Genomic DNA, 48,762 nt, shown 5'->3' with positions numbered 1-48,762 from the left:
ACCGTGATCTTCAAACTGCTGTCATAAATCGAATCCCGGCCTTCTTTCTTTAGATTCATACTTGGGTAAATTTAAGTTACAGACTTACTACCCAAAACTGTAAAGCGATTTCAGGACGTGACACTGCTGATCGTCCGGATCTGGCTTTACAGCAGACCTCCATCGTACTGAAATAGCTTTACACCTTCCTTATTCGTCCGGATCCAGCTTTACAAGCTGCTGATCGTCCGGATCTGGCTTTACACCAGACCTCCATCGTACTGAAATAGCTTTACACCTCCCGTATTCGTCCGGATTCAGCTTTACAAGCTGCTGATCGTCCGGATCTGGCTTTACACCAGACCCCATCGTACTAAAATAGCTTTACACCCTACCGAGGTCTTGCTGAAATAACTTTACACCCAACCTCCATCGTACTGGAATAGCTTTAAACCTACAGGCCTGCATCCGGGTCTGGCTTTACATCTGCCCTCGTTTAAGTTGCCCCTGCTTTCGCTCCGCTGCCGCGACTGTATGCCCCACCAGGCTTCATTATCTCCCCAACAGACCACGCTCACCATCATACCAGAAAAACCTCCACAAAGCTAAAGTTCGCCTCCTAATGCGCCCCTAATCCCCTTTCAACACCGTATTCATACCTCCCTCCGGTACACCAATGGCCCAAAAGGCTAGCGGCATGGTCACCAAACCGACGTGATTCTTTCGAGGTATTGTCTGGGAATGGCCTAAGGGTGGTCTGGGACTGGCCTTAGGCACTAAGAGTTCTGTAGGAGTTCTGTAGAGGTAGCGTACCACTCCCAGAGAGGTATGCCGCCATTCGACTAGCAATTGGCTACCACCCTGCCGCCTGGGGCCGCCGACCCGGTCAGCTGCCACCCTCCCCTATGTCCCAGCCCTCTTTATCAAATCCTTTTTGCTTTTTTCCGGAGAATCCGTAATTTGATTATGTATTACATAACCACATAAAATCACCCAAAACGAACTTGTCTATGAAAAGAACTCCCTTCTTTGCGGGTCGGCCATTGGTTGTACTCGCCTGTAGTATCCTCATTATCAACGCTTCTTGTAAACGAAACAACCTTACCGAGCCCGCGACCAAGGCCAGCGACGCCGAACTGGGCACCGATGCAGCGGCAGCCGCTGCCAGTCCTTACCACAACACCACGGTACTTTTTAACGGTGGGTCGGAGGGTTACCACTCGTACCGGATCCCTTCTATCGTACGCTCCAACGCCGGCACGCTGATCGCCTTCGCCGAAGGCCGTATGGCCGACAACAAAGACTACGGCAACATCAACCTGGTATACAAGCGCTCTACCGACAATGGCACCACCTGGAGCGCCTTGCTGGAAGTTGTGGGCGTGGGTCCGGGTACCTGGGGCAACCCAACGGCGGTGGTTGACCGCAACACCGGCCGCATCTGGCTGTGGATGTCGTGGAATTCCGGCACGACCAACCAGGGTGGCACCGATGGCTACGACCCCATCGATACCTGGGGCGAGCGCAAGGTGTATGTTTCCTGGAGCGACAACGATGGCGTAAGCTGGGCCACGCCCGTCGATAAGACCAGCAGCCTCCTGCCACCCGGCTTTACCTGGGATGCGATAGGCCCCGGTGTGGGCCTGCAGACGACCGAATCGCATCCGGGCCGCCTCATCATCCCTGCCAGTCGCCGCAATATCTACAGCGACGACCATGGCGCCACCTGGCAATACCAAATGGTGCCCGATGGCAGTGGCGAACCAACTATCATTGAACTGATGGATGGCCGGTTGATGCGCAATGATCGTCCCGGCTCTGCACAATTCGAAACGGCCAAAAGAAGGTGGATCACTACCGGTACCATCGAAGGCGGCTGGAGTGCTTTTGCCCCACACAATACCCTGCTCGATCCCAAGTGCGAAGGATCGGTGTTGCGGTATACGGGCGAACCCAGCCGGCTCTTCTTCCTCAATCCCGGCAGCACGGAAAGGCGTTGCAAGATGCGCATCCGCGTGAGTTATGACGAAGGTGTTACCTGGCCCATCAGCCGGCGCACGCACGACTGGCTCACCGACGATGAAACCTGCGACCAGGGCAAGGGCGGCTATTCGAGCATGACGAAAACGGCCGACTATGCAGTAGGCGCGCTGATCGAGATCAATGAAGATGTGCCGGCGAGCAGCAGCAGTCACCGGTCGATCGAGTTTCATAAGTTCAACCTGCCGTGGATACTGAACGGGGCTACGGAGCCACTGTAGCGCGCGGAGAACAGAAGAACCCGGACGATGCAGTCACCGAATCGCGGTAACAAATTGAACCAATGAAAACAGGGCGGGGTAAGCAGGGCACACGAGCACCACGCATCCCCCGCCCTTTCTTCACGCTTTTTTAACAGATCGGCTGCCCCGATCTGCACAATAACTCCCATCTTGCCGGTATGAGGATCGCGTATTAATTTCGTGGTTCATCCAAAATCCGGATTATGCGTATTATACTACCAATACTTCTCCTTTGCAGCACGTTTTGCCTGGCGCAGGATTATGAGTTTCGGGATTTCCGCAATAAGAAAGACAATTTCGTTAAGATAAGTCAGAAGGATGTACGGGCCGATGTGAGCAGCTTCACCATGGCCGGCATCGATGAAAGCATCAGCAAACTGCCGCTTAAAAACGTTCCGGTAAAATCCTACGGCTCCGATTACATGACGTTCGACAACGGACAGATCAAAGTACATATCAAGACCGGTGTTTTCGATCCCTCCAAACACAAGATCATGCTCGAAGAGAAGCATGTGGTGAAGATCGATGGCAAACCCTATTATGGCAATTACGGTGAAATGCCGCGCCTCACCATAGAAGATATTACCGTTACCATCGGGAAGGATACGGTGGCTATTCCCCGTACAGCCTACTTTGACCTGTATGAGCCCAGCTTTTTCTATGCCGACAAAGACGGCGGCTCAAAGACTCGCAACGGCGTTTTCCTTTCCAACGACGGCAACACCATCTACATCTACATGCTCAACACTTCTTTCAAGGGCAATGAATACACCTGGGTGATCCAGAATAAACAATACCTGCGCCGCGTGGTGGATTTCGATGTACTGAAATAGTTATCAGCCTGTGGTCTGCATTCTGCAAAGGCCGGGGCTGCCGATGCGGTATGCTGTAAGGGGCTTCCTGCACGGGCCAGCCTACGCTGTACGCTGTAAAGGGCTTTTTACCCGGCTGCTCCCCCCATTTGAGTTATTCGCCAAACTCAAACTTCGACGCACCTTCGTAGTATGCTGAAACCTTTTGCGCAACGATTGGGCACAGCAGTGGGCTTTATCGGCCAGCTGGTGATGACTATTCTTGTCGGCTGGCTGGCCTGGTTTTGCTATGGTCAGTATACGGAAGAACATCGCTATGGGCAGATCAGCACCGAAGGTCAGCGGCTCACTGTTCGCATCGACCAGGTAGACCGCAACAGTCAGCGCTGGATGGATCAACTCACCAACGCCGCATACATCACCTTCACACATGGCCACAAACCTTACCAGCTCCGTTACAAACAGGATAGCGGCTGGCTCAGTAGCGGCGACCGCATCGAGTTGTTCTACCATGCCGGTCTCGATGAATTCAGGCAACCGCGGTCGCATGCTTTCTTCCGGAACAATCCCAACCATTCGCGCCTGATCGGGTTTACGATCGTCAACCAGTGGAACGATGAACGAAAATGGCTGATGGCCACCCTGCTGCTGGGCTGCATTTGCGTGATGCTGGCTTGCGCTGTACTGGCCACACTTACGGGTATGCGGGCGCTCCGCTCACTCGGCAGTTTTGTGTTCATTGGCATGTTGCTGACCGGCGTGACTTACTTCACCTACAACACTTACCGCTATTACCAATACCACAACGAACTGCAACAAGGCGGGCACGAAGAAACCGTGCAGGTACTGACCACCAGCCGCCGGGCTGTTTCGAAACGCAGTTCCTGGTTCTATACCTACGAGGCCACGGTGGTACAGGAAAAGCAGGAAAGACTGATCCCGATCGACGAGGCCGAATACCACAAACTCAAACCCGGCGATCCTCTGCAGGTATTTTACAACCCGAAGCTCAACGATATGATGTCGGTCAACCATACGCCCGACAATACCAACCTGATCGCCACCCTGTTTGCCTGGGTGCTGCTTATCTTCTTCTCCTGGCAGCAATGGAACAAATGGCGGAAAGGAACAGCCCGCCCATAAGACATTCCATCACTGTACCAGTGCTGACGGTAGTACAGCCAGCGCAAACGTTTGCCCGCCGATACAGTCTACCCAATCACCGGGTGTCTCCGATGATCTGCTGTCTTTTTTACATTAATACGCATAGGAGTTTTATATTTATGTTTCCGTCTTAGCACTGACCCCTGTCGCTGCTACCGGGATAAGCAACCTGACCCTCATAAAAATTCGCCATGAAGCCGCTCAGTATTAACGTAAGCCATATACCCAGTAAGATCAAGCAGATCGTTCATTCCGTATCCATGGCCATCGATAACGGCGGACTGAAGCCCCACAGCAAGCTGCCGAGCATCAACGATTTCAGCAAAACCTATCATTATGGCCGTGACACGGTCGAGAAAGCCTACCGCGAACTGATCGAGGAAGGCTATATCTATGCCGTGCCTGCCAAGGGGTATTATGTGGTGGGTAAAAAAGACAAGAAGATCAAAGTGCTGCTCATCTTCAACAAGCTGAGCTCTTACAAAAAGATCATCTACTATAGCTTCATCGACACCCTGCAGGAAAGGGCGGTGGTGGACCTGCAGGTGCACCATTACGATATCCGGCGGCTGGAAGAGATACTGGAAGCCAATACCGGCAAGTATCATTACTACGTGATCATGCCGCATTTTTTTCACAAGACCAGCAAGAAGGCATATCTGAAAGTTTTGAAATCCATCCCCACTTCGCAGCTGCTGATCATGGACAAGCATGTTCCGGAACTGGGTAAGCACCATATGACGGTGTACCAGGATTTCAAACAGGATATCCGCGACGTACTGGAATCATCGGAGAAACTGCTGAAGAAATATACCCGCCTCACGATCGTGTTCCCGATGCAGAGCAATCACCCGCGTGATATTGTAGAAGGTTGTTCGGAGTATTGCCTGAAGCACCGGAAACAGTTTGATGTTGTATCGAGCCTGGACCGCGAAGAACCACAGGCAGGTACGGTATACATCGTTACAGCAGAATCGGACCTGGCTCAACTGATCAAAAAAGCACGGGAAGCCGGCTTGCAACCCGGCAAAAACATTGGCATCATTTCCTTCAATGAAACGGTGCTGAAGGAGTTGCTGGAGATCACGGTGATCACTACCGATTTTGAGGGAATGGGAAAGACGGCCGCACAGATGCTATTGAACAAAGAAGTGAAGCAGGTAAAAAATCCATTCCGGATGATCGTTAGAAAGTCGCTGTAACCAGCCACCAGACTGCATTACAGACACCTTTTCGCATGCACTAATTTGCATGACGTAAAAAAATATTCAAAAAAACAACACAGAAAATTTGGCAACAACGGAAAATTATTTCCATCTTTGCACAGCAAAACAAAATAATAAACAGCAGATGAAACAACTTCCCTTAACATACGCAATCAGAAACGGCTTCGGTCGCGTGAGCGAAGATTCCGTATGCGGGGCGGGTTATACTGCTGAATGAGTTGAAACAACGAATTCGATATAACACAGGCCCCGCAAGAGATTGCGGGGCTTTTTTTTATAACTAAAATTTTCAAATGAACCTATTACCGGCAGGTCATACGAGGATTACCGTGATGCGGGCAGGCAAACAATGCCCCGGCTGGGATACGTGTGCGTATAGTCGTAAAGGTATGATGTTCATTCTCAATGGGGAAAGTATAGCCAAACGACCGTGTTGTGTGCAACCCTGTACTGTGTGAAAGCAGTAGCAGGCAGCAGCAGCCCGGTCGGACCAACGACCGGGCTTTTTTATTTGGGACATAGTTCAAATAGCAGCCACCCGTGAGACCGGTGGTTGCACCACGATGACTTAGCTCAATGGTAGAGCGGTACTCTGATACGGTACAGGTTGACAGTTCGAGTCTGTCAGTCATCACATTTTCGGCTTGTAGCTCAATGGGCAGAGTATCCGGCTTTTAACCGGAGGGTTGTGAGTTCGAGTCTCACCGGGCCGACTAAAACATTGCTCTGTAGTTCAACGGAGAGAACATCCGGTTTCTACCGGGCCGGTTGTGGGTTCGAATCCCGCCGGGGTAACTAAATAAAACGATTAACATGAAAAGGAATTCAAAGTTCATAATGACAGGAACGGTATGCGCGGGTAATTACCGCGTGCTTCGATCAGGAACAAACGAATCATTATGGACAGAAAACTTATTGAGGAATATGGGGAGGATATCCTCTCCTACCGGCTTCGCAGTGCCCGCCAAAAGAAAAGAGCGCAGCGCGAAGATTTCGATAAAAAGTTGTTGAGGCTGGATAGGGAATCCGACGCCCTGGATGACCTGCTTGCTAACCTCGGCTGGGAACCATTGGTGCCGCCAGTACAAAAGGGATGGGCAAGATTCTTCGTAATGCGTGAAGATGTTGCCAGAAGCAAGCATGCAGAATTTTATGATGGCATTCTAAAGAAGATCAACACACATGACTGGAGCCACAGAAAGGATTTCATGATACGCAAGCGCCGCTATGGGTCGAACAAGTTTATCGTGAAGCCACAAAACCTATTGAGTCCAACGTCCTGGCATTTTGAAAAGCTACACTTTTCGGAGGCAGAAAGAAGGCAGTTTCATGAGGTCTATATGTACGACAGTCAGGGCCGCCTTACTCAACGTTTTGTTTTCAACGAACCCTGGCGTTTTGCACTGCGGGTACGACCGAATATGGTCACGAAGGTCAAGAAGCGTGATGAAGTGATCGAGGCCAGATTAGCAGAGATATGCGACTACCTGGAGTGGAACGCGCACCGGGGAAGACTCACAAAACTGCTGGAAGGTAGCTGTGGGAACAAATTCTGGCGGTATTCCACCAGGATAAAAGATAAAGGAATTAAGAACAAATCATTGACCCAGATAATGGATATGATCAGAGAAACCTAAAACACAAATACAATGGAACAGCAATGGCAGCGGCTGGATGGTTCTGCCATCCGTCGGCCGATCGAAGACGAGATCCGGTCGGTATTGGCCAGAGAAAAAGCAAACGGGCACGATCTTAAAGTGTGCATCGGAACCGATAGCCAGGTAAGGGCCGGTAATACCGCCTTCGCCACGGTGATCGTTTTCCTCCGTAAAGGTAAAGGAGGTTTTATGTATGTACTGAGCGACAACTCACGTCAACGCATGAGTTTGAAAGAACGGATGCTGACCGAGGTGGGCAAAAGTATAGAAGTAGCCTACGGCCTCTGCGGCTTGTTTACTACTTACGATGTAGACATGGAAGTGCATGCGGATATCAACACCAACCCGCAATTCCAGAGTAACCATGCTTTAAAAGATGCGATGGGTTACATCATGGGGATGGGGTTTGCCTTCAAAGCCAAGCCTTATGCTTTTGCAAGTTCCTGTTGCGCCGATAAGGCCATTTAGAAACACCAGTACAACAAACGATGAATGGAAGCGGGCGCCCGGCAGCGGACGATCAAAACCCCGACCTGGCAAAAACAACGATCGACCGCCCGTTGGCGAGAACGGCCAGGCGCTCAACAGCGCCACCGATTCAAACAGACAACCGAAGCGCCCGCCCCATTCATTTCGTATAAAAGCTTGCTTCACGGCAAGACGGATATTGTGACCAAAGCCCGCAACCCAGGCAGGTGTCTTCAAAGCACCGCAGTGCAGCCGTCGTAACGCGCTGTATGCTGTTGCAGCCAGGTACAGTATCCGCCAATCGATCGTAGGTCAGGGGTTCGATTCCCCTACCCGACTAATAACCGGGATAGCTCAGCGGTTAGAGCGACGATTTGTGCGTTGGTTCGACTCCAACCAGTCCCACCCAAAGTCAGGGATTGTAGTTCAGCGGTAGAACACTACACTCAGGATGTAGCGAAACAAGAAGTACGCCGCTTCTCAAATGGCGATCTACTTAAAGCCAGTACCATTTGCCGGCGGCCTATCCCGATGCACCTTCACCGGTGCTCGTTGACGGGAAGCAATCCGGCCAGTGCCTGCAGGTATCGTGCATGCCTGCAACGGGAATCCTTATGCTGTTAAGTCAGCAGGGCCATTGTTCATGCCGAATGGCCATGCACTGCAACGCAGCGCATTTCGAACCAGCCCTTGCAGCTTACAGCAGCTGTTTTCCCCGAGCAGAACCCTTCCGATGCTTCCGCTATGGCCAGGTGGCAAATGGTATTGACTTTAACATTAAAACCTTAAAACAACGATAAAAACAATCAACATGAAACAAGTAAGGGTAAATACCTGGCAAGTGGGTCTCGTGTTCAAGCGCGGTGTTTACCAGCATATGCTGCGTGAAGGCAACTACTGGTTCTGGAATAACCCGGCCGTCAACATCTACGATGTTACCCGCCCATTCAACCCACCGGTAGAACTGAACATCCTGCTGGAAGATAAAGATCTCGCAGAAGCCCTGCACATCGTAGAGGCCGGCGACCATGAACTGGTGCTGCACTACGAGAATGGTTTACTGAAAGAAGTACTGACCACCGGCCGTTACGCTTTCTGGAAAAGTGTGGTACCGCACCATTTCGTGCGGCTCGACATCAGCAAGGTGGAGATCACCGAAGGTCTTAGCCGTGCCACCCTGCAACACAAACTAGTGATGCCCTATGTGCGCCCCTACACCGTAGAGCACCACGAAAAAGTGGCGCTCTTCATAGATGGTAAATATGTGAAATTGCTGGATACCGGTACCCATTACTGGTTCCGTAACAATATCGCCGTCAACTTCGGCAAGGTCGATACCCGCCAGCAACAACTGGAGATCAACGGTCAGGAAATCCTGACCCGTGATAAGGCCGCCCTGCGTATCAACGCCTGGGCCCAATACCGGGTTGTCGATATCGAAAAGGCTTTGCTGCTGAACAAGGAATACGACAAGCAATTGTACATCTCCTTTCAACTCGCTTTGCGCGAATACATCAGCACCCTGCCGTTCGATGAATTGCTGGAGAAGAAAGACAATATCGCTCCCTTCATCCTGCAGCATGTGAAAGCCAGCGCTGCCGACCTGGGTGTGGAAGTAGCCGGTTTTGGCATCCGCGACATCATCCTGCCCGGTGATGTGAAGGAGATCATGAACCAGGTGCTCATCGCCGAGAAGAAAGCCCAGGCCAATACCATCATGCGCCGGGAAGAGACCGCCAGCACCCGCAGCCTGTTGAACACCGCCAAGCTGATGGAAGACAACGCCATGCTATGGAAGCTGAAGGAAATGGAATACGTGGAAAAGATCGCCGATAAGATCAGCAACATCAGCCTAAATGGCAATGGTGTATTGATCGAACAATTGAAACAGATCTTCGTGCCTCCAAAATAAGGGATCAGCAACTCCCGGCATGATCGACTAAAAGGGCCTCCTGCTTTGGGGGCCCTTTTTTGATGTCCATGCAAGACGCCATTCCCTCAATCTTCAAACAGCCAATACGTGACTTAAGCAGTCCATTTTGACATTCCGGCCAAAAACACTTAATAGTGAATCCGGCGGGAATTATCTTTCAAATGAGCCTTAAAGACCGGCAAAAAAATAACCCATATCCAATAGACAAATATTTTCCCCTACCCCATGACACGCAACTTTTTATTACAAGCCGCCAAAGAAAAGTCATTCAGCATTACCACAGCAGGCAATCTCCTGATCACGGAGCAAATTGCCGATTTCGGAGAGCCAAAGGTCTCTAAAAAGGAACTAAAATCTGCAGACGCCTGCCTGCAGGAAGCAGAGAAACTGGCGCAAAAAAAACTGAGTGAGGGATTTGAAGAAATATTACTGCATTTCCCGGGTGTACCTGTTAGCACGCTAAAAGAAATCCTCGCTGCGCGCCAAGGGCTTACCGACAGCTTAGAGATTTGGCAAGCTGCAGAATCAGACGAGCTGGTAGAGTATGTGTGCAGTATAACAACGTTGAAGAAGCTTCGGTTTAACCGCATAAAAAACCTATCACAAAGCATTGGCAACTTACAGCTTCTCGAATCATTAACGATCAATGAAAGTCGGGGACTCTCAGTTATCCCGGAAACAATAGGGCAGCTTACCCAGCTTAGGTCTCTTGACATCGGATATACAGCCATTCAAGGATTACCTCCGTCAATAGGACTACTGAGCAATTTACGTTACCTATCCATTCATGGAAATCAGCATCTCGAATCAATGCCCGCTGAAACCGGTCAACTCAAGAACTTATGCTTTTTGACTATTTCGCACAACGGGCAAAATATCGAAGCGGCCACCCTGCATTTACCCGATCAACTTGGTGACCTGGAAAACCTGGAAAGGCTCGACCTCTCCTCCAACCAACTCTCCCGAATCCCTTCATGGATTGCCTCCTTAAGCAAGCTTGAATACCTGGAAATGCGCGAAAACAATCAAATTGATGCCATACCAGGTTTCATTAATGAATTGAAGAACTTGTATTTGCTTGACCTGGAAGCGTGTTCGATAAAGCATATTCCCAAAGAACTATGCAAACTTCCCGAGTTTAAGGTGCTCAACATTACAGAAAACAAAATAACCGATATACCTGAGAAGATAATTTCAAAAGGTTGGGAGGCCATAAAACCATTTTTGGAAGGCACCCTGACTGAAGCGGAATATTTAGCCACTCAAAAGCCGCCTAATCCAAACGAAACCCTTCTTCGTTACTACAGAACAGCTCACGATACAGGGGTACCTTTTCCATTGGCCGATTTCATTTCAAGCGGCCGGCTGGTCGAACACCCGCCGTTTACGTTTACCGACAAATCGAAGCATACCTATAAAGGAAGTTTTATTACAGACATGGGCTACCGCATGGAAGGCATGGTTGACCAATCCATCCGGTTGGCTGTGAGCGAGCAAACAGGTAACACTGAGCCCATAGGCTTTGCAGATGTTAAACCAATAGGAGGCACCGACGAGTTTCAGTATCAACTGATCGTATTTCCACGGCATCATATAAATTCGCTACAAGCCGAAGACCCCTGCCCTGTTTACCTGGTAAAATATACCGGGCATCCCGAGAACGACGAGTTCTATGACGATGACGATGAGGACAACCTTGAAGAAGACGAGCAATCCGACGGTAAAGCAGAAGGATCCGACCAGGAAGGATCATTCAAGTGCGAGACAGAACTGATAGCAGACAGTTTCGAGGCATTTTTATCAGCTATTACCAAAGGTTAAGATCCGGAAGGCAATACCATCAAGATAATACAAGTAAAGGCAGTCTCATTTATTGAGGCTGCCTTTACAGTTATATATTGTCCGCCGGTTAAACGAATCTTTCAATAATCCGCTTACTTAGTTTGCTAAGCCAGTTGCTGCAGAAACGGTTTGATCAGCGCAGCAATCTCTTCGTGGTATTCTTCCAATGCAAAGTGTCCGCTGCAAAATAAGGGATCAGCAACTCCCGGCATGATAGACCAGACCGCTGCATTGCAGCGGTCTTTTTCATTTCAATAACCCTGCTCTGCATACGCCAACCCTACAGGTATACCCTTAGGCTACCGACAACAAGTAGCTCGTTCTGGCGGGAAAACGGGCTGACTGGTGTCAACTATGGTTATCAATTAAACTCTTACTCATGAAACTACTACTACCTTTCGTCCTCCTGATTACGCTGGCATTGTGTGCTACACAGCACATCCTTGCACAAACGAATTACAGTTTCTCCATCAATGCCATCCTCAACAGCATGCCCAATGGCCTTCGCCTGCCCAACGGCACCATTGTCAAAGTCGACAAGATCACTACCGGAACCGGCGTGCACTCCGCCACCTCGGGCCAGCCGGGCCCACAAATGGGTGGCACTTTTACCGGCAACACGTTGCCGCAATATGTTGGCGATCATACACCCACGCAGTTCTCCGTGATCGAGACCACTTCTTCGGCGACCATTGATGGCGGTGTCAACAACAATTGTCAGAACAGTATCGGCTATCGCATTTACTTCGACCGGCCCACCATCAAAATAAGTTTCCTATCAGTAGATATCGATGGAACGAATACGAATCCGGGCAATGCCGAATGGGTGTCGTCTTTCGCTTACAATGGCACTACCCTGGTGCCCTACGACCAGATCAACAGTTCTTCGGGTATCGATGCCGTGGGCGCTACTACCATCAATACCTCTGCTGCCGGGCATAACTGGCGTACACTGATCACCAGTACACTGGGTGCCGCCGCTACGGCCAACTTCCCCAATAGTTATATCATTCAGCGGGCAGCTGGTGGCGGCTTTCCACCGGATGATGTTAGAGGCCAGGCGCTTTTTACGCCCACTGACCCCAACGCTGCCATCACGAGCTTTTTCCTGATGTGGGGACTTTGGCAGGTGCCGGCTGCCCCAACGACTCAAACCTCGGGACTAAGTCCGATCGTCGTGCGCGTAAGCCCCGACTTTGGCGACCTGCCCGACTCCTACGCTACCCTGCTGGCTTCAGGCGGCGCCTCGCATGGCGTGGTCGGCTCTTTAACGCTCGGCACCAATGAAAACACCAAACCCGATGGCACACCCAGTGCCCTTGCGAATACCGACCCCGACGATGATGGTATCGCTGTGGTGCCCATCATTCCCAACAACAGCAACCTATCACAAACCATACCCACCTATTCGCTGACCACTACCTTCAACAATACAACCGGACAGGCCGCTAACTTCGCGGCCTGGATCGACTGGAACAACAATGGCAACTTCGATGCAGGAGAAGGACAAACTGCCAGTTCGCCCGGAGGCACCACCAGCGGCACGATCACTTTTACCTGGAACAACGTTACGCTGAGCGGCATTGCGGGCACTACACATACTTACGCCCGCATCCGAACTTCTACGGAAGCTATTACCACCGCTCAATTTACCGGCGCACTCAAAGACGGGGAAGTAGAGGACTACCTCGTTCCTTTTACTGTAACGCTTCCCCTCCACCTGATCTCTTTCACAGGAAAGTTGGAAGGCACGCGTGCTCATTTAACATGGATTACCCAACAGGAAGAAAATATGGAAGGGTTTGAGGTGGAAAGGAGCTATAACGGCATTGACTACATCAAGGCGGGGTTTATTGGCGCCACCAACGCCGGGCATCATCAATATAATTTCGTCGACAACTACCCTTTGCAACCAACGGGCTATTACCGGCTCAAAATGCTGGACAAGGACGGCCGTTTCCAATACAGTACGGTTGTAATCCTGAAACCAGGCCGAGGGCAGCAATCAAGTCTGCAACTGTCGCCCAACCCCGTCAGCAACGTCTTAAACATTAGCATCCCGGTTGCCGAATCATTCACCTTTCATATCCTTGATATCAAAGGACAGGTATTGAGGACGCTGTCTTCAAACGGCAGCAATGCCCTGAGTATTGATGTCACCGGACTTAGTCAGGGCCAATATTACCTGAAAGCCACCAACAGGCAAGGTAAAACGCAAACGCTTCGATTTATGAAAAACCAATAAGCAGCCCGGCTGCAGGAAACCCGGTGAAATGCCGGGTGTGAATAGCGCTGCGACCCCGAAGAGAGTCGCAGCTATTCATATCGTTACGCCAGTTGCTGCAGAAAAGGTTTGATCAATGCAGCGATCTCTTCATGGTATTCTTCGAGTGCAAAGTGTCCGCTGTCGAACAAATGTAGCTGCGCATTGGGCAGGTCTTTCAAATAAGCCCGTGCGCCTGCTTCTGTGAAGAACACATCATTTTTTCCCCAGGTGAGCAAGGCAGGTGGTTGCTTATCTCTTAACCATTGCTGCCAGGCCGGATATAATGTGAGGTTATTGCGGTAATCGTAGAGCAGCGCCAATTGAATTTCCTTATTGCCGGGCCGGTCGAGGAAGTACTGGTCATACTGCCAGGCCTCGGGCGCTATCTTCTCCGGTTGGCCCACACCATTGAGGTATTGAAAACGGGTGCCTTCGACGGTAAGGACCTGCGCCATGACGTTTTCCGTTTCGGCATTCCGGTTGGCCCAGTAACGTTTTCCATCGTCGAGGGCGGGTCCGAGTCCGTCGAGGTAAGCATTGCCATTTTGAACAAGCAGGGCTTTGATCCATTGCGGCTTCCGCAGGGCTATGCGGTAACCTACGGGCGATCCATAGTCCTGCATGAATAACGCAAAGCTATCCCATTGAATCGCTTCGATAAACTTTTCGATGGTGACCGACAGGTTATCGAAGGTGTATTCGTATTCATTGAGTGCCGGCATATCGCTGTTGCCAAAGCCGGGATAATCGGGCGCTACGAGGTGAAAGTCCTGTTGCAGGTCGCGGATGAGATCGCGGTACATGTGCGATGAGGAAGGGAATCCATGCAGCAGGAGTATTTTCGGTTTGTCGCGCTGACCAGCTTCCCGGTAAAAGATATTGATGCCATCAATAGCTACTGTTTTGAATTGAACGCTCATGGTATAAGTTTTAATAAGCTGCTGTAAAACGTTTTTGTATGAATTGACCTTTCTCAAGTTCGTCAACGATGGCCACAGCCAGGTCTTCGACCGATATAATACTGCGGTGATGCTCATCGAATACCGGGTTGTCGAATCCGGTGCGGTAGGTGCCCTTGCGTACCCCGGAGGTGCCGGGATGCATTTCGATGGCAGGGCTTACGAAGGTCCAGTCGAGTTCTTTTTCCTCTTTGAGGTAGTTGAGATAATCACGCGCAGCACTAGCGCCCGGCTTGTATTCCGCAGGAAATTTGGGCGTATCGATCAGCTGCACGCCGGGCGCCACATAGAGACTGCCCGCACCACCTACTATAATATACCTTTTTATGCCTGCGTTTTTGGTGGCATGCTGTATAGCTTTTGAACCCTGGAGAAACTCTTCATAGATGTTGGGGTTTGTCCAACCGGAATTGTAAGCGCTCACCACGGCGTCATGTCCCTTTACCAATTCCGCCAATTCTCCTTCCTTCAGTACATCGCCCTGCTTTACCACGAGATTGGGATGGCTAACCGTAATATTTTCCGGTCGCCTTACGATGGCGGTTACCTGGTGGCCGCGCTGCAATAATTCCTGCAATAAATGCTTTCCAACGAATCCGGAGGCGCCGATCAATGCTGTCTTCATGTTTATTTCTTTTACAACTGTAACCATAAACATTACAGTTAAGGTGAAAAAAAATTATTTGAACTGTTTAGAGAATTCTGCCAGGGTCTTTTTCCCCAGCTTTCGGATAAGATCGCTCTCTACTTCTTCATATAAGGTATCGAGGTGTTTGTTGATCTGCCGGCCGATGCGGCAATCGGGATTGGGATCATTCTTAGCCTGCCCCAGAATGTACTCGGTGCGTACTGCTTCATAGATCTCTGACAACAGGATCTTATTGGCCGGCTTTGCAAGGGCACTGCCGCCGCTTTTGCCTTCCTTGCTTTCTATGAGACCATGATTGCGTAAGTTGCTCAACTCCTTGCGCACCAGCACCGGGTTGATGTTGATGCTGCCGGCGATCCATTCAGACGACCGCAACTCCTCTCCCATCTCGGCGAGCAGGGTCAATATATGGAGTGATATGGCGAACCGGCTATTATTCATACTGTAATACCCATTATTACAGTTACAAAGTAAGGCCATCCTTCTATATCCTCCAAGTTTTATTTGTGAAAGTTTTTAAAATGAGGACACCGACGGGGTTTTCTTGTTTCTCCGGGGTGGGGCTTTGATCGTCGGATCAGTTGCAAATCAATATGCTACGTACTACTACGTATTTCAGAATCTCAGCATTCCGGCGGATAAACGATCCCTGCCCCTGGAATTACTTTGCAGGCAATTCAACAAAACAAGCAGGTCATGAATCTCTCTTTCGCTTTCAAACTTTCACTGTTGCTTTCACTTTTCGTTGCCAGCAGTGTTGCTCTCTTTGCAACGGAACCCACTACATCTGCCAACACCCTATCGTTCACGGCTATCGACGGCGCTCAATTTACGCTGTCATTCAAAGCAGGGAATGGTACAGGAAGGATTGTAGTATTGAAGGCAGGCAGTGACGTGACCGGCAAACCGGTCGATGGGATCGTGTACAACGCCAATGCGAGTTTCGGCACTGCCGGCACTGGCTTCACAGCACCGGGAGAATTTGTTGTCGCTACCTCCACGTTAGCACAACCCTCTATCACCATCACCGGGTTAACACCCGGCACGGTGTATTATGTGGCCATTTTTGAATTCAACACGTCGGGTACCCCCAACCCGGACTACTCGATCGTAACCCCCACCGATCAATTGGTGAAAACAGTGGTAGCGCCTGTGACACAGGCTACCATTACCGGTTATACGGCGATCACCGGAAACTCCGTGAAGGTGAACTGGACCAATGGCAACGGCCATGGCCGGATCGTAGTAGCTAAAAAAGGTAACTCTTTAGCAGCGACACCTGAAGACCTTAAACTCTACAATTATAACACCCAGTTTGGCATCAGCAGCAGCGCAACCTATGTATTGGAACCCGAAACTTTTGTTGTTTACCGAATGCAGGGCGGTACAGCGGGCCAGGCCGGCAGCATGGATATCACCAACCTGGAACCTAATACGGCTTACACCTTTGCCATTTTTGAATACAATGGCTACAACACGCCCGTTTACCTGAAACCGGGTTCGGTTAATACGTTTACCACCCAGACAGGCCCCACCACAGCACCAGGCCCCATCACTTTTAACACGGTTGATGGCAACGCACTGGCCGGCTACTGGACGAAAGGAAACGGCTCCCGCAACCTGGTCGTTGTAAAAAAAGGCAGCCCGGTCACCTTCCGTCCTCAAAACGCTGTAACCTACACGGCCAACGCAGCCTTTGGCAATGCCGGCACGGAGACCTCGCCAGGATCGGGAGAATATATCGTCGGTAATAGTACGGCAGGGTCCGTTTCGGTTACAGGACTGGAGCCCGCTACCACCTATTATTTTGCTGCTTTTGGCTTTGACATGGACAGTAACGGTAACACATACTATTTAACGAGCAGTCTTTCGGAAAAGAGTCAACGCACGGCGCAGGCTCCCACCCAGAACAGCGTAGTGAGCATTATTGGTGTTACCGGCAACAGTGCTCAACTTGCCTGGGCTAACCCAGCCGGTACCGGCACGTATCGTTTGACGGTCATCAAGGAAGGCAGCCCGGTAGACTTCGTGCCGGAGGACCTGGTGAAGTACAACAGCGCTACGAATGTCTATGGGTCCGGCACGCAGGTGCTGCCGGGAAACTACCTGCTGTATGCGCAATCAAACGGTGGCGGCCCCGGTATTAGCGGCCTTACACCCGGCCGAACCTATTATGTATCCGTTTTTGAGATGAATGGCAGCAACGCCCCGGTGTACCGGGTACCCGGAGCTACCGTGATCATCAATATCCCCAATGAACCGACTGCACCATCAACCACTCCTTCTTATCCGAATGTAGAAGGCAATTCCATACGCTTCGACTGGACAAACGGCAATGGTTCAAGACGTATCGTCGTTGCCAAAAAGGCCTCGGCCATTTCTCAACTTCCGTTGGACGGCGCCACCTATACAGCTAACGCCCAGTTTGGACAAGGGGCCGAACTCGCAGCGGGTTCCGGGGCCTATGTTGTATTCGATGGCATCGGGAACAGCGTTACTGTGAACGGCCTCGACAAAGCGACTACCTATCACTTCGCCGTATTCGAATACAATACCGGCGGCACAGGCCCCGATTATCTTAGTGCGAGCGGCAAATGGCTGGCGAGTTCCCAAACAACGCTGGCGGCCCCCACGCTCCAAACAGGCGGTGTAACGGCTACCAACATTCAACCCAACCAGGCCACCATCGGTTTTACCCCTGGCAATGGTGGGTCAAGGCTATTTGTTATGCATGAGGCGTCGCCGGTTGATGTAACACCCCAGGATCTTCAAAGCTATACCTCTTCCAATGGCATCTTTAGCCTGACGCAACACCAGATCGGTACGGGTAATTGCGTGGTGGGCAAAGGAAACCTCAGCCCTTTTGTTGTCACCGGCCTTAAACCCGCTACAACTTATCACGTTGCTGTTTTTGAATGTAATGGCAATAGTGGCCCCGTTTATCTTACACCTGGCACTAGCTATAACTTCACGACCACTTCAGCGACGGCCGTAACCGCCCCTACACAAGCCGCCTCATTGCCGATCTTCGAACAGGTAGACGGCAACAAGCTGACTTTCAAATGGACGACCGGCAATGGAGAAGGGCGGATCGTGGTTGCCAGGAAGACCGATGCGGTACAATTTACACCCGATAACGGGGTGAGCTATGCCCCTGAATCATCCTTTGGAGCGGGAGCAGATCTGGGTAGCCAGCAATTCGTCGTGTATAAAGGCAATGGCAATTCCGTTACCCTTACCAATCTTGAACCTGCCACCAGCTATCATTTCGCAGTATATGAGTTCAACGGCACCGGCAATGATATTGTTTATTTGACCACTCCACTGTCCGCCGGCCATTCCACGGCAGTGGCACCGCTTTCGGGAAGCGGAGACCTGCTCCTAACACCAGGTAGCGGCTCAATTACTCTATCCTGGACAAAGGGAAGTGGAGACAGGCGTTTGGTGGTTGCCAAAGAAGGCAATCCGATAACCGGCACACCCGCCAACCTCAGTGCTTATACACCTAATGCCGCCTTCAAGAGTGGTTCACAGATCGCTGCGGGCGAATACGCCGTCTATGCCGGTAGCGGAAACACCCTTACGGTTACCGGACTGAGCGCCGGCAAAACTTATCACTTCAGTATTTTCGAATACAATGGGATCGACGCTCCTGTTTATAATACCCTGGCCATCGCACAGGGAACCTCTTCCTTCAGCAGTTTGCCGGTGAAATGGCTTCGCGTTGCCGCAGCCGAACAAAATGGCATGGTGGTCCTAACCTGGTCTACCGCGCAGGAGGAGAACACCGATCAATTTGCTATTGAAAGGAGCTCCGACGGTACGCATTTTCAGGCTATTGGATTTGAGAAAGCCGCCGGAAGCAGTCAGCAGGCACAGCATTATTCTTTTACAGATAGAACCAATGGCCATCAGAAAGTATATTACCGGATCAAGGAAATAGACCTCGATGGTGACTTCTCTTACTCTAAAACGATACAGATGACCCTGCAAAAAAAGGAAACGCTGCGCCTGTTGCAAAATCCGGTATCCGGTTTACTGCAACTTCAGCTAGCCGGGTTCAGCAGCGGGGTCACTTTAACCATTCATAGCGCAACCGGCAACATGCTATACAGGAGTATTATCAATACAGGAATTTTCAATTATCCGGCATCCCACCTGAAAGCGGGCATCTATTACATCACGGCCCAACCTGTCAATAACAAGCCGATCGTTATTCAATTTGTAAAGCAGTAAACCCGTTAAGCACGTTTTTTTTATCTTTGCAGCGGCCCCTGAACTATAGGCTGGATCTATTATTCATTACTGTACAAATTGAACATCATGAAAAAGCTATTATTTGTATTGGGTTTCAGCATCGCGGCTGTGGCAGCAAACGCCCAGAAAGTTGCCCAAACGGCGGTACCTGCGCCCGTGGTAAAGACCTTCGAACAACAATTCAAGAACCCGACCGACGTGGAGTGGGAAAAGAAGACGAACCACTATGAAGTGGAATTCGAGATCAACAAGATCAACCACAAAGCCCGGATCGACGCAACAGGCAAACTGCTTCGCCTCGATACCGATATCAAACATACCGAACTGCCAGAGGCGATCCAAAAGGCCATCAGCAGCCAATATGCCGGTTACAAGATCAAAGACCCCGAGAAGATCGATGAAGGTGGTAAGATCAGCTATTCGGTGGAACTGAAGAAAGAAAGCGGTGACAAGAAAGTACGTTTCAGCCCCGATGGCAAAGTGCTCAGCGACAAGGCCGACTAAGCGGTTCGCAAACAATAATATCCTGCGCCGGTTGTAAAGCAACCGGCGTTCTTATTTCTTATTGATCTTGGCTTTTTTGAGTTGGCTTGCCAGGGTTTTCATATAATCGTTGGTAAAATCATCCATCGATGACGGATTACTCACCGGCGACACTACAGATACCAGGATGCTTTCCGTTGCCGCATCGTATAGGTTACTCTGCACAATAAAACTTTTATCATCGGTGAAGTAGCCGGGCCTGGTTACTGTTGAATACATAAAATCATAGTAACCCGTTACATTTCCCATCCAGGAGAAAGTGGTGTTGCCGGGCGTGTATTGCACCAACTCTTCTTTCTTCACCAACACCGCTACGAAGACCGCGTCGCATCCGGTTTTCTTTACCTGAGCTACCACACTATCGATCGGCGGCTTCTCAGGTTTATCGAGTGAAGGCGGTATTACATCCACGCTTTTAACCACTTCAAAACCTTTCGATTCCAGGGCACCGGCCAACGCTTTCTCCATGCGCACCCGCACGGATACGTCGGCAGTGACTGCTACCACAAATATCTTTTTAAAATGTTGTGCCTGGAATTTGTCGCGGTTCACCCATACGCCTGTTGGCTCTTTGGATGACGCACAGCCTGCCAGCGAGATAATGATCGACAGTATGGCTAAACTATTGATGATCTTTTTCATGCAAGGGCCCTTTTGCAGGAAGACACTTTTGGCAGCTCCCTTACGCCATCTTTCAGCAAGAAGTCCAGCTGCCCGGCATAGCACTATTACCTCCCTCTGCCGATGATCGTTGTGTATCAATGACCAATGACCTGTTCTGTAAAAAACTGCCGGCCTGCTGGCGGCATACGTTGCGGGTTGGTGTCTTACCGGCGAACCCTGCGGGGAAACCAAGGGGATCGACGCCTATGAAGAGAATAATCATTTATTCGCTGGGGGTATTATTGTGCCTTCGTGCAGGAGCGCAAGCCAAACAACATGATTCGCTGGCCATCCTCATCGTTGACCGGATGTCGGATGTGATCGGCGAGCTGGAAAGCTGCAGCTTCAACGTATTCAGCAGTCGTGATGCGCTGGACACGCAGGGGTTAATGACCAAGCAATTCAACAATTATGATGTATACATGTCGGGCAACGACAAGATGCTCGTAAACCTGTATGGCCCGCACGGCCACCGGCAGCTTTGGTATCATGCAGGTAAGCTGGCCTACTACAGCCAGGATGAACATAACTACGGTCTGCTGGACGTGCCGGACCACACGATAGACATGATCGACAGCGTGAACAAATGGTACCAGGTGGAATTCCCGGCAGCCGATTTCTTCTACCCTACTTTTACCGACGACCTGCTGGCACTGGCCGATCAATTGCGTTTTCTGGGCATCGTTACCATCGATGGCAAAGAATACTTTCACATACTTGCCTCCAATAAAGATATGCGCATCCAGTTCTGGATCACGCACGATGCCTGGCACCTTCCGGCCAGGTATGCCATTACGTATACCTCGCAGCCGGGCCAGCCCCAATACGAAGCCACTTTCACCAACTGGCAAATAAATCCTCAACTGCCCGTTTCGATGTTCGATTTCCAGCCACCACCCGGTTCTGCCAAGATCAGGATAATGGCTACCCATGAACGCTAACGTTAAAACCATTGGATCATGCGCACCAGTTTACGTTTGTATTTGTTAGGGATACTCATCTTCGTCATTTGTTGTCACGAGGCGGCCGCCCAACGATTTGCCCATGGTGGCGGCGGTGGTCGTGGCGGTGGTGGCGGAGCAAGGCCTGCACACAATGCGGGCGGCGCGAGACCGGGGGCCGGCGGCGGCGGCACCAGGCAACAGCCTGCTATGCCTGCCAACAGAGGCGGCAACCCGCGCTCCATCAATGGAGGCGCCGTAAAATCGCCCGATCGGAACATACGCAGCAACCCCGGCGGCAACAACCGCAACGATAGAGATGTGCGGGACAATTCGCGCGACAACAACCGCAACACCAAAATCGACAACCGCGACATCAACAACAAAAGCAACAACAATATTGGCAATAAAACCAATGTCGGCAAAAAGGTCAACATCGATAACAGTAATAAGAACGTCAACATCAATGTAGACCGCAGCCGGGATATCAACGTGGTCAACAACCGCAATACGGTGGTCCGTCCGAGGCCCATCTCCTACTATCCAAGGCCTCCTTATGCGTATGGCGGCCGGCGTTACTATTGTTATCACCCCTACGTATACCATCCCTACCGGCCTTTTTACTGGGGACCTGTCTGGCATCCCTGGGGTTTCCTGGTGGCTACGCTGGCGGTGACGGCGATCGTTGTTTCGGTGGAGAACGAAAAATACCATTACGACCAGGGCGTATGGTACTCACAGGCCAGCAATGGCTACACGGTGGTGCAGGCGCCGGTGGGCGGTACGGTAACGACCATACCCAACAACAACCAGCCTGTTGTAGTGAACAACGTAACAAACTATTATTATGGAGGTGCTTACTATGAAAAAACCTCCAGCGGCTATAAAGTGGTAGCTCCACCGGCGGGCGCTGTAGTGGACAATTTACCAGAGGGAGGAGAAGAAGTTAAGATCGGCGACCAAACCTACGTGAAAATTGGCGAAACGTATTACCAGCCCGTATCGGTGGATGGCAAAAGCAAGTATGAAGTGGTGCAGATTGAGGAAGGCGCCAAGTAGTTTGCTACCTGGCCCTTCCATTTTTTAAAAAAGCCCAGTGCCAATTGGCGCCAGGCTCTTTGTTTACTAATGATCCCGCGTGGCTGCTCGCGTTGTTTTTAATGCCACGCTTTCTTTATAAACCTTAACCAGTTTCCATGCATGATCTTTTCTATATCAGCGGTCACATATCCACGACGCGCAAATAAGTCCGGCAGCTTTTGCAGGTCGGCAATGGTTTCCAGGTCGTACGGACATTGCTCCTTACCAAACGCTCCATCGAGGTCGGTACCGATGCCAATATGATCGGCATTGCCAGCCAGTTGACAGATATGATCGATGTGATCGATCATGACGTCGAGGTTGCACTGCATGCCTTCGGGCGTGGATTGCTGCCTTACCCAATTGGGCACCATCATCCAGGCATCGAGCGGGGCTCCGATCACCGCTCCTCTTTCTATCAGCACTTTCAACTGATCGTCACTGAACTGGCGATTGTGGTTAACCAATGCGCGGCAGTTCTGGTGGCTGGCCCATACAGGCCCTCTGAATATCTCCATCGCATCCCAGAATGCATCATCGCAGAGATGCGTAGCATCAAGTATCATACCCAGCCGGTCCATTTCTTTAATCAATAGTTTCCCTTGTTCATTCAAATGCCCCGTAGCATCGGTACCATTGGCATAGCGACCGGGACCATAATGTGCAGGGCCTACTGCCCGCAAACCATAACCATACGCCGTTTCGAGGTAATGTAATGACACCAGAGAATCGGCTCCTTCGAGGCTGAGCATATATCCTATCGGCTTCTGCTCATTGGGCGTTCCATTGGTCCAAAGCGCGATGTGCTGTTCCAGTTGCTGACGGTCTTTGATCATCACCATCTCCCCTTCTGCTTCCATGGCCTTGTACCAGGCCAGCTGTGCCTGTGTTTGCGCCCAGGCCTGTTGCGGCGAGTGCCATCCCGGCAAAGTATTGCCCGGCGCCACATAGCGCGCTATTTGCGTAGCTACAACCAATCCTACATTTCCTTTTCGAAGCTCGGGCAACGCTACGGTGCCTTTTTCCCTATCGGGCTTATCGGTCAACCCCGCTTCACTTTTACGGATGTCCATGACCGGCCAACGCAGGTCGCGGTTCCATTCCATGGCATTCATGCTGAGATCGAGGTGTGCGTCTATTGTGAACATAGTCTTATTTGTTGTCGGCTCCCTCCTTGCAGGAGCATGTAGCTGTGAAGGCTGTTGATCGCTATACGGTGATCTTTCTGTCGCGCGCCACTACCCGCCATTCGCCGGCAGCCTGGTGATCGTTGATAACGATTCCGCGATCATACAGCGCTACTGTGGGACAAACATGCATCGGCGCTCCATACAGTACATCGCCTACCTTGTAAGCATGGGCATCGGCTACCTTCAGCACCATATGCTCTTCACTTTGCCCAACCGCTACTGCGTCGGGCGCATTGAGGAAGTACACCCTGGGGTGCGGATTTTCAGCCGCCACCGATTTATGTCCCAGGTCGGTACAGATCGTTGTATCGTCGATGATCGAGATCACGCGGCTGATGACCAGTGCGGCATAATCAAACGGTAGTTCGGGCATTTGCAGCTTATAGCCGTGATCCCAGAATATGAAAGTACCCGGACTGCATTCCACCCCGCCGCGATGCAGGTGCGTAGGGAAGGTGGGTGAGCCACCAGCGATCATGATGGGCTTCACCTTCAACTCCTGCTCTACCTTTTGCGCAAGGGAAGCTGCCGGTGCATAGGCAGCATCGCTTTGCTGCTGCCGCACTATCGGGTCCACCTCCTTGATATGTCCGTCGTAAGCATGTAAACCGAGCAAGCGCAATCCAGGCAATGCCAGCACTTCCTTATACAATACGAAAGCCGCCTCCCCCGGCAAAATGCCGGTTCGGTTCATACCCACATTGAGATCGATGTATACGTCGAGTACGATGCTATGGGCTAGTGCTGTATGGGAAAATGCAATGGCACTGGCGGTATTATCCACCAGGCAGGAGAACCGGGATGCAGGATAGGCTTTGATGAGCTGCAGCAAACGCTGCAGCTTGGGCCCCACAGGCTGGTAGGCCAGCAGGATATCGGGCGCCTTGATCTGCGCGAGCATCTCCCCTTCGGCGATCGTGGCGCATTTGAATTTAGTGATGCCTGCTTCCAGCATGAATTGGTTCACTTCGGCGATCTTGCTCGTCTTTACGTGCGGACGCAGTCGTGCATTATCAGGCAGTAGCTCTTGTGCCAGCTGTATATTCTTCCGGACGCGCTCTTCGTAGATTACCAGTGCCGGGGAATCGACAGCGTCTATATTCTTAATGGTATACCAGGCCATGGTATCGTTTTGTGTTTGCATTGATCCGTTTTCTTTTTGATAAACGAATATACCTCCGTTTGCCTAGTACAGTTCAAACACGGCTTCAATTTCCACCGGTATATTATCGGGCAGCGATCCAAAACCTACGGCACTGCGTACGCCGATTCCATTTTCCGTACCCCAGATGGCAGCAAACAACTCACTGCATCCATTGATCACATAGGGATGGCGTTCAAACTCGGGCGTACAATTGACCATGCCAAGGATCTTGATGACCCGTTTTACGCGATCGAGATCGCCCACATGCGTACGGATGGTGGAGAGGATGGTGAGGCCTACCTGGCGGGCAGCCAGTTTGCCCTGCTCGATATCCATATCCCTGCCGATGCGCCCGATGATGAGCGATTTGTCGTTCTGCACCGGACCGTGGCCTGATACATACAGGTATTTACCATCGATCAGGTAAGGCTTGTACACTCCCAATGGTGCAGGGGCCGGAGGTAAGCTTAACCCCAACTTTGCAAACTGTTCTTCTGCGCTTGTAACAATCATGTCCTTCATTGTAAAGTTTTTTAGATCCATAAACTTAATATCAGCACCCCGATCAGTCCCATCACGGAAACAATGGTCTCCATGACCGACCAGGTTTTGAGCGTATCTTTTATACTGAGGTTAAAATACTCTTTGAACATCCAGAAGCCGGCATCGTTGACGTGTGAAAACATCAAACTTCCTGCTCCTACGCTCAACACCATCAGGTTGGGGTTTACCTGCGTTTGCACCATCAATGGTGCAATGATGCCTGCGGTGGTGAGGCCTGCTACCGTAGCCGAACCCACGCACACCCGGATGATGGCGGCCATGAGCCAGCCCAATACCAGCGGATGCAATGGCCACTGTTGTAAGGCATCGCCGATCTCTTTGCTGACACCGCTATCGGTGAGCACCTGCTTCAGGGCCCCTGCGCCGGCAATGATGAGGAGGATCATCGCAATGTCTTTAATGGCTTCGGCAAACAGGTCCATGATGCCCTTCATGGTTCTTCCGCAACCAATTCCGAGTGTAAAGGTAGCAACCAATACTGCAACCAGCATCACTACGGCGGGATCGCCGGCAAAGGCCAGTGCTGCCTGCTCACCGGCAGTTGCGTTTTGAAACAAGTAAGGCAATGCGGTGGTGAGCATGAGGAGAAATACCGGCAATAGCGCCGTCATAAAACTTACGCCGGTGCCCGGCAAATGCTTTGCTTCGATGGCTTTGGGACGAAAGGTATCGAGTGGTTGTGATGGGATGGCTTTGAGAAAGCGGGCGAAGAGCGGTCCGGCCACGATAATGGCTGGTATAGCCACCACCACGCCATAGAACAGGGTGAGCCCCATATTGCCGTGCAACTGGCCCACCAGCGCTACCGGTGAGGGATGCGGCGGTAAAAAGCCATGCGTCACCGACAGGGCTGCGAGCATGGGCAAGCCCACATATACCGCAGGAAGCTTGTATTCGTACACCACCGAAAAGATCAGCGGCACCATCAGCACAAAACCAACCCCATAGTAAAGGGGGATACCGATGATGAAACCCGTGAGCATGAGGGCCCATTGTACATAACGCGGACCAAACGCTTTCATGAGCATGCCGGCTATCTGTTGGGCGGCTCCGCTTTCGGCCACCAGTTTGCCCAGCATGGCGCCCAGCACTATAATGATGACCAGCGACCCCAGTGTATCGCCAATGCCCTTCTGTACGGCGCCCATTACTTTGGGCAAGGGAAGTTGCAACAGGATACCTGCCAACACCGATACCAGCAGGAATGCCAGGAAGGTGTTCATCTTACCCCAGGTAGTGAGCAGGATCAATACGGCAATACAACCTATTACTATCAGAAACGACATGCTTCGATCATTAACAATTTATCAATTCGTTTTTGTGGGCCGGCTACTCCACCACCACTTCATCGATCATGAGCAGGGCTTTGCTGCCTGCACCGTATTCTCCGGCAGGCAATATGCCTTTATTCTTTCCAATCACTTTTATATACCGCGCTTTCGTTGCCGGAAACGAGGCCTGTACTTTATTGATGCCATTCACCGGAAAATCTTTTTGGGTGTATACCTGTTGATATTGCTGCCCATCAGTGGACACCAACACTTCGAGCTGTTGCGGCGCCCACACGCGTTGCCAGTGATAGCTGAGAAAATTCATGCGAACGTGTTGAATGGATTGCTGCGTGCTCAGGTCGATCACCGCCTCCAGGTCATCGCCACTGAAGCCCAACCATTGCGCATCGTTGTACCGATGCACACCTTCTATACCGTTCACCAATGCGGCGGCGCCGGGATTCCAGCGAGGTAGCGGTGCATGGGTAAATGAAACGGCAGCGCCCGTCGCTTTGTGTATCGTTACTTTCTGCTCAAAGGTTCTTCCAATAGGTTTTCCCTGTTCATTGAATGCACGGGCTTTGAAGAGGCAGCTTTGTGTGATGCTGACCGGCGCCGTGTAGGCGCTGGCTGAGCGTTGTGGCTCACGGCCATCGGTCGTGTAAGTGATGCGTGCCCCCGGATAGCTGCTGTACAGCGTGAGCGGCACACTGCCTGCTTTTGGCTGCATGGCTGTGCAGATCACTTCATCGAAGTTATGGGTAGCTGTGCGGGCTGCACTGATGGATTCTTTACGCGGTAAGTACAACCAGTAATAAGTGCTTACCTGCTCGCGCAGGGGTTTCAGGAAATCATCATAGTTCCGTTGGGTGGTGGGCGTCCAGGCCAGCTCGGCGAGCGCGAGGGCCCTCGGAAAGATCATGTAGCTGGCTTGCTGCTCGTTAATCATGTATTCGCTCCAGGCCTGCCCCTCCACCCCCGCAATGTATTGTTGCAGGGTATCGTGCAGAGAGGCTGCAGGCTGATAGCTGTACACTTTACTCAGGGGCGTATAGTGGCCAGCCGCCACGGGTTCGGCAGGATTACGCGACTGGTAGTAGTCAAAATAAACATGGCTCTCGGGCGTCATGATGACGCGGTGTTGCTGTTGGGCCGCTGCGAGTCCGCCTTCTTCGCCCCGCCAGCTCATGACGGTAGCATTGGGCGCGAGGCCGCCCTCCAGTATCTCATCCCAGCCGATGATGTTACGTCCTTTGCTGTTGATGTATTTCTCCATGCGTTGCACAAACCAGGATTGCAGGGCATGTTCATCGGCCAGGTTATGGGCCTTCATGCGCGCCTGGCATTTGGCGCATTGCTGCCAGCGTGTTTTGGGACACTCATCGCCGCCGATATGTATATAGGGCGATGGGAATAGTGTCAATACTTCGTCGATAACTCCCTGCAGAAAAGTGAATACACTGTCGTTACCGGCACAGAATACATCGTCAAACACGCCCCAGAAGGTTGCGGTTTCGTAGGGGCCGCCCGTGCAGCCCAGGTTTGGATAAGCCGTGAGCGCCGCGAGTGCGTGACCGGGCATTTCAATTTCCGGAATGATGGTAATGCCCCGTTGCGCTGCATACTGCACCACTTCCTTCACTTCCTGTTGGGTGTAGTAGCCGCCGTAGCGCTTACCATCAAACCGGTGGGGTGTTTCTTTCTTATGTCCGATCAATGTCTCCTTGCGCCAGGCTGCTGCTGTTTGCAGCCGGGGATATTGTTTGATCTCGATGCGCCAACCCTGGTCGTCGGTGAGGTGCCAGTGGAAGGTGTTGAATTTATACAATGACAGTAAGTCGATATACTCCTTGATGTAGGATACCGGAAAAAAATGGCGGCTTACATCGAGGGCCATACTGCGATAGCCATAGCGCGGATAATCGCGGATCGTATAACCGGGCACGGTAAAATATCCCGAGCTTTTGGGTATCCACAATTGCCGGAGCGTTTGTATGCCGTGTATGATTCCTGCTGCATCGTGGGCGGTGAGGAATATGCCTTTCTTTCCCGTTTCCAATACATATCCCTCAGCCTGGGGCACTGCTATTGAATCTACACGCAGGTTAACACAATTGCTATCTCCCCTGCCCTGCAGCAGCTTCACGCCACGCACCATCGAGGAAGCCATATAGTGTTGCAGCAATTGTGCGGCCGGCAACAGTGAGTCGGCTTCGTAATATACGGGTATACCTCCATGGAGAGTGAACGCCGGGCCATTGCGCTGCATCTCCACCGGTTGTGGAATGACGGCAGGTTGTGCCAGTGACCGCAACGCGCCCAGCACGCAGATTATAAGAAGAAAATATGTTCTTTTCATTATACGTTCGTTCGAGGCAACTGTACCTATCATTCGATCAATTTAGAAAAAAGAGAGCATAGAAATGCTCCCTCCACTTAAAATCTCTGATATATATGAGTAGACCTTGGTTAGGGTTTATCCCACCATACGCGGGTCACGAGATCATCGGCGCCCTGTTTGGTGATTGCATCGCTGTACGATTTAGGGTTGAGCGTTTGTTCGGCCACGGGATAAATGAACCGGCGTGGCAGTTTGCCGCCGGTGGCATTGCCCGGGTAATTATTGGGCACCAGGGCGGGGTAACCGGTACGGCGGTAATTGTTCCAGGCTTCCTGTGCATCGGGAAACAAACCCACCCACACCTGGTTGTGCACCTGCTCGGTTTGAACAGCCGTAGTAGCGGCCGTCTTCAAGGCATGGGCTGCTACATAACTGTTGATACGTGCAGCATCGATGGTGCCGGTGTTGCCGCTGATGAGGTCCCACTGCTGCATGGCAGCGCGGATGCCTTTCTCGTGCAGATCGGCGGCGGTTTCGCCACTGTACCAGGTGCGCAGCGCTGCTTCTGCCAGCAGGAAATTGGCTTCTGCCGCAGTGAATATCAGCAGCGGTGCATTCTGGCGCAGTACGGTGGTTTGTTTCGGCTCGGAATAAGTACCGAAGTCGGCCGGCTTGGTACCGTTGATGTTGGCCGGCAACCCTTTCTGAAGCGCTTCGGTTGAGTTGGGTACTCCACCAACATATACCACCGAGATCACCGACAGCCGCGGATCATTATTGGCCTTCAGCGAATCGATGAATGCCTGGTGATACTTGCCGCCTTCGGGATTGCTGACCCCATCGGCCTTTACATAATTATCATTGAACAGTTGCAGGGCAATCGGATTCTTGTTGATGTTTTGTCCGGACCCCACATAGTCTACTTTGGCAATGTCGGCATAGTCGCGGATCACGCCACCGGCGATCGCTTTCGTAACCCAGGTCTTGGCGGTATTGGCATCTACTTTCGTTAAGCGCATACCGAGGCGCAGCATGAGTGAGTAGGCAAACTTTTTCCAGCGGGCTGTATTACCCTGATAGATAAGATCGGCCGTACCAAAGGTGGTGGAGTTGCCGGGATTGAGGGCCGTAGCGGCTTCGTCCAGCTCTTTCAACATATCGGCATAGACAGCGCTCTGCTGATCGTACTTAGGTTGGAACAGCGAAAGGTTGTACCCCTGGCCTGCATCGCTGTAAGGGATATCGCCATAGAGATCGGTAAGCCGGCTAAAGCAATACACGCGCCAGATGCGGGCCACAGCATACTGATTGACCTTTGTGGGGTCTGCCTTCACGGCTTTGATCACTTCTCCAATCTCGTTGATCTGGTTAGGATAGGATGCCGTGAACACGGCGGCCGACAGGTTGACCTGCGAGGCCACGTACTTCGACCCAAAGCCTTCCACATCGTTGAAACTGGTCATGTATTGCATGGTACCCAGCAGTAGTTTGCTGGCATTGCCACTATTCAGGGCACCATCGTAAAGCGCCTTACTGAATATGTACGGAGGATTGGGTACCGATACCGCATTGGGATTGGTATTGATCTCCTCGAAATCCTTATCGCATGATTGCAGGGCCGCAGCGCAAAGCACCACCGGCAGCAAGCGGGTATATTTTGAAATGGATAGTTTCATCACAATTGCTTTGAGTGGTTAAAATTTGAGTTGCAGGTTAACACCATAAGAGCGGGTACGGGGCAATCCGATTGACTCGATGCCTTGTGCAGCGCCATTGGTGAGGCTTTGCTCCGGATCGAAATTATCGGTCTCCTTGTACAGGATCAGCAGGTTGCGCCCCACGAGGGAGATCGTCGATGACTGTACGCCGAGCTTCTTCAGGAAGCTATCGGGCAGCTTGTACGAGAGGATCACCTGGCGCAGCTTCACGAAGCTGGCATCGTGTACAAACAACTCGGTATAACGGTTTAGGTTATTGTAATAAGCAGCACGCAGATTGGCCACCGGTACGGTATAGCTATACTTGGCGCCAGCCTTGGTTACGCCTTCCAGCAACAATCCATTCTCGCGGCCAGCAAGGGTGGTCTTCATCAACCCCAGGCGGGTGGCATATACTTCCATCACCGAGAAGATGCTGTTGCCGAACTTGCCATCTACCAGTACATCGAGCGAGAAGTTCTTATACCGGAAGGTGTTGGAGAATCCCATGGTTAACGGTGGTACTCCTTTACCCAACTCCTGGTTGATGTCCGTTTGCAGGGGCAGGTTGGAATTGGGATCATAGATGATATTGCCGTTTGCATCGCGCAGTTTGCGGAATCCGTAGATAGCGCCATACGTACTACCTACCTGGTTATTGATAAAGGCATTACCATTTACCGAATTACCGACCGAGAAGGTGCTGATGCCATCGGCGAGTTTCAACACTTCGCTTTTGTTGTAGGCAAAATTGAAGCTGCTGTTCCAGGTGAAGTCTTTCCGCTTGATGGGTGTAAAATCCAGCAACAGTTCTATGCCCTTGTTACTGAGCTCACCCGAATTGAGGATGGCATTGGTATAGCCGGCTGCCGTAGAGATGGGTACACTCACGATATCGTCGGAAGACTTGCGATCGTACAAGGCTACATCCAGCCCCAGGCGTCCGCCAAAGAGTTGTGTATTCAACCCTACTTCAATGGTAGTTGAAGTGAAAGGTTTTAACGAAGCATTGGTGATGGACGTAGAGCTTACATTCTGCAAAGGCACCGAGCTGGAGCTGGGTACGCTGCTGTAAGCGAGGTTGATGGCGTAGGGATCGGGACCGCCGCCGCCCACCTGTGCCCAGGAGGCACGCAGCTTGACGAGATCTACCACAGCAGGCATATTCAGCACATCCGACAGGATAAAGCTGGTACCCACACTGGGATAGAAGATGCTGTTGTTGGCAGGGCTCAGGGTCGAGAACCAGTCCTGCCGGCCGGAAGCGGTAAGGAACAATACATTCTTATAATCGAGATCGACCGAAGCGAATACCGAGTTGGTCTTTACATCGGCAGCGACCGGTACGGTAGACGAGGTAGAAAGATTGGAGAAGCTGTAGAAATAAGGCGTCGTGAAATCGCGACCCGCAAGCGTCAACTCATCCTGCTTGTAGCGGCGCGTATTCCCACCTGCCAGTATGGTAAAGCCCAGTGCATTGGCCACATTGCCTTTGTACGTAGCCGTCAGCATGCTGTTGGTTTCGGACACATCGGACTTGATGCCATCGTACTGACCATTGGGCCAGTATTGCGTACCGGTTGGAACGATGCTGGTGAAGTTGTAATTGTAGAAGTCGCGCGTTACGGTTCCTTTCACGGTCAGGTTCTTCAGGATATCGTAAGAAACAGCAGCCTGACCGATGAAGCGGTTCTTGGTATCCGTTTGCTTGAACTTCTTTGTTACGAAATAGCTGTTGGTCACAATTCCCGCGTCGTTCCACACGATCTCGTTGCCATTGGCATCGTAGCCGGGATCGAGCCAGCGGATGTCGACCGTGTTGGCCACTTCGTAGGGCGTCCAGTTGGGATTGCCGAGTGCATCGCCTGCGATGGGGCGGTTGGTGCCTTTTTCGAGATTGTACTGGATAACGGATTCAAAGCGGAGCTTATCACTCAGTTTGGCCGAGATATTGAAATTGGCTGTCTTGCGGTTGTATTTATTACCGGGCAGGATGCTTTTGGCATTGAGGTCGGACAAGGACATCCTATACACCACGTTCTCGTTACCGCCCGACATGGCTACGGTGTTGGTAAACGTAGAGCCTGTATTGTAGAAATTCTTCAGGTTGTCTTTCTGCGCGCTATAAGGATGCGTTTTACCATCGGCAGCCATGTAGTCGGTGGAGCCGTCGATCTTTGCACCGAACGAGCGGCGACCGGTTGCCTGTGCCTGTGCGAGCGTTGTTGGCTTTACACCATTATCGCCCTGGCCATATTCGTACTGGTAGTCGGGAAACACGGCTACATCTTCGAGGGTGAGTGTTCCGTTGTATTCAACGCCGATACCTTTTTGCGCCCTACCTTTTTTGGTAGTAATAAGGATTACGCCGTTGGCACCGCGTGAGCCGTAAAGCGCGGCGGCTGCGCCACCTTTCAATACGGTCATGGATTCTATATCATCGGGGTTGATGGCGCCGATGCCATCGCCGCGGTCGGTACTGTTGCGGATGGTATTGCCGTTGGGCGTGCCGCTGCCGCCGGGTACGCTGTTGTCGATGGGCATACCGTTGATCACGTAGAGGGGCTGACTGTTTCCGGTGAGTGAACCATTACCACGGATCACTACGCGGCTGGAGCCACCGGGTCCGGTAGAGAGACCGGTTGCGTTGACGCCGGCGATGCGGCCTGTTAAGGCATTGGCCACGTTGTTTTCGCGCGCCTGGGTAAATTCGCTGCCGTTCACTTCCGACATGGCATAGGTTACTGCCTTCCTGGATTTGCGGATGCCGAGTGCCGTTACTACTACATCGGACAATACAGAGCCGCTGTCTTTCAGCAGCACGATTTCGATAGATGATTGAGCGGCTCCCAACACTACCGTACGACTGGCAAAGCCGATGGAGCTAACGATCAGCTGCAGGTTGCCAGTGTTGGCGGCGGGGAGTTTCAGGGAGAAAAAGCCGGCGTTGTCGGTGGTGGTCATTACTTTCCGGTTGCCGGCGAGGGCGATGGTAGCGCCCGGCACGGGATCGTTACCACTTTTAACGGTACCAGTAATGGCAGTGGGGTTACCGGTGGATTGGCCGAGGCCCGACAGGGCGGTAGCCAGGAATAAGGCCAGGTATAGCAACCATAGCCTCGTTGATGGGATCTTCTTCATGAGCGTTAGTTATTGGAGAGCGTTATAAATTGCAAAAAGCAAGTAAACCTACTGCAAATTATTCAAATACTGCAAATAATTCGCAGAAATTAGTTGTCAAGGTTGCAAATAATGCGCTCAATCGCTTTAGCAGGACCAGGAAAATTGGATAGGTTGGGAAAATGGAGGATTCCCGGCTGGAGATGGCGGGTATCGCTGGCAAAAGGAGGGTTTATAGTCAGGTTATTTAGCTTGGCGCAGGGGCCGTGGCCTTGGGCTGAAGCGCTGGAGAGCTACCCAGGAAAGCGGTAAGGGGAAGCGGGCTGGCGGATGATCGGGAAGGTGTTATCGGTTGATTATTAACAGGAAACTGCTGTTCGGAGGTATTTGGGGGCAAAATTAGACCGATCGTGTTCGGGTATTTGTTGTAACATTGCAAAAATTGCAAACCCGCGCAATTATGTCAGACAACCAGCCACCACTGCCGGCCCCCATCGCCCTGCAGAAAAAAGAACGGAAGCAACTCATCATTAAACAGGTGAACATACACACCCGTTTGATGTATGCCGACCTGGTAAAACTGATCGATGTTTCGGAAGATACCATCCGCCGGGATGTGAATGAACTGGCTGAGGAAGGACTGGTGATCCGCATCAAGGGAGGGGCTATGTCAGCCGCTTATCATATCGGAGACGACTCCAAGACCTACTCGCTCAACAACAAACACGTTATTGCCGAAAAGACCCTGGGTTTGCTGAGGGATGACATGATCGTGCTGATCGGCGGCGGTACTACCATCCGCGAGTTTGTAAAAAAGATACCAGCTACGTTACGGGCTACTTTCCTTACGGTCAATCCGCTCACCGCGGTAGAATTGCTCGACAAGCCACTGATCAAAACCATCATGATCGGGGGACAGATCTCTGCCTATAGCCAAATGACGGTAAGTGGTGAAGTATTTGCTTATCTCGCCAATATCCGCGCCGACCTTTGCATCGTAGGAATAAATGCCATCGATGTGCACAATGGCCTCACCGACTCCGACTGGGAGACCATCCAGGTGAAGAAGGCGATGATCAAAGCAGCCGATAAAGTGGCAGTGCTCACCATTGCAGAAAAACTCAACTCTTCCATGCAAATGAAGATCGCCGACCTGTCGGAGATCGATTATCTCGTTACCGAATTACCACCCGATGATGCAGCGCTGCAGGATTACAAAGGGAAGAAGCTGGTGATCGTTTAACAGCTCGCTGCAGTACAGCCACTTCACCTATTTAACGGGCTATCCCCTATTTAACGGTTAGCTTTCGTTAACGGCTCAATGCCCCCATTTATATTTCCGGGCAAACCCGGAGGCCCTGCTACTGGAATAAGTGTGACTTTTGGAGTGAATTTCCTGTCGCTTCGCCAGTTACGGGAAGCAGCTGCCACGTTTTCGTCTGACTGAATCATTTTCCCCCGCTCGTTTCACCAAGCAACAACAGTCATGACCCATCTTCATTTTAAGAATCTATCAATGCCATGCATTCGGCGCCCGCTGCTAATGCTGTTACTTACAGCCCTGTGTAATCATGCTGCCGGGCAGGCACGTGATACTGTTCCCGAGGTGGATATCGGCGATGTTTTTCGTAAGATATTCAAGCCGAAGACAACCCACGTACCAAAAAAAGAACCGGGTGCTGTAGTACTTCCAGCCATTGGTTATAATCCCAGTTTCGGATTTATACTTGGCGCCAAAGTTTCCGGTGGCCGCCAATTGGGAGATCCGGCCACTACCGGCTTTTCGGTATTCGGTCTGGAGTTTTTTTACGGCACCAAAGATATCACGATGCTGAAGGCGAGGCACAACCTGCTCCTCAAAGACAACCAATGGAACCTGCAGGGAGATTGGCAGTTATCGAAGTTTGCTATGATCGATTATGGGGTAGGCACGGGCAGCAGCGACTACCGCACGGATGGATTTGGTATCAACCAATATCCCGTCACCAATTCCGATAGTGCCTTTCCCATTAAATACACCTATATCCGCCTACAGGAAAAAGTGTACCGCAACATCGCCCCGCACTGGTATGCCGGTGGTGGATTATGGTTTGATATGTTCAACAATATCAAAGACGAAAAAAAGGAATCCGGACGGCACACACCGCACGAAGTGTACAGCCTCACCAGAGACTTCAGCACCGAAAAATACGCTATGAATGGCCTATTGCTGGCTTTGCAATACAATACACGCGAACACCCCATACGATCGTACGGAGGCATTTATGCCGACCTTATTGCGCGACTTAACCAGACCTGGCTGGGCAGCACCAAAAACTCTTTCCAGCTGATGCTCGATTTCCGGAAATACTGGTCACTCAGCAAACGCAATCCCGAACATGTGCTGGCCATCTGGAACTGGGCAGTGTACACACTCAGCGGCGAAGTACCTTACCTCGCATTGCCTTATACAGCCGGCGATACTTACAACCGCCTGGGGCGGGCCTACACGCTCGGCCGGTTTAAGGGTCCCTCCTTTTTCTACTTCGAAACCGAATATCGATATCCCATCACCCGAAACAAGTTTATCAGCGGCGTGGTGTTCCTCAACTGGCAGACGGCGAACAATGGGCACGAGCGCAAACTCTTTGAGTACTGGGAGCCTGGGGCCGGCGTTGGTTTACGTATCATGTTCCAAAAACAAACACGTTCTGCTATGAGCGCCGACATTGGGCGTGGCCGCTATGGCGCTTCCGGCATCTTCTTCGGCTTGAATGAAGCATTCTAAATACAACGGTTTCCGTGTTGCATTCCTGCAAACTGTAATATATTTACGGGGCTATGTTGAAACGAACTATACTGCCCCTGCTGGTGATCACCGGCTTTGTTGCCCATGCACAGGTGGCACCTCCTTACAAAGATGCCCGTCAATCCATCGACACGAGAGTCAAAGACCTGTTATCGCGCATGACGCCCGAAGAAAAGTTCTGGCAGTTGTTCATGATTCCCGGCGCTCTCTCTCCTACAGCGCCCCAGCAATACCGTGCCGGCATCTTCGGCTTCCAGGTTAGCGCGGCAGCGCAGGGCGATGCCGGTGGCCAATTATTGAGGTATGGTACCGGAGAGAATGCACTTACACTCGCCAAAAAGATCAACCGCATACAACGTTACTTTGTCGATAGTTCGCGGCTCGGCATTCCCATCATCGCGTTCGATGAAGCATTGCACGGTTTGGTGCGCGATGGCGCCACCGCCTTCCCGCAGGCTATTGCGCTTGCCGCCACCTGGGACACGACGCTGATGAAACAGGTATCGACCGCTATTGCTACCGAAACCAAGGCACGGGGCATACGGCAAATACTTACCCCTGTGGTGAACATCGCCAGCGACGTACGCTGGGGACGTACCGAAGAAACGTATGGGGAAGATCCTTTTCTCAGTTCCGAAATGGGGGTTTCTTTTGTATCGCCCTTTGAAAGGATGGGCATCGTTACCACTCCCAAACATTTTGTGGCCAATGTGGGCGATGGCGGACGAGATAGTTACCCTATTCATTTCAATGAACGTTTGCTGGAAGAAATATACCTGCCTCCTTTTAAGGCAGCCATTGAAAGAGGTGGCGCCCGCTCTATCATGACGGCCTACAATACGCTGGATGGCATTGCCTGCTCGGCCAACTCCTGGCTGCTGCAGCACAAACTGAAACAGCAATGGAACTTCAAAGGGTTCGTGATCTCCGATGCCAATGCCGTAGGCGGCGGCGTTGTATTGCACAATACGGCGGTTGATTATGCCGATGCCGGCAAGCAGGCCATCAACAATGGGCTCGATGTGATCTTTCAAACCGCTTACGACCACTTTAAATTATTCATCCCCCCTTTCCTCGACGGGCGCGCCGACACCAACCGGATCAACGAAGCAGTGGCACGCGTGCTAAGGGCCAAGTTTGAACTGGGCCTTTTTGAACAACCTTATGTAGATGAATCGTTGGCGGCGCAATGGGCCAATAGTGTTGCACACAAAGCGATCGCCCGTAAGGCAGCGCAGGCTTCGATGGTGTTATTGAAAAATGATAAAAATGTACTGCCACTTACCAGCAAGGTGAAAACGATAGCGCTGATCGGAGAAGATGCTGTAGCGGCCAGATTGGGCGGCTATAGCGGACCGGGCAATAAAAAGATAAGTATACTGGACGGTCTCCGCGTGCGTGCCGGTAAAGATATCAGAGTGCTCTATGCACCCGGCGCCAGCTTTAAGCAGGAGGAGTATGCTGTGGTGCCGGAACAATATCTTAAGCATGATGGAGTGGCTGGCTTAAAGGCTGAGTATTTCAATAACCTCACGCTGGAAGGCGCCCCTGCCCTCACCCGCAAGGATGCTACGATCGATTTTCACTGGACGTTGTACGGACCTACAGTTGCTTTCAAGACCGATCATTATTCCGTTCGCTGGACGGGCACTTTGACGGCACCCACCACCGGCCACTATACTGTGGCGCTCGAGGGCAATGATGGGTATCGCCTGTATATCGACAACAAGCTGGTGATCGACAATTGGCACAAAGAAACTTATCAAACGATCGCACGACCGGTTTCGCTGTTGAAAGGCCATCAATATGCTGTGCGGGTTGAGTTTTATGAATCGGCCGGCAATGCACATATACGCCTGCTGTGGAATGTGGGCGTTGTGAACGACAAAGCGCAAAAGATCGCCGCTGCGGTAGCTGCCGCGAAGCAGGCCGATGTAGCCATCATTGTAGCAGGCATTCACGAGGGCGAGTTCCAGGACCGTGCTTATTTATCACTGCCCGGTTACCAGGAAGAACTCATCAAAGCAGTGGCGGCTACGGGTAAACCGGTAGTCGTATTACTGGTGGGGGGCAGCGCGATCACGATGAGTAACTGGTTGAACAAAGTGCAAGGTATTGTGGATGTCTGGTATCCCGGTGAAGAAGGGGGCCATGCCGTAGCCGATGTATTGTTTGGCGATTACAATCCGGCCGGCCGGTTGCCGGTGACCTTCCCCGTACACGAGGCTCAACTGCCGCTTGTATACAACCACAAACCTACCGGCCGCGGAGATGATTACCACAACCTGAGCGGACAACCGCTTTTCCCGTTTGGTTATGGACTCAGTTACACCCGCTTTTCCTACAGCAATCTGCAACTGGATAAACAGCGTATTGCGGCCGGCGAATCGACCACTGTGCGCTGCACGATCAAAAATACCGGCAGCCGTGCGGGTGAAGAAGTAGTGCAACTATACTTCAGGGACCTGCTGGCATCGGTGGCGCGGCCTGTGCTGGAGCTGAAAGGTTTTCAGCGTATTACACTAGCGCCTGGCGAATCGCGGGAAGTAAGCTTCACCATTTCGCCAGCTATGCTGCAGCTGCTCGACAAGGACCTGAAGCCCGTTATCGAACCGGGCGATTTCCGCATCATGATTGGTTCTTCTTCGCGCGATCTGCATTTAAAGGAAAACCTTACTGTACAATAACTTGTCATGATAGTACTGCCCGCTTAGCCCGGCGGCCAAGATTACCACATTTCAAAAGCGCCCCCTCACCAGGCGGGCGCTTTTGTTTTTTAGCGGCCAGCCTTCATTTAACCTGTACAGCCTGAAATTCTGCCGCCGGATTGGAGGATAGGCCGCCGCGGCCGTGTCTTACAGCAGACGAAGCCTGGCAGGCTCCCATCCCTATTACGTAGACCAACAACAATTCATTGTCATGAGAACACTGATTATCGGTTTATTATGCATGCTGTTCATACAGCAGGTCGGCGCTCAAATGCAACCGACGACTCCCAAAACACAACCTTCCAAGTTCAGGATCAATGCCTATGCGGGTTATGTTTTTGATGACGGGGTAGATTCTTACTATGACGCAAGCAGCTATTACGATGGCAAGATTGCTGGCGGCTTTCTGTGGGGTATTGGCGCCGAATATCTTTTGCAGCAAGGGTATGGCTTGGAATTATCTTACTACCGGCAAGATACGGAAGCGCCCATGACCTATTACCTGAACGGCACCAAGTTCACCAATTTCGATGTTGGCGTCAGCTGGATCTTCCTGGGCGGCAACCGGTATGCGCAACTGGGCGGCCCTGTTCAACCCTATGGTGGCGGTATGCTGGGCATTGCTATTTTTGATGTTAAGAATCCAGACAACAATACGTCGGGCAATGCCACCAAATTTGCCTGGGGTATCAAGGGCGGTGCGCTCTTCAATGCTTCGCCCAAAATGGGGATTAAGATCCAAGTCCATATCATGTCGGCAGCGCAGGGCGCCGGCGGCTCCCTTTATTTCGGTACTGGTGGTGCCGGTGCGGGGGTGGCCACGTATTCTTCCATCTTACAGTTTGGCATTTCCGGCGGTTTAGCCCTCAATTTTTAGATCACTCTGTGACCGCCTGCATTCACTGCTTCTACAATCGGCAGCAGCTCCTGCAGGTTGTGCAGGATAAAATCGGGCGCAGCCGATTCCAGCTGTTCGAATGTATGCGCACCGGTGGTAATACCAATGGAGAAGTGGCAGCGGGCGTTGCGGCCTTCTTCGATATCGATGATCGAGTCACCTACCTTCAGCGTTTCGGCCGGATCTTCAATGCCATGCTGTTTCATCGCCAGGAGGATCATATCGGGCTGTGGCCTGTTGTGTTTTACGTCGGATGCAGTAACGAGTGCGTCGAAATCTACCCCTTGCTCCCATCCTATCTTTTTGATCAGTGATTCGGCAGTTCTTCTATCGTAGCCGGTATTCATCACTACCAATACTCCATTTTGCCGTAAGGTGTGAAACAACCGGGTAGCATTCGGCTGTTCGGTAACAGGTTGCGTTGCGTAGGCCTCATCGAGCAAAACGAGGAAGCGTTTGAAGATATCTTCGGCCAGTACGTCGTCGTTCACCTCTCTCAATGTCAATACACTTTTTATGGCCTGCAGTTTTTCCTTTCCGGCTCCTTCGGCAAGCACTTCTTCCAGCGTAAAATCAAATCCTTTTTCATTGATGGCCTGGCGCACTGCCTTGTACACGAGATTGTCTTCGTTCACCGTAGTGCCAGCCATATCAAAAATTGCCATGCGTATCATGTGGTCGTATTTATCGATTTTAAAGATCCAATGGTTTTATTTTCTCCCTGTTCTATTTTAAACAGGGCTGTAAACAGAATGGTCACCGCACTCAACAAGGCGATCAGGGCTACCGTGAGAAAGATGACCCGCTGACTGCCGGTGCGGTCTATCAAACGGCCCAGCAAGGGCTCTCCCAATGCTGCAAAGATATAGGCGCACATGTTCATAATGCCGATACCGGTACCTACATATGCCTGCCCCAGCAATTCGGGCGAGAGCGGCCAGAAATTGGCCTGCGGTCCATAAGCAAAGAATCCGGCAAAGAACACGAACAGACCTACCAGTATGTCGTTGCTTATGTGGAAGAAATAGAGTAGTAAGGAGACGATGCTGCACATCGTCATGCCCAATACGATCGACTTTATACGGTTGGCATTAAACAGCCTGTCGCTGATAAAACCGAACGAGAGCGCTCCTATGGCCATACCCGTTGGCAGCAGGAGGGTGATCCAAAGATTGCCGTCGCCCGCAGTCTGCTCCTTGCTAAGAAAATACACAGGTACCCAGAAGATCAACCCATAGCGGGCCATGCTTTGGAAACCGAGCGCCAGGCATACCACCAGGAACCGTTTATTGCGGAGCACGGTTTTGTAGGCTTCTCGCCAATGCGGCTTTACGGCATCTGCCGTTGCATCACGCTTTATGCCAAGGTCTGAAGGCTTGTTGCGTACGAGCAAGAAAAAGATAAGGACCGCTATGGCCAGGAACAATACCGGTATGCGAAATACATTGCGCCAGCTTTCCTGCACCAGCAGTATGGAGAACAAATAAGTAATGATCGAAGACGTACCGGCCGCCATGGTATACAGGCCGAATGCCACACCCCGACGCTGATCGGGCCACCAGTTGGAAATGATGCGACTGCCAGATGCCCATGCCATGGACTGACAATAACCATTGAGTGTCCACAACACCAGTATCACTTCGAAGGAACCGGCAAAACTGATGAGCACATTGGCCAATACCGACAGTAAACCACCTGTGGCGATCATGTGCCGGGGACTGAGGCGGTCGGCCAGGTTGCCGTTGATGAGTTGCCCCACTGCATAACCGATCAGCATCGCAAAGCTCACCCACCCGATCTTTTCATAAGAAATGTGCAGGGCTGCCGCCAAGGGCTTGGCCGCCCATCCGAAATTGTGCCGGCCAGTATAGAAGAACAGGTAACAGAACATGGTGAGCAGCAGCATCTTCCACTGCAGCCGGTTGTAGCTGCTGTCCGTTTCCTTACTATCGTTTTGGGGACTATGCATCATTTTTTCGGGTATATTGCCGCCCGTTGGCAGGCACTGAACGCACTTGCCGGGGCTGTAAAAATAGAGCTACCATGTTTCCTTTTACGAAATTATTTTTCTTTTTAGTAAAATTACCGGTTTTGCTCTTTACCTAATTATTAAATTGCAGGCATGAAACAGGAACCTGTTGACCAGGGACAACTGGAATACCATAAGATTGGCGGATTAATCCGGAAATACCGGAAAGAAAAGGACCTGAAACTGCTGGACCTTTCGACCCTTACCGGTATTAAATCGGCCATGTTGTCGAAGATCGAGAACGGCCGCATGGTGCCCACCATCCCCACCCTGTTCACCATCATCCAGAAACTCAACATCAAACCGGAAACGTTTTTCGCCCAGTTGAGCATCGAGCATGATTTCCCCGGCTACTTCTTTCTGCCCAAGGACGGCTTTTCGCCCTATGAAAAAGAAGAGGGAGCGGTAGGTTTCCAATATCAATCGGTACTGGAATACAACTTCGAAGGCGGCGCATTCCAGATCTCCCTGCTGACGCTGCAGCCCGGCTCGCAGCGATCGCTGGTAACCACTTCGGCCTACGAATTCATTTACATACTCGACGGAAGCCTGCTGTACCAGCTGGAAGACAAAACCTTCCAGATGAGTGCCGGGGATGCCCTTTTCTTCGACGGCAATATCGCCCATGTTCCCATCAACAATTCTCAATCGGTGGTACGGATGCTGGTGCTCTACTTATTTACTGATCCCGGCAAATAAATTAACTGTAGGGAAATATTATTTCTTTTAAGGAAAACGTCCTAGTTTAGTGTTTCAATCAACAAACACTGAGTTATGAAGCTTGCCAGGCTCTTAGTATTGTTTATGCTGCCGTTTACGCTGGCAGCCCAGAAGAACGTAAAACATGTAATCCTGATCGGCAGCGATGGCTTTGGTGCCTATGCCTTTCAAAAAGCCCAACTGCCCAATTTTCGAAAGATGATGGAGGCAGGGTCCTGGACCTTGCAGGCGCGCACCGTATTGCCGTCATCCAGCGCGCCCAACTGGGCCTCGATGGTGATGGGGGTTGGTCCGGAGTTGCACGGCTATACCACCTGGGGCAGCAAGCAACCCGACCTGCCTGCCCGCGTGCTGGATGAATACGGCATGTTCCCCACGGTCTATTCGCTGTTGCGCAAAGCCAAACCATCCAGCGAGATCGGCGTTATCTACGAGTGGGATGGTATCGATTATCTCTTTCCTAAAGCTGCTGTGAATAAAGACCTGAATGCTGACGGTGATATAGCCGTTACCAAAGCAGCCGTTGCCTATATCAAAGAAAAGAAACCTGATTTCCTCTTCATTCACCTCCATGATGCCGACAGCGTAGGTCACCATGTGGGTCATAGTACCCCCGAATATTATGCTGCTGCTGAACGCACAGACGCCTATGTAGGTCAAATACTGCAGGCCATCAAAGAGGCAGGCATGGAAGAGCGTACGGTGGTGCTGTTTACGGCCGATCATGGCGGCATCAACAAAGGCCATGGCTCCATCAGCATGCAGGAAATGCAGATACCCTGGATCATTAAAGGACCGGGCATCAAGGCTAATCACGAAGTTACCACCAGCGTGATGACCTTCGATACGGCGGCTACGCTGGCTAAACTCCTGGGCCTTACGCCACCGCAGGTATGGATCGGCAGGCCGGTGCTCGATGCGTTGAAGTAACACATCACTAATTCATCACTCCGAAAGCGATCGTTCACTATCCTTAATTCTATACGATGATGTCTCCTCTCCCAGACTCCGGCAAGCTCGCGTTGTTTCATGGACCCGGTACAGCACTGGAAATAAAGTCCTATCCCGTCAGCCCCTTGGAACGTGGGGAGCTTCTGGTAAAAAATGTATACACCACGTTATGCGGCAGCGACCTGCACACCTATTGCGGATTGCGGAATGAGCCCTGCCCTACCGTGCTGGGTCATGAGATCGTGGGTCGCATCGTGGCGATCCATCCGGATCATTCCGCTACCGACCTGACCGGGCAGCCCATTTGGCCGGGCGACCTGATTACCTGGACTGTTTTTGCCAGCGATCCGCAATCGATCAACGCACAGCGGGGCATTCCACAAAAGGGCGATCAGCTTTTCAAATACGGACATGTAAGAGTACAGGAGCCTGAAGTATTTCATGGCGGACTGGCGGAGTATTGCGTGCTGAAACCCCATACCGGCATCATCCGGCTGCCGGAGACCATGCCGGTAGCTATTGCCGCTACGCTCAATTGTTCTGTTGCTACCGTGGCCGGGGCTTTGCGTATGGCCGGCGACCTGACCAACAAAACAATACTGATCACGGGCATGGGGCACCTGGGCATTACCTGTGCGGCGATGTGCCGGGAAGCCGGCGCAAGCTGGATCGCGGCAGCAGACATTACCGATCAGCGACTGCAACAGGCGCAACGTTTTGGCGCCGATGCGCTCTTCGATATGAAGATCCCGGCAGCCGACCTGCATACCGCACTTCAGCAACACACCAATGGACGTGGCGTCGATGTTGTTTTTGATATGAGCGGGTCGCCCGATGCGATGGAGTTTGGTCTCCATGCTTTGGGTATTGGCGGCGTAGCTGTATGGGTTGGGGCTGTGTTCAACACCCGGCGTTTGCAAATCGATCCTGAACAGATCATCCGCAAGCTGATCACCATCAAAGGCATTCACAATTACAATTTTACCGACTTCAGGTATGCTTACGACTTCCTGCAGCAGCATTGGTCTACTTATCCTTTTAGCGAGGTGGTGGAAAAAGAATTCCCGCTGGAAGTGGTAAACGAGGCGTTTACCTATGCCGTTTCGCGCAAACCGTTGCGCGTAGGAATAAGGCTCGAATAGCCTACCTTACCTGTATTGATGCAATTGTACACCATGAATAGAAGAATAACTGCGGCAAATGGCTTACTAAGCGCTTTGCCGGCAAGGGCCATAGCGCACCGCGGCGCCGCTTTACGGCGCGTGCGGGTCGTTTTGTATATCACCATGCTGTGCCTCGTAGCTTCTTCCTGCAAAACAAAACAGTACACGATCGTCGACAACTATATGCAGGTGCAAACCGCAGGCAGGGAGCTACAACCCTGGAAACTCGTGTGGCAGGAAGACTTTAACGGCAAGGCGATAGATACGACTAAATGGACCAGAATCTCACCCAATACAGCCGACTGGGGCAGGCATATGACCACTGCCGACCTCTGTTACGACCTGCATAACGGACAACTTTACCTGAAGGGTGTTCAAAATCCAGACACCAGCACCGACAAGCGTCCCTATCTTACGGGCGGCGTATATACCAAGGGCAAGTTTGCTTTTCAATATGGCATGGTGGAGATCAGGGCCAAGCTGGAATGCGCGCAGGGCGCCTGGCCGGCCATGTGGCTGCTACCGGAAAAAAGCGACTGGCCACGCGGCGGCGAGATCGACATTATGGAGCACCTCAATTTTGATTCTATCGTGTACCAAACCATTCATACGTACTACACCTATACCCTGAAGAAAGATAAAGAACCGCCTCACGGATCCACCGCCCGCATGAAGCCCAACGACTTCAATGTGTATGGTATTAAGTGGTTTCCCGATAAGATCGTTTATGTACTGAACGGTAAGGAAACTTTTACTTACCCGCGTGTGGCGGGTGTAGATCCCTCTCAATGGCCATTCGACAAACCATTCTATTTACTCATCGACCAGCAACTCGGCGGCAGCTGGGTAGGCAAGGTAAAAACAGCGCACCTGCCCGTGAATATGATCATTGACTGGGTAAGGGTATATCAATAATTTATTGCAACATGAAAAAACTGCTCTCTCTATTCATACCGGGTATTGTGCTGGCCACTACTGCTTACGCACAGCCATCGTCGTCTTCCATTGGGTATAAGCCTACGATCCCGGTAAGCGCTACCGATACACACGACGACATTATCCGCAAAGCTGCCCATGTAATACCTACGGCCAATCAGTATGCTGCCCTGCGCAACGAGTTCATTGCCTTTATCCATTTTGGCCCCAACTCCTTCACCCGCCTGGAATGGGGTAATGGCAAGGAAGATCCCCGCATCTTCGACCTGAAGGAACTGCATACCGACCAATGGTGCCAGGCCATGAAGGCTGCCGGCATGAAGATGGTCATCCTGACCGTTAAACACCACGATGGCTTCGTGTTATGGCAAAGCCGCTACACGAATCACGGCATCATGTCGACCGGTTTTCGAAATGGCAAGGGCGATGTGCTGAAAGAGCTTACCGCCTCTTGTGCCAAATATGGTTTGAAGGTGGGCATCTACCTGTCGCCCGCCGACCTCTTCCAGATCGAATCGGCCGACGGACTGTACGGCAATCTCAGCAAGTATACACAACGCACTATACCGAGAGCAGTGTCCGGAAGGCCATTCGCCAACAAGACTACCTTTCAATTTGAAGTGGATGATTACAACGAATATTTCCTGAACCAGCTCTTTGAACTGCTGACCGAATATGGCCCGGTACACGAAGTGTGGTTCGATGGGGCGCACCCCAAAACAAAAGGAGGTCAGCGTTATAATTACCAGGCCTGGAGAAAACTGATCCATGCGCTGGCGCCTAAAGCGGTGATCTTCGGCAAGGAAGACATACGGTGGTGTGGCAACGAAGCTGGCCGTACCCGGCCTACCGAATGGAATGTAATACCCTATGCTACCAATCCGGATACCCTGGGCAGTTTCGGCGACCTTACGCAGGATGACCTGGGCAGCCGTGAAAAACTATACAGTGCTCAATACCTCCACTATCAGCAGGCAGAGACCAATACCTCCATCCGCGAGGGATGGTTTTACCGCGATGATGAGGCCCAGCAAGTGAGAAGCGCCGATGATGTATTTGATATTTATGAAAGATCGGTGGGTGGCAATTCCACCTTCCTACTGAATATACCGCCCAACAGGTTGGGCAAATTCTCGCCGGCAGATGTGGCCTGCCTGGAAGAAACGGGCCGGAGGATCCGCGCAACCTATGGCGTCAACTTATTGAAGGGCGCTAAAGGACCAGTCGCTGCGCTCGACAATAGTGCTACCAGTTTTGCGCCTGTGAACATTGCCAATCCTGAAATCATCATCACTACACCAAAGCCGGTTACCATCAACCGCTTCGTTTTGCAGGAAGCGATCAGTACGCGGGGAGAAAGCGTGGAGGAGCATACTGTGGATGCCTGGATAAACGGTCAATGGCAACAAGTAGCCTCAGCTACCAATATCGGCTATAAACGCATCCTGCGGTTTCCAGATGTTACGGCTGCCAAATTCCGCGTCCGCTTTACCCAATACAGAACTTTGCCATCCATTGCCAATATCACCGCCCATTATTACAAAAGCAGACCACCGAGGCTGCAGGCTTCGAGAGATAACAAGGGCATGGTTACCATTGAACCCATGAGAGAAGCTTTCAGTTGGAAGCCACATGGGGAGAACGCTGCGGCAAACCTGGCCACCGGGCTCCAGATCTATTATACAACGGATGGAACGGAACCTACTGTACACTCCACTCATTACACAGCACCATTCCCATCGGCCCAGGCCAATATAAAAGCGGTAGCTTTCATTAAGGACCAACGAGGGGCAGTAACGACAACCCGTTTGGGTATTATTAAGAACAATTGGAAAATTGAAGCTGCCGATAGTGAAACACCCAACCATAAAGGCGGGCTGGCCATCGATGCCAAAGACAATACCTGGTGGCAGAGTGCAGATGGTGAGGGCCCTCATTTCATTACGATCGATCTTGGCCATGAACACCCAATCCGTGGATTTGCCTATACACCGCCGGTAAAAGCCGGCACGGGACTATTGGCCAAAGGCATTATCAGGGTGAGTACAGATGGGAAGGTATGGAAAGACGCAGGCTCTTTCGAATTTGGCAACCTGGTCAATGACCCTACGATGCGCTATCACGCTCTGGTTCAACCGCAGGCAGCCCGTTATGTACGCATTGAAGCTACTGAGCTGGCCGGCAATAACCGCCAGCTTTCTATTGCTGAGCTGGATATATTTGAGTAACGCTAATGATTCAACTATTAAGGAGCCTGGAGCCTGACGCGAAGGTTTCGCCGGTGCGCGTGCGGCAGCTCATTTAAAGTTACGTGCCTTATCGAACAGCGATGGTTGCTGCGTATGCTTGTGCTGTACGGGCTTATAGTCGGCCGCTATATACACGCCATCCTTTTCATCGGCCCGGGCGGTGGCCTGTACGGTTGGCGCATGGTCGTCGGCAGGTGTTAACGTACGCAGTAATTTATTCAGGTTAAAGCATTGCTGCACCACCACATGCACCACCTCTCCTTCCTTCTGC

The 48,762-nt window shown here is 51.5% G+C and carries 36 protein-coding genes and 4 tRNA genes (1 of these 40 cut by a window edge); 26 read left to right on the top strand and 14 right to left on the bottom strand.

Features of this window, described 5'->3' with window-relative positions; genetic code table 11:
- Positions 1-989: 989 nt before the first annotated feature.
- The 13 genes from P2H89_RS19650 to P2H89_RS19590 all read left to right on the top strand — a co-directional run bounded on the left by P2H89_RS19650 (position 990) and on the right by P2H89_RS19590 (position 13,609).
- Positions 990-2,240, top strand: coding sequence for a sialidase family protein (locus tag P2H89_RS19650; protein WP_275830001.1), 1,251 nt, complete (start codon positions 990-992; stop codon positions 2,238-2,240).
- A 224-nt stretch (positions 2,241-2,464) separates the two neighbouring features.
- Positions 2,465-3,094 carry a hypothetical protein gene (locus tag P2H89_RS19645; RefSeq protein ID WP_275829999.1) on the top strand — a complete coding sequence of 210 codons (630 nt, stop codon included), beginning with the start codon at positions 2,465-2,467 and terminating at the stop codon, positions 3,092-3,094.
- 171 nt (positions 3,095-3,265) lie between these two features.
- On the top strand, positions 3,266-4,216 hold the full coding sequence (locus P2H89_RS19640; protein WP_275829997.1) for a hypothetical protein: 951 nt from the start codon (positions 3,266-3,268) through the stop codon (positions 4,214-4,216).
- A gap of 212 nt (positions 4,217-4,428) precedes the next feature.
- Positions 4,429-5,439: a GntR family transcriptional regulator gene (locus P2H89_RS19635; RefSeq protein WP_275829995.1), complete on the top strand. Its 1,011-nt coding sequence runs from the start codon at positions 4,429-4,431 to the stop codon at positions 5,437-5,439.
- Between the two features lie 586 nt (positions 5,440-6,025).
- Positions 6,026-6,097: transfer RNA gene (locus tag P2H89_RS19630), tRNA-Ile, on the top strand.
- A gap of 6 nt (positions 6,098-6,103) precedes the next feature.
- Positions 6,104-6,176 (top strand) — tRNA-Lys (locus P2H89_RS19625).
- 9 nt (positions 6,177-6,185) lie between these two features.
- Positions 6,186-6,258 (top strand) — tRNA-Arg (locus P2H89_RS19620).
- 104 nt (positions 6,259-6,362) lie between these two features.
- Positions 6,363-7,100 (top strand): hypothetical protein, encoded by a 738-nt coding sequence (locus P2H89_RS19615; protein WP_275829993.1) that lies wholly within the window; start codon positions 6,363-6,365, stop codon positions 7,098-7,100.
- A 12-nt stretch (positions 7,101-7,112) separates the two neighbouring features.
- Entirely contained in the window at positions 7,113-7,589 is a 477-nt protein-coding gene (locus P2H89_RS19610; RefSeq protein ID WP_275829990.1) for a ribonuclease H-like YkuK family protein, read from the top strand.
- 345 nt (positions 7,590-7,934) lie between these two features.
- Positions 7,935-7,998: transfer RNA gene (locus P2H89_RS19605), tRNA-OTHER, on the top strand.
- A gap of 402 nt (positions 7,999-8,400) precedes the next feature.
- Complete coding sequence (locus P2H89_RS19600; RefSeq protein WP_275829989.1) at positions 8,401-9,501, top strand: slipin family protein; 1,101 nt, start codon at positions 8,401-8,403, stop codon at positions 9,499-9,501.
- 246 nt (positions 9,502-9,747) lie between these two features.
- On the top strand, positions 9,748-11,343 hold the full coding sequence (locus tag P2H89_RS19595; protein WP_275829987.1) for a leucine-rich repeat domain-containing protein: 1,596 nt from the start codon (positions 9,748-9,750) through the stop codon (positions 11,341-11,343).
- A 400-nt stretch (positions 11,344-11,743) separates the two neighbouring features.
- Positions 11,744-13,609, top strand: coding sequence for a GEVED domain-containing protein (locus P2H89_RS19590; protein WP_275829985.1), 1,866 nt, complete (start codon positions 11,744-11,746; stop codon positions 13,607-13,609).
- Positions 13,610-13,692: 83 nt separating this feature from the next.
- Here P2H89_RS19590 and P2H89_RS19585 read toward each other — a convergent pair whose 3' ends face one another.
- From P2H89_RS19585 to P2H89_RS19575, 3 genes are read right to left on the bottom strand one after another with little or no spacing between them, the layout of a single operon-like run.
- Complete coding sequence (locus tag P2H89_RS19585) at positions 13,693-14,550, bottom strand: alpha/beta hydrolase (RefSeq protein WP_275829974.1); 858 nt, start codon at positions 14,548-14,550, stop codon at positions 13,693-13,695.
- A 10-nt stretch (positions 14,551-14,560) separates the two neighbouring features.
- Positions 14,561-15,214, bottom strand: coding sequence for an NAD(P)-dependent oxidoreductase (locus P2H89_RS19580; protein WP_275829973.1), 654 nt, complete (start codon positions 15,212-15,214; stop codon positions 14,561-14,563).
- Positions 15,215-15,268: 54 nt separating this feature from the next.
- Complete coding sequence (locus P2H89_RS19575; RefSeq protein ID WP_275829972.1) at positions 15,269-15,679, bottom strand: Rrf2 family transcriptional regulator; 411 nt, start codon at positions 15,677-15,679, stop codon at positions 15,269-15,271.
- 255 nt (positions 15,680-15,934) lie between these two features.
- On the opposite strand from P2H89_RS19575, the gene P2H89_RS19570 reads away from it, so the two are divergent.
- Together P2H89_RS19570 and P2H89_RS19565 are read left to right on the top strand one after the other, a co-directional pair.
- Positions 15,935-19,474, top strand: a complete 3,540-nt coding sequence (locus P2H89_RS19570) for a T9SS type A sorting domain-containing protein (protein WP_275829970.1) — start codon at positions 15,935-15,937, stop codon at positions 19,472-19,474.
- An 87-nt stretch (positions 19,475-19,561) separates the two neighbouring features.
- Positions 19,562-19,999, top strand: coding sequence for a PepSY-like domain-containing protein (locus P2H89_RS19565; protein WP_275829968.1), 438 nt, complete (start codon positions 19,562-19,564; stop codon positions 19,997-19,999).
- 51 nt (positions 20,000-20,050) lie between these two features.
- Here P2H89_RS19565 and P2H89_RS19560 read toward each other — a convergent pair whose 3' ends face one another.
- Entirely contained in the window at positions 20,051-20,680 is a 630-nt protein-coding gene (locus tag P2H89_RS19560) for a hypothetical protein (RefSeq protein WP_275829966.1), read from the bottom strand.
- Positions 20,681-20,907: 227 nt separating this feature from the next.
- On the opposite strand from P2H89_RS19560, the gene P2H89_RS19555 reads away from it, so the two are divergent.
- Together P2H89_RS19555 and P2H89_RS19550 are read left to right on the top strand one after the other, a co-directional pair.
- Positions 20,908-21,642: a DUF2092 domain-containing protein gene (locus P2H89_RS19555; protein WP_275829964.1), complete on the top strand. Its 735-nt coding sequence runs from the start codon at positions 20,908-20,910 to the stop codon at positions 21,640-21,642.
- 18 nt (positions 21,643-21,660) lie between these two features.
- Complete coding sequence (locus tag P2H89_RS19550) at positions 21,661-22,701, top strand: DUF6515 family protein (protein ID WP_275829962.1); 1,041 nt, start codon at positions 21,661-21,663, stop codon at positions 22,699-22,701.
- A gap of 98 nt (positions 22,702-22,799) precedes the next feature.
- On the opposite strand, the gene P2H89_RS19545 is transcribed toward P2H89_RS19550, so the two are convergent.
- The 7 genes from P2H89_RS19545 to P2H89_RS19515 form a co-directional block, all read right to left on the bottom strand.
- A complete protein-coding gene (locus P2H89_RS19545; RefSeq protein WP_275829959.1) occupies positions 22,800-23,870 on the bottom strand; it encodes a membrane dipeptidase in 1,071 nt (356 codons plus the stop codon).
- Between the two features lie 61 nt (positions 23,871-23,931).
- Complete coding sequence (locus P2H89_RS19540; protein WP_275829957.1) at positions 23,932-25,056, bottom strand: D-TA family PLP-dependent enzyme; 1,125 nt, start codon at positions 25,054-25,056, stop codon at positions 23,932-23,934.
- Between the two features lie 42 nt (positions 25,057-25,098).
- Positions 25,099-25,578 carry a RidA family protein gene (locus P2H89_RS19535; RefSeq protein WP_275829954.1) on the bottom strand — a complete coding sequence of 160 codons (480 nt, stop codon included), beginning with the start codon at positions 25,576-25,578 and terminating at the stop codon, positions 25,099-25,101.
- 11 nt (positions 25,579-25,589) lie between these two features.
- Positions 25,590-26,906, bottom strand: a complete 1,317-nt coding sequence (locus tag P2H89_RS19530) for a gluconate:H+ symporter (protein ID WP_275829952.1) — start codon at positions 26,904-26,906, stop codon at positions 25,590-25,592.
- Between the two features lie 43 nt (positions 26,907-26,949).
- Positions 26,950-29,250 (bottom strand): family 20 glycosylhydrolase, encoded by a 2,301-nt coding sequence (locus tag P2H89_RS19525; RefSeq protein WP_275829950.1) that lies wholly within the window; start codon positions 29,248-29,250, stop codon positions 26,950-26,952.
- 110 nt (positions 29,251-29,360) lie between these two features.
- A complete protein-coding gene (locus tag P2H89_RS19520) occupies positions 29,361-30,908 on the bottom strand; it encodes a SusD/RagB family nutrient-binding outer membrane lipoprotein (RefSeq protein WP_275829948.1) in 1,548 nt (515 codons plus the stop codon).
- Between the two features lie 18 nt (positions 30,909-30,926).
- A complete protein-coding gene (locus tag P2H89_RS19515; RefSeq protein ID WP_275829946.1) occupies positions 30,927-34,070 on the bottom strand; it encodes a SusC/RagA family TonB-linked outer membrane protein in 3,144 nt (1,047 codons plus the stop codon).
- Positions 34,071-34,509: 439 nt separating this feature from the next.
- On the opposite strand from P2H89_RS19515, the gene P2H89_RS19510 reads away from it, so the two are divergent.
- The 4 genes from P2H89_RS19510 (at position 34,510) to P2H89_RS19495 (ending at position 40,422) form a co-directional block, all read left to right on the top strand.
- A complete protein-coding gene (locus P2H89_RS19510) occupies positions 34,510-35,292 on the top strand; it encodes a DeoR/GlpR family DNA-binding transcription regulator (RefSeq protein ID WP_275829945.1) in 783 nt (260 codons plus the stop codon).
- A gap of 273 nt (positions 35,293-35,565) precedes the next feature.
- Positions 35,566-36,816 (top strand): BamA/TamA family outer membrane protein, encoded by a 1,251-nt coding sequence (locus tag P2H89_RS19505; RefSeq protein WP_275829943.1) that lies wholly within the window; start codon positions 35,566-35,568, stop codon positions 36,814-36,816.
- Positions 36,817-36,869: 53 nt separating this feature from the next.
- Positions 36,870-39,524: a beta-glucosidase gene (locus P2H89_RS19500; protein ID WP_275829941.1), complete on the top strand. Its 2,655-nt coding sequence runs from the start codon at positions 36,870-36,872 to the stop codon at positions 39,522-39,524.
- Between the two features lie 232 nt (positions 39,525-39,756).
- Complete coding sequence (locus P2H89_RS19495) at positions 39,757-40,422, top strand: hypothetical protein (RefSeq protein ID WP_275829939.1); 666 nt, start codon at positions 39,757-39,759, stop codon at positions 40,420-40,422.
- On the opposite strand, the gene P2H89_RS19490 is transcribed toward P2H89_RS19495, so the two are convergent.
- On the bottom strand, positions 40,419-41,117 hold the full coding sequence (locus P2H89_RS19490; RefSeq protein WP_275829937.1) for a phosphonatase-like hydrolase: 699 nt from the start codon (positions 41,115-41,117) through the stop codon (positions 40,419-40,421). The genes P2H89_RS19495 and P2H89_RS19490 overlap by 4 nt on opposite strands.
- Complete coding sequence (locus tag P2H89_RS19485) at positions 41,114-42,415, bottom strand: MFS transporter (protein WP_275829935.1); 1,302 nt, start codon at positions 42,413-42,415, stop codon at positions 41,114-41,116. The genes P2H89_RS19490 and P2H89_RS19485 overlap by 4 nt, the downstream gene beginning before the upstream one ends.
- 150 nt (positions 42,416-42,565) lie before the next feature.
- Here P2H89_RS19485 and P2H89_RS19480 point away from each other — a divergent pair, with 150 nt between their 5' ends.
- The 5 genes from P2H89_RS19480 (at position 42,566) to P2H89_RS19460 (ending at position 48,470) form a co-directional block, all read left to right on the top strand.
- Positions 42,566-43,171, top strand: coding sequence for an XRE family transcriptional regulator (locus P2H89_RS19480; protein ID WP_275829933.1), 606 nt, complete (start codon positions 42,566-42,568; stop codon positions 43,169-43,171).
- 75 nt (positions 43,172-43,246) lie between these two features.
- Positions 43,247-44,122: an alkaline phosphatase gene (locus P2H89_RS19475; protein WP_275829931.1), complete on the top strand. Its 876-nt coding sequence runs from the start codon at positions 43,247-43,249 to the stop codon at positions 44,120-44,122.
- Positions 44,123-44,178: 56 nt separating this feature from the next.
- On the top strand, positions 44,179-45,285 hold the full coding sequence (locus P2H89_RS19470) for a zinc-binding dehydrogenase (RefSeq protein ID WP_275829929.1): 1,107 nt from the start codon (positions 44,179-44,181) through the stop codon (positions 45,283-45,285).
- 33 nt (positions 45,286-45,318) lie between these two features.
- Positions 45,319-46,221: a glycoside hydrolase family 16 protein gene (locus tag P2H89_RS19465; protein ID WP_275829927.1), complete on the top strand. Its 903-nt coding sequence runs from the start codon at positions 45,319-45,321 to the stop codon at positions 46,219-46,221.
- An 11-nt stretch (positions 46,222-46,232) separates the two neighbouring features.
- The gene (locus tag P2H89_RS19460; RefSeq protein ID WP_275829925.1) at positions 46,233-48,470 is read left to right on the top strand and encodes an alpha-L-fucosidase; all 2,238 of its coding nucleotides are present in this window, start codon (positions 46,233-46,235) and stop codon (positions 48,468-48,470) included.
- 69 nt (positions 48,471-48,539) lie between these two features.
- Here the strand turns inward: P2H89_RS19460 and P2H89_RS19455 are convergent, their stop codons facing one another.
- Positions 48,540-48,762, bottom strand: the 3' end of a protein-coding gene (locus tag P2H89_RS19455) for an error-prone DNA polymerase (protein WP_275829923.1). It continues 3,005 nt past the right edge of the window; 223 of the gene's 3,228 nt are visible here — the last part of the coding sequence; the start codon falls outside the window, past its right edge — the gene reads right to left on this strand; the stop codon is at positions 48,540-48,542.

Source organism: Paraflavitalea sp. CAU 1676 (assembly GCF_029223285.1).
In the GTDB taxonomy this organism is placed as follows: domain Bacteria; phylum Bacteroidota; class Bacteroidia; order Chitinophagales; family Chitinophagaceae; genus Paraflavitalea.
Note: the sequence above shows the minus strand (reverse complement) of the source record. Positions and strands in the feature narration are given on the sequence as shown.

Bases quoted from the DNA above. Each gene is read 5' to 3' on its own strand.
- P2H89_RS19640 (WP_275829997.1), top strand. From the start codon at position 3,266: ATGCTGAAACCTTTTGCGCAACGATTGGGCACAGCAGTGGGCTTTATC.
- P2H89_RS19570 (WP_275829970.1), top strand. From the start codon at position 15,935: ATGAATCTCTCTTTCGCTTTCAAACTTTCACTGTTGCTTTCACTTTTC.
- P2H89_RS19580 (WP_275829973.1), bottom strand. From the start codon at position 15,214: ATGAAGACAGCATTGATCGGCGCCTCCGGATTCGTTGGAAAGCATTTA.
- P2H89_RS19600 (WP_275829989.1), top strand. From the start codon at position 8,401: ATGAAACAAGTAAGGGTAAATACCTGGCAAGTGGGTCTCGTGTTCAAG.
- P2H89_RS19590 (WP_275829985.1), top strand. From the start codon at position 11,744: ATGAAACTACTACTACCTTTCGTCCTCCTGATTACGCTGGCATTGTGT.
- P2H89_RS19645 (WP_275829999.1), top strand. From the start codon at position 2,465: ATGCGTATTATACTACCAATACTTCTCCTTTGCAGCACGTTTTGCCTG.
- P2H89_RS19520 (WP_275829948.1), bottom strand. From the start codon at position 30,908: ATGAAACTATCCATTTCAAAATATACCCGCTTGCTGCCGGTGGTGCTT.
- P2H89_RS19460 (WP_275829925.1), top strand. From the start codon at position 46,233: ATGAAAAAACTGCTCTCTCTATTCATACCGGGTATTGTGCTGGCCACT.
- P2H89_RS19615 (WP_275829993.1), top strand. From the start codon at position 6,363: ATGGACAGAAAACTTATTGAGGAATATGGGGAGGATATCCTCTCCTAC.
- P2H89_RS19610 (WP_275829990.1), top strand. From the start codon at position 7,113: ATGGAACAGCAATGGCAGCGGCTGGATGGTTCTGCCATCCGTCGGCCG.
- P2H89_RS19485 (WP_275829935.1), bottom strand. From the start codon at position 42,415: ATGATGCATAGTCCCCAAAACGATAGTAAGGAAACGGACAGCAGCTAC.
- P2H89_RS19480 (WP_275829933.1), top strand. From the start codon at position 42,566: ATGAAACAGGAACCTGTTGACCAGGGACAACTGGAATACCATAAGATT.
- P2H89_RS19465 (WP_275829927.1), top strand. From the start codon at position 45,319: ATGAATAGAAGAATAACTGCGGCAAATGGCTTACTAAGCGCTTTGCCG.
- P2H89_RS19545 (WP_275829959.1), bottom strand. From the start codon at position 23,870: ATGTTCACAATAGACGCACACCTCGATCTCAGCATGAATGCCATGGAA.
- P2H89_RS19535 (WP_275829954.1), bottom strand. From the start codon at position 25,578: ATGAAGGACATGATTGTTACAAGCGCAGAAGAACAGTTTGCAAAGTTG.
- P2H89_RS19585 (WP_275829974.1), bottom strand. From the start codon at position 14,550: ATGAGCGTTCAATTCAAAACAGTAGCTATTGATGGCATCAATATCTTT.
- P2H89_RS19595 (WP_275829987.1), top strand. From the start codon at position 9,748: ATGACACGCAACTTTTTATTACAAGCCGCCAAAGAAAAGTCATTCAGC.
- P2H89_RS19515 (WP_275829946.1), bottom strand. From the start codon at position 34,070: ATGAAGAAGATCCCATCAACGAGGCTATGGTTGCTATACCTGGCCTTA.
- P2H89_RS19650 (WP_275830001.1), top strand. From the start codon at position 990: ATGAAAAGAACTCCCTTCTTTGCGGGTCGGCCATTGGTTGTACTCGCC.
- P2H89_RS19510 (WP_275829945.1), top strand. From the start codon at position 34,510: ATGTCAGACAACCAGCCACCACTGCCGGCCCCCATCGCCCTGCAGAAA.
- P2H89_RS19550 (WP_275829962.1), top strand. From the start codon at position 21,661: ATGCGCACCAGTTTACGTTTGTATTTGTTAGGGATACTCATCTTCGTC.
- P2H89_RS19540 (WP_275829957.1), bottom strand. From the start codon at position 25,056: ATGCAAACACAAAACGATACCATGGCCTGGTATACCATTAAGAATATA.
- P2H89_RS19555 (WP_275829964.1), top strand. From the start codon at position 20,908: ATGAAGAGAATAATCATTTATTCGCTGGGGGTATTATTGTGCCTTCGT.
- P2H89_RS19495 (WP_275829939.1), top strand. From the start codon at position 39,757: ATGAGAACACTGATTATCGGTTTATTATGCATGCTGTTCATACAGCAG.
- P2H89_RS19525 (WP_275829950.1), bottom strand. From the start codon at position 29,250: ATGAAAAGAACATATTTTCTTCTTATAATCTGCGTGCTGGGCGCGTTG.
- P2H89_RS19635 (WP_275829995.1), top strand. From the start codon at position 4,429: ATGAAGCCGCTCAGTATTAACGTAAGCCATATACCCAGTAAGATCAAG.
- P2H89_RS19575 (WP_275829972.1), bottom strand. From the start codon at position 15,679: ATGAATAATAGCCGGTTCGCCATATCACTCCATATATTGACCCTGCTC.
- P2H89_RS19560 (WP_275829966.1), bottom strand. From the start codon at position 20,680: ATGAAAAAGATCATCAATAGTTTAGCCATACTGTCGATCATTATCTCG.
- P2H89_RS19470 (WP_275829929.1), top strand. From the start codon at position 44,179: ATGATGTCTCCTCTCCCAGACTCCGGCAAGCTCGCGTTGTTTCATGGA.
- P2H89_RS19500 (WP_275829941.1), top strand. From the start codon at position 36,870: ATGTTGAAACGAACTATACTGCCCCTGCTGGTGATCACCGGCTTTGTT.
- P2H89_RS19475 (WP_275829931.1), top strand. From the start codon at position 43,247: ATGAAGCTTGCCAGGCTCTTAGTATTGTTTATGCTGCCGTTTACGCTG.
- P2H89_RS19490 (WP_275829937.1), bottom strand. From the start codon at position 41,117: ATGATACGCATGGCAATTTTTGATATGGCTGGCACTACGGTGAACGAA.
- P2H89_RS19530 (WP_275829952.1), bottom strand. From the start codon at position 26,906: ATGTCGTTTCTGATAGTAATAGGTTGTATTGCCGTATTGATCCTGCTC.
- P2H89_RS19565 (WP_275829968.1), top strand. From the start codon at position 19,562: ATGAAAAAGCTATTATTTGTATTGGGTTTCAGCATCGCGGCTGTGGCA.
- P2H89_RS19505 (WP_275829943.1), top strand. From the start codon at position 35,566: ATGCCATGCATTCGGCGCCCGCTGCTAATGCTGTTACTTACAGCCCTG.